The 53998-nt window shown below is 67.5% G+C and carries 59 protein-coding genes and 1 pseudogene (1 of these 60 cut by a window edge); 28 read left to right on the top strand and 32 right to left on the bottom strand.

The window, feature by feature from the left end; translation table 11 throughout:
* The 6 genes in view from VEA80_RS11535 to VEA80_RS11510 are tightly spaced (each overlapping or abutting the next) and all read left to right on the top strand, a layout consistent with a single transcriptional unit that may run on beyond the window.
* Window positions 1–958: the 3' portion of a glycosyltransferase family 4 protein gene (locus VEA80_RS11535; RefSeq protein WP_325060891.1), read on the top strand. Its footprint begins 128 nt before the window's first position; the window shows 958 of its 1086 coding nt (coding positions 129–1086); its start codon lies beyond the left edge, outside the window; its stop codon occupies window positions 956–958.
* On the top strand, window positions 955–2091 hold the full coding sequence (locus tag VEA80_RS11530; RefSeq protein ID WP_325060890.1) for a CgeB family protein: 1137 nt from the start codon (window positions 955–957) through the stop codon (window positions 2089–2091). The genes VEA80_RS11535 and VEA80_RS11530 overlap by 4 nt, the downstream gene beginning before the upstream one ends.
* A complete protein-coding gene (locus VEA80_RS11525; protein ID WP_325060889.1) occupies window positions 2088–3179 on the top strand; it encodes a CgeB family protein in 1092 nt (363 codons plus the stop codon). Before VEA80_RS11530 ends, VEA80_RS11525 begins: the two co-directional genes overlap by 4 nt.
* Window positions 3176–5284 carry a bifunctional glycosyltransferase/UDP-glucuronate decarboxylase gene (locus VEA80_RS20560; protein WP_325060888.1) on the top strand — a complete coding sequence of 703 codons (2109 nt, stop codon included), beginning with the start codon at window positions 3176–3178 and terminating at the stop codon, window positions 5282–5284. Before VEA80_RS11525 ends, VEA80_RS20560 begins: the two co-directional genes overlap by 4 nt.
* Window positions 5281–6249: an MDR/zinc-dependent alcohol dehydrogenase-like family protein gene (locus VEA80_RS11515; RefSeq protein WP_325060887.1), complete on the top strand. Its 969-nt coding sequence runs from the start codon at window positions 5281–5283 to the stop codon at window positions 6247–6249. The genes VEA80_RS20560 and VEA80_RS11515 overlap by 4 nt, the downstream gene beginning before the upstream one ends.
* A complete protein-coding gene (locus VEA80_RS11510; protein WP_325060886.1) occupies window positions 6249–7322 on the top strand; it encodes a Gfo/Idh/MocA family oxidoreductase in 1074 nt (357 codons plus the stop codon). Before VEA80_RS11515 ends, VEA80_RS11510 begins: the two co-directional genes overlap by 1 nt.
* On the opposite strand, the gene VEA80_RS11505 is transcribed toward VEA80_RS11510, so the two are convergent.
* Genes VEA80_RS11505 through VEA80_RS11465 form a run of 9 tightly spaced genes read right to left on the bottom strand, consistent with a single transcriptional unit; the run spans window position 7253 to window position 17143 of the window.
* Window positions 7253–8164, bottom strand: coding sequence for a branched-chain amino acid aminotransferase (locus tag VEA80_RS11505; RefSeq protein WP_325060885.1), 912 nt, complete (start codon window positions 8162–8164; stop codon window positions 7253–7255). The two genes, VEA80_RS11510 and VEA80_RS11505, sit on opposite strands and share 70 nt — an antisense overlap.
* Window positions 8165–8169: 5 nt before the next feature.
* Window positions 8170–9261 carry a 3-isopropylmalate dehydrogenase gene (gene leuB, locus VEA80_RS11500; protein WP_325060884.1) on the bottom strand — a complete coding sequence of 364 codons (1092 nt, stop codon included), beginning with the start codon at window positions 9259–9261 and terminating at the stop codon, window positions 8170–8172.
* Window positions 9258–9848 carry a 3-isopropylmalate dehydratase small subunit gene (leuD, locus tag VEA80_RS11495; protein WP_325060883.1) on the bottom strand — a complete coding sequence of 197 codons (591 nt, stop codon included), beginning with the start codon at window positions 9846–9848 and terminating at the stop codon, window positions 9258–9260. The genes leuB and leuD overlap by 4 nt, the downstream gene beginning before the upstream one ends.
* Complete coding sequence (gene leuC, locus VEA80_RS11490) at window positions 9841–11265, bottom strand: 3-isopropylmalate dehydratase large subunit (RefSeq protein ID WP_325060882.1); 1425 nt, start codon at window positions 11263–11265, stop codon at window positions 9841–9843. Before leuC ends, leuD begins: the two co-directional genes overlap by 8 nt.
* Complete coding sequence (locus VEA80_RS11485) at window positions 11255–12454, bottom strand: 2-isopropylmalate synthase (RefSeq protein WP_325060881.1); 1200 nt, start codon at window positions 12452–12454, stop codon at window positions 11255–11257. Before VEA80_RS11485 ends, leuC begins: the two co-directional genes overlap by 11 nt.
* A complete protein-coding gene (locus VEA80_RS11480) occupies window positions 12442–12708 on the bottom strand; it encodes an ACT domain-containing protein (RefSeq protein WP_325060880.1) in 267 nt (88 codons plus the stop codon). Before VEA80_RS11480 ends, VEA80_RS11485 begins: the two co-directional genes overlap by 13 nt.
* A gap of 4 nt (window positions 12709–12712) precedes the next feature.
* On the bottom strand, window positions 12713–14410 hold the full coding sequence (ilvG, locus tag VEA80_RS11475) for an acetolactate synthase 2 catalytic subunit (RefSeq protein ID WP_325060879.1): 1698 nt from the start codon (window positions 14408–14410) through the stop codon (window positions 12713–12715).
* 10 nt (window positions 14411–14420) lie between these two features.
* Window positions 14421–15422, bottom strand: coding sequence for a ketol-acid reductoisomerase (gene ilvC, locus VEA80_RS11470; protein ID WP_325060878.1), 1002 nt, complete (start codon window positions 15420–15422; stop codon window positions 14421–14423).
* Complete coding sequence (locus VEA80_RS11465; protein WP_325060877.1) at window positions 15422–17143, bottom strand: dihydroxy-acid dehydratase; 1722 nt, start codon at window positions 17141–17143, stop codon at window positions 15422–15424. The genes ilvC and VEA80_RS11465 overlap by 1 nt, the downstream gene beginning before the upstream one ends.
* 709 nt (window positions 17144–17852) lie before the next feature.
* On the opposite strand from VEA80_RS11465, the gene hisG reads away from it, so the two are divergent.
* Genes hisG through VEA80_RS11425 form a run of 8 tightly spaced genes read left to right on the top strand, consistent with a single transcriptional unit; the run spans window position 17853 to window position 25729 of the window.
* Window positions 17853–18734: an ATP phosphoribosyltransferase gene (gene hisG / locus VEA80_RS11460; protein ID WP_325060876.1), complete on the top strand. Its 882-nt coding sequence runs from the start codon at window positions 17853–17855 to the stop codon at window positions 18732–18734.
* 7 nt (window positions 18735–18741) lie between these two features.
* Window positions 18742–20646 (top strand): histidinol dehydrogenase, encoded by a 1905-nt coding sequence (hisD, locus tag VEA80_RS11455; RefSeq protein ID WP_325060875.1) that lies wholly within the window; start codon window positions 18742–18744, stop codon window positions 20644–20646.
* On the top strand, window positions 20646–21242 hold the full coding sequence (gene hisH / locus VEA80_RS11450) for an imidazole glycerol phosphate synthase subunit HisH (RefSeq protein ID WP_325060874.1): 597 nt from the start codon (window positions 20646–20648) through the stop codon (window positions 21240–21242). The genes hisD and hisH overlap by 1 nt, the downstream gene beginning before the upstream one ends.
* Entirely contained in the window at window positions 21236–21958 is a 723-nt protein-coding gene (locus VEA80_RS11445; RefSeq protein ID WP_325060873.1) for a 1-(5-phosphoribosyl)-5-[(5-phosphoribosylamino)methylideneamino] imidazole-4-carboxamide isomerase, read from the top strand. The genes hisH and VEA80_RS11445 overlap by 7 nt, the downstream gene beginning before the upstream one ends.
* Complete coding sequence (hisF, locus tag VEA80_RS11440; protein ID WP_325060872.1) at window positions 21948–22715, top strand: imidazole glycerol phosphate synthase subunit HisF; 768 nt, start codon at window positions 21948–21950, stop codon at window positions 22713–22715. The genes VEA80_RS11445 and hisF overlap by 11 nt, the downstream gene beginning before the upstream one ends.
* Entirely contained in the window at window positions 22712–23335 is a 624-nt protein-coding gene (hisIE, locus tag VEA80_RS11435) for a bifunctional phosphoribosyl-AMP cyclohydrolase/phosphoribosyl-ATP diphosphatase HisIE (protein WP_325060871.1), read from the top strand. Before hisF ends, hisIE begins: the two co-directional genes overlap by 4 nt.
* Complete coding sequence (hisC, locus tag VEA80_RS11430; protein ID WP_325060870.1) at window positions 23332–24417, top strand: histidinol-phosphate transaminase; 1086 nt, start codon at window positions 23332–23334, stop codon at window positions 24415–24417. The genes hisIE and hisC overlap by 4 nt, the downstream gene beginning before the upstream one ends.
* A gap of 28 nt (window positions 24418–24445) precedes the next feature.
* The gene (locus VEA80_RS11425; RefSeq protein ID WP_325060869.1) at window positions 24446–25729 is read left to right on the top strand and encodes a F390 synthetase-related protein; all 1284 of its coding nucleotides are present in this window, start codon (window positions 24446–24448) and stop codon (window positions 25727–25729) included.
* Here the strand turns inward: VEA80_RS11425 and VEA80_RS11420 are convergent.
* The 7 genes from VEA80_RS11420 to VEA80_RS11390 all read right to left on the bottom strand — a co-directional run bounded on the left by VEA80_RS11420 (window position 25724) and on the right by VEA80_RS11390 (window position 32511).
* Complete coding sequence (locus VEA80_RS11420; RefSeq protein WP_325060868.1) at window positions 25724–26722, bottom strand: aromatic ring-hydroxylating dioxygenase subunit alpha; 999 nt, start codon at window positions 26720–26722, stop codon at window positions 25724–25726. The two genes, VEA80_RS11425 and VEA80_RS11420, sit on opposite strands and share 6 nt — an antisense overlap.
* Window positions 26719–27858 (bottom strand): hypothetical protein, encoded by a 1140-nt coding sequence (locus tag VEA80_RS11415; protein WP_325060867.1) that lies wholly within the window; start codon window positions 27856–27858, stop codon window positions 26719–26721. The genes VEA80_RS11420 and VEA80_RS11415 overlap by 4 nt, the downstream gene beginning before the upstream one ends.
* Window positions 27855–29006 carry a hypothetical protein gene (locus VEA80_RS11410; RefSeq protein ID WP_325060865.1) on the bottom strand — a complete coding sequence of 384 codons (1152 nt, stop codon included), beginning with the start codon at window positions 29004–29006 and terminating at the stop codon, window positions 27855–27857. Before VEA80_RS11410 ends, VEA80_RS11415 begins: the two co-directional genes overlap by 4 nt.
* Entirely contained in the window at window positions 29003–29776 is a 774-nt protein-coding gene (locus VEA80_RS11405; RefSeq protein WP_325060864.1) for an MBL fold metallo-hydrolase, read from the bottom strand. Before VEA80_RS11405 ends, VEA80_RS11410 begins: the two co-directional genes overlap by 4 nt.
* Complete coding sequence (locus VEA80_RS11400) at window positions 29773–30738, bottom strand: NAD(P)-dependent oxidoreductase (RefSeq protein ID WP_325060863.1); 966 nt, start codon at window positions 30736–30738, stop codon at window positions 29773–29775. The genes VEA80_RS11405 and VEA80_RS11400 overlap by 4 nt, the downstream gene beginning before the upstream one ends.
* A 4-nt stretch (window positions 30739–30742) precedes the next feature.
* Window positions 30743–31759 (bottom strand): 3-oxoacyl-ACP synthase III family protein, encoded by a 1017-nt coding sequence (locus VEA80_RS11395; RefSeq protein ID WP_325060862.1) that lies wholly within the window; start codon window positions 31757–31759, stop codon window positions 30743–30745.
* Between the two features lie 116 nt (window positions 31760–31875).
* Entirely contained in the window at window positions 31876–32511 is a 636-nt protein-coding gene (locus VEA80_RS11390) for a glutathione S-transferase family protein (RefSeq protein ID WP_325060861.1), read from the bottom strand.
* Between the two features lie 87 nt (window positions 32512–32598).
* Between VEA80_RS11390 and VEA80_RS11385 the strand changes: the two genes are divergently transcribed.
* Window positions 32599–32958: an ArsC family reductase gene (locus VEA80_RS11385; protein WP_325060860.1), complete on the top strand. Its 360-nt coding sequence runs from the start codon at window positions 32599–32601 to the stop codon at window positions 32956–32958.
* Here VEA80_RS11385 and VEA80_RS11380 read toward each other — a convergent pair.
* The 8 genes and pseudogenes from VEA80_RS11380 to VEA80_RS11345 all read right to left on the bottom strand — a co-directional run bounded on the left by VEA80_RS11380 (window position 32951) and on the right by VEA80_RS11345 (window position 37006).
* On the bottom strand, window positions 32951–33619 hold the full coding sequence (locus VEA80_RS11380) for an alpha/beta family hydrolase (protein ID WP_325060859.1): 669 nt from the start codon (window positions 33617–33619) through the stop codon (window positions 32951–32953). The two genes, VEA80_RS11385 and VEA80_RS11380, sit on opposite strands and share 8 nt — an antisense overlap.
* Window positions 33620–33633: 14 nt before the next feature.
* Window positions 33634–34264: pseudogene (locus VEA80_RS20455) on the bottom strand (dihydrofolate reductase family protein).
* A gap of 8 nt (window positions 34265–34272) precedes the next feature.
* A complete protein-coding gene (locus tag VEA80_RS11370; RefSeq protein ID WP_325060858.1) occupies window positions 34273–34629 on the bottom strand; it encodes a hypothetical protein in 357 nt (118 codons plus the stop codon).
* Window positions 34630–34642: 13 nt separating this feature from the next.
* Window positions 34643–35119 carry an SRPBCC family protein gene (locus tag VEA80_RS11365; RefSeq protein ID WP_325060857.1) on the bottom strand — a complete coding sequence of 159 codons (477 nt, stop codon included), beginning with the start codon at window positions 35117–35119 and terminating at the stop codon, window positions 34643–34645.
* Between the two features lie 7 nt (window positions 35120–35126).
* On the bottom strand, window positions 35127–35585 hold the full coding sequence (locus tag VEA80_RS11360; RefSeq protein ID WP_325060856.1) for an SRPBCC family protein: 459 nt from the start codon (window positions 35583–35585) through the stop codon (window positions 35127–35129).
* Window positions 35582–36034, bottom strand: coding sequence for an SRPBCC domain-containing protein (locus VEA80_RS11355; protein ID WP_325060855.1), 453 nt, complete (start codon window positions 36032–36034; stop codon window positions 35582–35584). The genes VEA80_RS11360 and VEA80_RS11355 overlap by 4 nt, the downstream gene beginning before the upstream one ends.
* 4 nt (window positions 36035–36038) lie before the next feature.
* Entirely contained in the window at window positions 36039–36677 is a 639-nt protein-coding gene (locus VEA80_RS11350; protein WP_349257249.1) for a glutathione S-transferase family protein, read from the bottom strand.
* On the bottom strand, window positions 36674–37006 hold the full coding sequence (locus tag VEA80_RS11345; protein WP_325060853.1) for a metalloregulator ArsR/SmtB family transcription factor: 333 nt from the start codon (window positions 37004–37006) through the stop codon (window positions 36674–36676). Before VEA80_RS11345 ends, VEA80_RS11350 begins: the two co-directional genes overlap by 4 nt.
* 96 nt (window positions 37007–37102) lie before the next feature.
* Here VEA80_RS11345 and VEA80_RS11340 point away from each other — a divergent pair, with 96 nt between their 5' ends.
* From VEA80_RS11340 to der, 10 genes are all read left to right on the top strand, one after another.
* Window positions 37103–37486 carry a hypothetical protein gene (locus tag VEA80_RS11340; protein ID WP_325060852.1) on the top strand — a complete coding sequence of 128 codons (384 nt, stop codon included), beginning with the start codon at window positions 37103–37105 and terminating at the stop codon, window positions 37484–37486.
* Window positions 37473–38009: an RNA polymerase sigma factor gene (locus VEA80_RS11335; protein WP_325060851.1), complete on the top strand. Its 537-nt coding sequence runs from the start codon at window positions 37473–37475 to the stop codon at window positions 38007–38009. The genes VEA80_RS11340 and VEA80_RS11335 overlap by 14 nt, the downstream gene beginning before the upstream one ends.
* Window positions 37999–38307: a hypothetical protein gene (locus VEA80_RS11330; RefSeq protein ID WP_325060850.1), complete on the top strand. Its 309-nt coding sequence runs from the start codon at window positions 37999–38001 to the stop codon at window positions 38305–38307. The genes VEA80_RS11335 and VEA80_RS11330 overlap by 11 nt, the downstream gene beginning before the upstream one ends.
* Before the next feature lie 77 nt (window positions 38308–38384).
* Entirely contained in the window at window positions 38385–38780 is a 396-nt protein-coding gene (locus VEA80_RS11325; RefSeq protein ID WP_325060849.1) for a DUF6249 domain-containing protein, read from the top strand.
* An 8-nt stretch (window positions 38781–38788) separates the two neighbouring features.
* Window positions 38789–39343, top strand: a complete 555-nt coding sequence (locus VEA80_RS11320) for an RNA polymerase sigma factor (RefSeq protein ID WP_325060848.1) — start codon at window positions 38789–38791, stop codon at window positions 39341–39343.
* The gene (locus VEA80_RS11315; RefSeq protein ID WP_325060847.1) at window positions 39340–39732 is read left to right on the top strand and encodes a hypothetical protein; all 393 of its coding nucleotides are present in this window, start codon (window positions 39340–39342) and stop codon (window positions 39730–39732) included. Before VEA80_RS11320 ends, VEA80_RS11315 begins: the two co-directional genes overlap by 4 nt.
* A gap of 143 nt (window positions 39733–39875) precedes the next feature.
* Complete coding sequence (gene panB / locus VEA80_RS11310; RefSeq protein ID WP_325060846.1) at window positions 39876–40739, top strand: 3-methyl-2-oxobutanoate hydroxymethyltransferase; 864 nt, start codon at window positions 39876–39878, stop codon at window positions 40737–40739.
* Window positions 40740–40808: 69 nt separating this feature from the next.
* On the top strand, window positions 40809–41522 hold the full coding sequence (locus VEA80_RS11305; RefSeq protein WP_325060845.1) for a tetratricopeptide repeat protein: 714 nt from the start codon (window positions 40809–40811) through the stop codon (window positions 41520–41522).
* A complete protein-coding gene (locus VEA80_RS11300) occupies window positions 41522–42892 on the top strand; it encodes a PQQ-binding-like beta-propeller repeat protein (RefSeq protein WP_325060844.1) in 1371 nt (456 codons plus the stop codon). Before VEA80_RS11305 ends, VEA80_RS11300 begins: the two co-directional genes overlap by 1 nt.
* Before the next feature lie 12 nt (window positions 42893–42904).
* Window positions 42905–44245: a ribosome biogenesis GTPase Der gene (gene der, locus VEA80_RS11295; RefSeq protein ID WP_325060842.1), complete on the top strand. Its 1341-nt coding sequence runs from the start codon at window positions 42905–42907 to the stop codon at window positions 44243–44245.
* Here der and VEA80_RS11290 read toward each other — a convergent pair.
* Entirely contained in the window at window positions 44242–44955 is a 714-nt protein-coding gene (locus VEA80_RS11290; RefSeq protein ID WP_325060841.1) for a hypothetical protein, read from the bottom strand. The two genes, der and VEA80_RS11290, sit on opposite strands and share 4 nt — an antisense overlap.
* Before the next feature lie 57 nt (window positions 44956–45012).
* Window positions 45013–46062 carry an aldose epimerase family protein gene (locus VEA80_RS11285; RefSeq protein WP_325060840.1) on the bottom strand — a complete coding sequence of 350 codons (1050 nt, stop codon included), beginning with the start codon at window positions 46060–46062 and terminating at the stop codon, window positions 45013–45015.
* 95 nt (window positions 46063–46157) lie between these two features.
* Here VEA80_RS11285 and VEA80_RS11280 point away from each other — a divergent pair, with 95 nt between their 5' ends.
* Window positions 46158–46682, top strand: coding sequence for a hypothetical protein (locus VEA80_RS11280; RefSeq protein WP_325060839.1), 525 nt, complete (start codon window positions 46158–46160; stop codon window positions 46680–46682).
* Here the strand turns inward: VEA80_RS11280 and VEA80_RS11275 are convergent, their stop codons facing one another.
* The 6 genes from VEA80_RS11275 to VEA80_RS11250 are packed head-to-tail and all read right to left on the bottom strand — an operon-like array spanning window position 46683 to window position 52271.
* Window positions 46683–47378, bottom strand: coding sequence for a hypothetical protein (locus VEA80_RS11275; protein WP_325060838.1), 696 nt, complete (start codon window positions 47376–47378; stop codon window positions 46683–46685).
* A gap of 36 nt (window positions 47379–47414) precedes the next feature.
* Complete coding sequence (locus VEA80_RS11270) at window positions 47415–48137, bottom strand: hypothetical protein (RefSeq protein ID WP_325060837.1); 723 nt, start codon at window positions 48135–48137, stop codon at window positions 47415–47417.
* Window positions 48138–48191: 54 nt separating this feature from the next.
* Window positions 48192–49367, bottom strand: coding sequence for an NAD(P)/FAD-dependent oxidoreductase (locus tag VEA80_RS11265; protein ID WP_325060836.1), 1176 nt, complete (start codon window positions 49365–49367; stop codon window positions 48192–48194).
* 5 nt (window positions 49368–49372) lie between these two features.
* On the bottom strand, window positions 49373–50077 hold the full coding sequence (locus tag VEA80_RS11260) for an SDR family NAD(P)-dependent oxidoreductase (protein WP_325060835.1): 705 nt from the start codon (window positions 50075–50077) through the stop codon (window positions 49373–49375).
* 6 nt (window positions 50078–50083) lie between these two features.
* A complete protein-coding gene (gene purF / locus VEA80_RS11255) occupies window positions 50084–51613 on the bottom strand; it encodes an amidophosphoribosyltransferase (protein ID WP_325060834.1) in 1530 nt (509 codons plus the stop codon).
* Between the two features lie 13 nt (window positions 51614–51626).
* On the bottom strand, window positions 51627–52271 hold the full coding sequence (locus VEA80_RS11250; protein ID WP_325060833.1) for a CvpA family protein: 645 nt from the start codon (window positions 52269–52271) through the stop codon (window positions 51627–51629).
* A 191-nt stretch (window positions 52272–52462) separates the two neighbouring features.
* Here VEA80_RS11250 and VEA80_RS11245 point away from each other — a divergent pair, with 191 nt between their 5' ends.
* Window positions 52463–53425 (top strand): MBL fold metallo-hydrolase, encoded by a 963-nt coding sequence (locus VEA80_RS11245; protein ID WP_325060832.1) that lies wholly within the window; start codon window positions 52463–52465, stop codon window positions 53423–53425.
* Between the two features lie 166 nt (window positions 53426–53591).
* Window positions 53592–53998, top strand: a 407-nt coding sequence (locus VEA80_RS11240) for a hypothetical protein (RefSeq protein WP_325060831.1), incomplete at its 3' end; no start/stop codon positions are given.

Genomic DNA, 53998 nt, shown 5'->3' with positions numbered 1-53998 from the left:
ATCGGCCGCGCAGATGCGGGCGATGCGCGGTACAGACGTCCGCGTGACCGGCTTGCCGCTGGATTGGCTTGCGGATGATGCAGATGAAGTGCGCCGCAGCGCGAGCGAGGTCGTGGCGCTCGCGCGCAGCGTCGACGCCGATTTGGTGCATCTGAACAGCCCCACACTGGCGGGATTCGCCGAGTTCGATGCGCCGGTCGTCGGCGCGTGCCATTCCTGTCTGGCTTCGTGGTGGCGGGACGTTCGGGGCGGCGAGATGCCGGCCGAGTTTCGCATGCGCACGGAGTGGCTCGCGCGGGGCTATCGGGCGTGCCGCGTCCTGATGGCGCCAAGCGCGGCGTTCGCCGCGTCGACCTTCTCGCTTTACGGCGTGCGGCCACACGTCGTGCTCAATGGGCGCGGAAACCGGGGGCGCATCGCCGACAGCCGGAAGCAGCGTGTCGCGCTGACCGCGGGGCGCTTGTGGGACGACGGCAAGAACTTTGGCGCGCTGGACAAAGCCGCGGCGCGGATGCGCTATCCGCTTGTGGCGGCCGGACCGCTTGTGGGCGCCAACGGGACGCTGGTGAGTCCTCGGAACGCGCGTGCGCTTGGCCCGCTGAGCGAGGCGAAGCTCGATCGCTGGATGAACCGCGCCGCAGTGTTCGTGTCGATCGCGCGATACGAACCGTTCGGCCTCTGCGTGCTCGAGGCTGCGCAAGCAGGTTGTGCGCTGGTCTTGTCCGACATTCCGAGCTTCCGCGAGCTATGGAGCGGGGCGGCGATGTTCGTCCCGCTTGACGACGACGAGGCGGTCTCGCGGGCCGTGAACCTGCTGATCGAGAACGAAGCGGTGAGAAGTGGCTGCGTCGCGCGTTCGGTGGAGCTCGCGCGCCGTTATCGGCCGGAAGCGATGGCTGATGGCATGCTCGCGGTCTATGCCGCGGCGGGATCGGCCAAGGCGTGCGCCGTCGCATGAAGATCGTTTACTTCACGCACTCGCTCCGCTCCTGCTGGAATCACGGCAACGCCCACTTCCTGCGCGGCGTGCTGCGCGAGCTGATCGCGCAAGGGCATCACACCATCGCCTACGAGCCGGAGAACGGCTGGAGCCCCTCCAATCTGGTCGCCGATCACGGCGCCGAGGCTCTGAACGCCTGGCGCTTCGCGTATCCGGAGCTGGTCGTCCATCGTTACTCGGCCGGATTCGACGCCGCGGCTGCGTGTGAGGACGCCGACCTCGTCATCGTTCACGAGTGGAACGAATCCGAGCTGATCGCCACGCTCGGCCGGGCGCGCGGCGCCGGCGCGGGTCATCTGCTGCTTTTCCACGATACGCACCATCGCGCCGTCAGCGAACCCGCCTCCATGCGCGGCTACGATTTGCGCGACTATGACGGCGTGCTCGCGTTCGGCGAGTCGTTGGCGGAGGTATATCGCCGCGACGGTTGGGGTCGGCGCGTTTTTGTTTGGCATGAGGCGGCCGACACGAGGCGGTTCAAGCCGCCGGCCGAGGAGACTGAACGGGAAGGGCTCGTCTGGATCGGCAACTGGGGCGACGGCGAGCGCACAGCGGAACTCGAGGCGTTCCTATTGCGGCCTGCGCAACAAGCGGGGCTGCCGCTCGACATTCATGGCGTGCGCTATCCGGCGGAGGCGACCGCATTGCTGGAGCGCTATGGCGCGCGGTACCGGGGTTGGCTCGCGAACGCGAAAGCGCCGGAAGTGTTCAGCCGCCATCTCGCGACAGTGCACGTTCCACGCCGCTTCTACGTGGAGCAATTGCCCGGCATTCCGACGATCCGGGTCTTCGAGGCGCTGGCCTGCGGCATCCCGCTTGTCACCTCGCCTTGGCGCGACGGTGAGAATCTGTTTCGGCCCGGCCGCGATTTTCTGACGGCGGACAATCCCGAGAGCATGCTCGAGCTGCTGGCCCTGCTGCGCAGCGACCCCGCCTGCCGGGAAGAGCTTTCGCGTAACGGACTCGAGACGATCCGGAGCCGCCATACCTGCGCCCACCGCGCCGAGGAATTGCTTCGGATCGTCGCTGCACTGCGCGGCGCCGCTGCGCCGGCGAGCCCTGTCGAAAGCCAAAGGGAGGCGACGCTTTGAAGATCGCGTTCTACGGGTCCAGTCTGTTGTCGTCCTATTGGAACGGCGCCGCCACGTATTATCGCGGTCTGCTGCGTGCGCTCGCCGCGCGCGGATGGAGGGTGACGTTCTACGAACCGGACGCCTATGAGCGGCAGCAACACCGCGACATCGAGCCGCCGGAGTGGGCGGAAGTCGTCGTTTACAAGAACGATGTCGCCGCCTGTCGGGCGGTGATGCGCGAGGCCGCGCAAGCCGATGTAATTGTCAAAGCAAGTGGCGTCGGGGTGTTCGACATCGAGTTGCTCGATGTGTGGAGCGAGGCGCGACCGGGCGCGCTGAAGGTGTTCTGGGATGTCGATGCGCCAGCGACGCTGGCTGAACTCGAGGCGTCGCCGGCGCATCCGCTGCGGCGGGCGTTGCCGTCCTTAGACATCGTAATGACGTACGGCGGCGGCCCTCCCGTCGTGAACGCCTATCGGGCGCTGGGCGCGAGACAATGCATTCCGATCTACAACGGCCTTGATCCGGAGACGCACAAGCCGGCGGCGCCGAATTCTCGCTTCAAGGCTGATTTGAGCTTGTTGGCGAACCGGTTGCCGGATCGGGAATCCAGAATAGAGCGCTTTCTCCTCGAACCCGCCGCGGCCTTGCCGCATCGGCGCTTCCTGCTCGCCGGCGCGGGATGGGACGACAAGACCGTGACCGCGAACGTGCGCAAGCTCGGCCACGTCGGCACAGCCGACCACAACGCCTTCAACTGCACGCCCTTGGCTGTGCTCAACGTAGCGCGCGACAGCATGGCGGATGTGGGCTTCTCGCCAGCAACGCGCGTATTCGAAGCGGCGGGAGCGGGCGCCTGCCTGATCACGGACGCCTGGGAGGGCGTCGAACAATTCCTCGAGCCCGACGCCGAAATCCTCGTCGCCCGCGATGGGCAGGATGTGGCCGCACACCTGGAAGCGCTGACGATCGCGCGCGCGGCGGACATCGGCGCTGCGGCGCGCGCGCGCGTGTTGGCGGAGCACACTTACGCCCACCGTGCAGCGGAGGCGGACTGCGCGTTCAAGCGCGCACTGGAAAAGCTCGCCGGAAGGAGCGCAGCATGACGAAGCCTCTTCGCATAATCTTTCTTGGTCTGACGCTCTCCTCCTCCTGGGGCAATGGTCACGCGGTTACGTATCGTAGTCTGCTGAAGGCGCTCGCGGCGCGTGGACATGACATTCTGTTTCTCGAATGCGAGAAGCCCTGGTACGCGTCCAACCGCGACCTCACCGACCCGGACTATTGCCAGCTCGCTTTCTACGACGATCCGCTCGATCTGGAGCGCTTCGCGCCGCAGGTGGCGCAAGCAGACGTGGTCGTTGTCGGCTCCTTCACGCCCGAGGGCGTGACGGTAGGAGACTGGGCGCAGGGCACCGCGCGCGGCGTCGTGGCGTTCTACGACATCGACACGCCGGTCACGCTGGCGAAGCTCGCCAAACGGGACGAGGAATATCTGGCGCCATGGCAGATCGCCGATTACGACGTCTACTTCTCCTTCACGGGCGGACCGCTGCTGCAGAAGTTGGAGCAGGATTTCGGCGCGCCGGCGGCGTGCGCGCTTTATTGCGCGGCGGACCCTGAAGTCTATCGCCGCGCAGAGACGGAGACGCGGTGGGATCTCTCGTATCTCGGCACCTACAGCGCCGACCGTCAGCCGGCGCTCGAGCGTTTGTTGCTGGAGCCCGCGCGGCGGGCGCCGCATCTGCGCTTCGCGGTAGCTGGCGCGCAGTACCCTCAGGACATCGGTTGGCCGGCGAATGTCGAGCGGCTGGAGCACGTGCCGCCGGCGCAGCATCCGGCCTTCTACAGCGCGAGCCGATTCACGTTGAATGCGACTCGCGCGGACATGATCGCCGCGGGCTACAGTCCGAGCGTGCGCCTGTTCGAGGCGGCGGCGTGCCGTACGCCGGTGATCAGCGATGTGTGGCCGGGGGTCGAAGAGTATTTCGAGCCGGGTCGCGAGATCGTGCTGGCGCGTACAAGCGAGGATGTGCTGGCGACCCTTGCGGAGCCGGCCGCCGCCGGAGTCGGGATAGGGGCGAACGCCCGGGGCCGTTTGATGGCGCAGCACACGCCGGAACACCGCGCCGCCACGTTCGAACGGGAGGTTTACGCGGCAATGCAGCGAGGCCGCGCCGCGCGGGGGCGATATGGGCGCGCCGTCAGAAACTTGAAGCAGAAGCGCATCCTGGTGGCCGGCGGCGGCGGTTTCTTGGGCTCGCATCTGTGCGATCGGCTGCTCGGCAGCGGCGCGGAGGTCATTTGCGTCGACAATTTTCAAACGGGGCGACTGCAGAACTTGCAGCGGGCGCTCCGACATCCGCGCTTCGACGTGATCGAGGCTGACATCATCGAACCGCTCGAGGAGCGGCTGAGCGGGGTCAAGTTCGATCAGATCTATAATCTCGCCTGCGCCGCCTCGCCGCCGCAGTACCAGCTTGATCCAGAGCACACGCTGCTGACAAGCGTGCTGGGCGCGCGGAATCTGCTGCACCTGGCCGAGCGCCACCGCGCGCGCCTTGTGTTTGCGTCGACAAGCGAAGTCTATGGCGATCCGGAAGAGCACCCGCAGCGCGAGAGCTATCGCGGCGCTGTCAACCCGACCGGGCCACGGGCGTGCTATGATGAGGGCAAACGCTGCGCTGAAACGCTTGCGTTTGATTTTGCGCGCGCGGGCCGCGCCGACGTGCGCGTGGCGCGTATCTTCAACACCTACGGGCCGCGGCTTGCGGCGGCGGACGGACGTGTCGTTTCCAACCTGATTAGCCAAGCGCTCGCCGGCGCGCCGCTGACGCTGTTCGGCGACGGCGCGCAAACGCGCTCCTTCTGTTACGTCGAGGATTTGATAGAGGGTCTCATGGCGCTGGGCGATCACCGGGGCGCGCAGCCGGGACCGATCAACATCGGCAATCCGGGCGAGCTCTCGATGCGCGCGCTGGCCGAACTCATCCTGCGGCTGACCGCATCCGCTTCGGCGATCGTCATGCGGCCGCTGCCGGTCGATGATCCGCGTCGGCGCTGCCCGGACATCACGCGCGCGCGCGACGTGCTCGGCTGGTCGCCGCAGACGCCGCTGGAGGAAGGTCTTCGCCGCACCATCAGCTGGTTCAAAGCGGGAGAAAGGGTCATTGCCGACGCGGACGCCGAAGCCAGGCAGGCGCCCGCATGAACGCCGAGACCATGCGTGCGGCGGTGCTCACCGGGCCGGGCCGGTGCGAGATCCGCGAGGCGCCGAAGCCGCATCCAGATGCGGGACAGGTGCGGGTGAAGCTCGAAGGATGCGGCGTGTGCGCATCCAACTTGACGCCGTGGGCGGGCCCCGAGTGGATGCGCTATCCGACGGCGCCGGGAGAACTCGGCCATGAAGGTTGGGGCGTGGTCGATGCGCTCGGCGAGGGCGTCAGCGGATTGAAGGTCGGCGATCGCGTCGCGACGCTCTCGCACCGCAGTTATGCCGAGTACGACATCGCGACGGCGGATCAGCTCGTCCGGCTGCCGGCCGAACTTGACGACCGCGCCTTTCCAGGTGAGGCCCTCGGCTGCGCGATGAACATTTTCCGCCGCAGCGGCGTTCGTCCGGGGGATGCCGTCGCCATTGTCGGCATAGGCTTTCTCGGCGCTATCCTGACGAGATTGGCTGCTGAGCGCGGCGCGCGCGTGCTCGCGGTATCGCGCCGCCCCTTCACCCTCGAGGTCGCGCGTGCAATGGGCGCCGCCGAAACGATCGCGATGCGGGACCATGCCAGCATCGTCGAACAGGTGCGCTCGCTGACGAACGGCCGGTTCTGCGACGTTGTGATCGAGGCGGTCGGCAAGCAATGGCCGCTCGATCTCGCCGCCGAGCTCACGCGCGAACGGGGGCGGCTCGTGATTGCCGGCTATCACCAGGATGGCCCGCGTCAGGTGAACATGCAGTTGTGGAATTGGCGCGGCTTCGATGTTGTCAACGCGCACGAGAGAGAGCCGCAGGTCTACGCACGCGGCGTCGCGGAAGCGGTTGACGCGGTGATGCAAGGAATGTTTCGGCCGGATGATCTCTGCACCCACGCCTACCCGCTGGAGCAGCTCGGCGCCGCGCTCGATGCGACGCGCGACAAGCCCGAAGGCTTCCTCAAAGCTTGGGTGCGGTTCTGATGCTCCCGCGACTGGGCTTTCTCGGCGTCGGCTGGATCGGGCGTCATCGTCTGCAAGCAATCCTGGAGGCCGGCGTCGCGGAGGCGGCGGCGATCGCCGATCCGTCGGATCAGATGGCGGCCGCCGCGCTCGAACTCGCGTCCGGCGCCCGCCGCGTCGGTGGTCTCGAGGAGATGCTGGAGCTTCCGCTCGATGGCATCGTGATCGCGACGCCCAGCGCTTTGCATGCCGCCCAGAGCATTGCGGCGCTGAAGCGCGGCCTCGCGGTGTTCTGTCAGAAGCCGCTCGGCCGCAATGGAGATGAAGTGCAACGCGTGCTCGCGGCTGCGCGCGCCGCGGACAGGCGGCTTGGAATCGATCTCTGCTATCGTCACACCGTCGCGGCGCAACGCCTGCGCTCTCTCATCCAGGAGGGCGCGCTCGGCAAGATTTATGCGGTCGATCTTGTCTTCCACAATGCTTACGGGCCGGACAAACCCTGGTTCTACGATCGCCGCTTGTCCGGCGGCGGCTGCGTCGCCGACCTCGGCGTCCATTTGGTCGATCTTGCGCTTTGGCTGCTCGACTGGCCCGACGTGATCGATGTTTCCGCACAAATGTCCGCGGCGGGCGAGCTGCTGCGGGGCGACGCCGTCGAGGACTACGCCACGGCGGCGCTTTCGTTGGCGAACGGCGCCGCGGCGCGGTTGGCGTGTTCTTGGCGATTGCCGGTCGGGCAGGACGCCGTCATCTCAGCCGCATTCTATGGCGCGGCGGGCGGCGCGGTGATGCGCAATGTCAACGGTTCGTTTTACGACTTCGAACTGGTGCGGATGCGCGGCACCTGCGCCGAGCAGCTCGTCGCGCCGCCGGATGCGTGGGGCGGGCGCGCCGCCGTCGCCTGGGCGGAGGCGCTGAAAAGCCGGAATGGGTTCGATCCGGAAATCGTGCACGTGTTCGAGGTAGCGCGCGCGCTGGATCGGCTCTATGCGGCCGCCGGCGCCGATCTGTCGGCCCACCCGGATCAGGAGGCGAGTATCGCCGGCGCCGGCTCGGCTGCGGCGGACACCCGGCTTCGGACGAGAGCGCTGTAGGCTTCGATCAAGCCGAACGTCAGCCGCCCTGGTTGGAACGCATGTTCGGCGATCTGACCGACCGGCGTCACTTCGGCGGCGGTGCCGACGACGAAGCACTCGGTGAAGGCGCCGAGATCCGCTGGCATGATGCGGGACTCGACAACCTTTATCCCGCGCGCACGCGCGAGCGCGATAATGGTTTGCCGCGTGATGCCGTCGAGGAAGGACGACGGCGGCGGCGTGAACAAGACGCCGTCGCGGACGAAGAAGATGTTGGCGCCTGTCGCTTCCGCGATGGCGCCGGTGCTGTCGAGCATCAGCGCGTCGTCGTAGCCCTCGCGCTCGGCCACATTTTTGGAGATGGTGCAGATCACGTAAAGGCCGGTGGCTTTTGCAGCGGTCGGCGCCGCGTCCGCAGACGGACGCCGATACTTCGCCCAGCACAGACGTATGCCGCGCCGAAGCCGGTCCTCGTCGAAATACTTCGGCCACGGCCAGGCGGCGATGGCGACGTGAACACGAGTATCGAGCGCCGAGACGCTGAGCTGTTCGGCGCCGCGCCAGGCGATTGGACGAATGTAGCAATTGTGGAGTCCGTTGCGCAAACACGTCTCGATCGCGGCTTCGTTGAGCTCGGCCTCGCTCCAGGGGATTGCGAAATCGAGCAGCTGCGCCGAACGGACGAGCCGACGCGTGTGCGCTTCGAGAGCGAAGATGCGCCCGTCATACATGCGCATGCCCTCGAACACGCCCGACCCGTAGTGCAAGGCGTGCGTCAGCACGTGCAGCTTGGCATCGCGCCAGGGGGTGAAGCGGCCGTCGAGCCAAATCCAGCCGTCGCGCTCATCGAACGGGAGCATCGCCGTCAGCCCCAATGCATCTGCACGTGGTGCGCGCGAGGAAGGTCGGCGCTGTGCAGTTCGTCGATGATCGCCTCGCCCATCGCGCGACAGCCGAGCTGACCGCCGAGATCGGCGGTGCGCTCGCCGCTTCGGATCACGGCTTCGACCGCTACTTCGACGGCGTCAGCTTCGTGATGCAGGCGCAAGCCGTAGCGCAGAAGCAGCGCGGCGGAGAGAATTCCGCCGATTGGATTGCACCGGTCCTTGCCGGCGATGTCGGGCGCCGAGCCATGCACCGGCTCGAACAGGCCCGGCCCAGTCGCGCCCAGCGAGGCCGATGGCGAGAGGCCGATCGAACCGCCGAGCACCGAGGCTTCGTCGGATAGGATGTCGCCGAACATGTTCTCGGTCAGGATCACATCATAGGCGCGCGGCTGCCGGATCAGCTGCATCGCCATCGAGTCGACCAGCGCGTGCTCCAGCTGAACGTCCCGGTAATGGCGCTCGTGCAGCTTGGTGATCACTTCGCGCCAGAGCCGGCTGGTTTCGAGCACATTGGCTTTGTCGACCGATGTCACCTTGCCGCGCCGCGCGCGCGCGGCGGCGAAGGCGGCGTGGCCTATGCGCTCGATCTCGCCGGTGGTGTAGAGGCATTCGTCGCTGGCGAACGTGGGTCCCCGCTTGCGCTCGCCGAAATAGGCGCCGCCGGTGAGCTCGCGGAAGATCACGAGGTCGACGTCCTCGACGATCTCGCGCCGCAGCGGCGAGCGATCGATAAGGTCGCTATAAACACGCGTCGGCCGCACGTTCGCGAAAAGGCCGAGCGCTTTGCGCAGGCCGAGCAGGCCTTGCTCCGGGCGTGGCGGGGCGCCGTCCCACTTTGGTCCGCCGACGGCGCCGAGAAAGACCGCATCGGCCGAACGGCAGGCTTCGAGCGTCTGCGGCGGCAGCGGATCGCCGAACGTGTCGATCGCCGCGCCGCCGATCAGCTCCGTGCGAAATTCGAAGCGGTGGCGGAAGCGGTCGCCCACCTCGCGCAGCACGTCGCGCGCCACGGCGGTGACTTCCGGCCCGACGCCGTCGCCGGGCAACAAAGCGATGGCGTAGGTTTTCATGCGTATTGCTCCTGCCTGCTTCGTTCGTAGGCCTCGATCGCGGGTATGCGATCGGCCAACCATCCCAGCGGATCCACGCCCTCGAGCAGGCACTGTCGGGCAAAGGGCTCGGTCTTGAACGTCATCGGCGCCTCGTCGCCGAAAGTGAGTTCCTGCTTTTCGACATCGATCGTGGCGCGGCCACCCGGATCGGCCATCAGCCGCGTCAGCGTTTCGCCGTCGACCTGGATCGGCAGCAGCCCGTTTTTCAGCGCATTCGACGTGAAGATGTCGGCGATGGCGGTGGAGATCACGGCGCGGAAACCGTAGTCCAGCAGCGCCCACGGGGCGTGTTCGCGCGAGGAGCCGCAGCCGAAATTGTCGCCGGCCACCAGAATGCGGCGCTCACTGGGATCGATCGTGTTCAGCGGCTCATCGGCTATCGGCTTACCCTCAGCGTCGAAACGCCGGTCATAGAACAGCTTTGCGCCGAGACCGTCGCGCGAGGTCGTGGTGAGGAAGCGCGCCGGGATGATCTGATCGGTGTCGATGCTGGCCTGCGGCATCACGAATGTGCGCGAGGTGAGACGAGTAAAGCGTTCAGGCATCGAGCGCCTCCTTGGCGAACACGCGCGGATCGGTCAGCACGCCAGTGATCGCGCTGGCGGCCGCGGTGGCGGGACTGGCGAGGATGGTGCGCGCGCCCTTGCCCTGCCGCCCCTCGAAATTGCGGTTCGAGGTGGAGATGGCGAGCTGGCCCGGCTGAACGGCGTCGCCGTTCATGGCGATGCACATCGAGCAGCCGGGCAAGCGCCATTCGGCGCCGGCTTCGGTGAAGAGTCGATCAAGTCCCTCGGCTTCGGCTTCGCGTTTCACCGCTTCGGAGCCCGGCACGACGAGCATGCGTACGCCGGATTTCACGGTTCGGCCCCGCAGGACATTCGCCGCGGCGCGCAAGTCCGATAAACGGCCGTTGGTGCATGAGCCGATGAAGACGACGTCGACCGGATGCTGCGTCGTCGGCTGGCCGGGCGTGAAGCCCATATAGCCGAGCGCCTTCTGCTCCGATTCATTCTGTGGCCGAGGAACGTCGGCGCCGATCGGCAGGGCGGCGTCCGGCGTGGTGCCGAACGTCGCCATGGGCTGGACGGCGCCAGCGTCAATGCGGATCTCTTTGTCGAACTTCGCGCCTTCGTCGGTGGCGAACGTCATCCAGCGTGCGGCGGCGCGCTCGAACGCCGCTCCTTGCGGCGCGTGTCTGCGGCCGCGGAGGTAGGCGATGGTCTTCTCGTCCGGCGCGATCATGCCGGCGCGGGCGCCGGCTTCGATGGACATGTTGCAAAGCGTCATGCGCTGCTCCATCTCGAGCGCGCGGATCGCTTCGCCGGCGTACTCGATCACGTAACCGGAGCCCCCGCCGAAGCCGATTGCGGCGATGATGGCGAGCGTCAGGTCCTTCGCGGCGACGCCGGGCTGGAGCCGGCCGTCGACATTGACGCGCATGCGCTTGGGTCTGCGCTGCAGCAGGCATTGCGTCGCCAGGACGTGGCCGACCTCCGAGGTGCCGATGCCGAAAGCAAGCGCGCCGAAGGCGCCGTGCGTGGCCGTGTGGCTGTCGCCGCAGACGACCACCAGGCCGGGCTGAGTGAGGCCGAGTTCCGGCGCCATCACGTGCACGACGCCACGGTCGTCGCTGTCCCAGCCCGCCAGTGCAATGCCGTGCTTTTCGCAATTGCGCTGCAGCGTCTCCACCTGTGCGGCGGCTTCCGCGGACGCATAGGGCCGTTGACCCTGCGCGCTCGGCGGCAATGTCGGCGTCGAATGATCCAATGTCGCAAAGGTACGGTCCGGCCGGCGCGCGCGGAGGCCGCACGCGTCAAGTTCAGCGAACGCTTGCGGACTGGTGACTTCGTGCACCAGGTGCAGATCGACATAGAGGATCGCCGGCGTTTCGCGCGTCTCCGCTTGCACGACGTGGGCGTCCCAGACCTTGTCAAACAATGTGCGTGGCGCGTTAGGCGGCATGCACGCCTCCGTGGTCAGCGGTCGCTGCGAGGATCAGCGCGATCAACTCGGCGTCGTCGATCTCGCCGATCTCGTCGGCGCGTCGTTTGAAGTTCGCGAACAGGTGGCCGAGCGCGTTACCGGTCAGCGCATAGCCCAGCGCTTCGGCGCGCTTGGCGATGGCGTGGCGCCCGGAATGCTTGCCGAGAACGAGCCGCGTGCCGTCGAAGCCGACATCCTGCGGGCGCATGATCTCGTAGGTGCGCGCATCCGCCAGCATGCCGTGCTGATGGATGCCGGCCTCGTGCGCGAAGGCGTTCGCGCCGACAATGGCCTTGTTGCGTACGACCGGCGAGCGCGTGAGGGCGCTCAACAGGCGGCTGGCGGAGACGAGCTTCGTCGTGTCGACGCCGGTATGTACGCCGAACAGATCGCCGCGCGTGCGCAGCGCCATGACGACTTCCTCGAGCGCGCAATTGCCGGCGCGCTCGCCAATGCCGTTGACGGCGACCTCGACTTGCCGTGCGCCCGCGGCCACCGCCGAGAGCGTATTGGCCACGGCCATGCCGAGATCGTTGTGGCAGTGAGCGGAAAGGATCACGCCCGGAAAGCGCGCGACGCGGCGTTTGATCCCGGCGAAGATGCGGCCGATTTCCGACGGCGTGGAATAGCCGACGGTGTCCGGGATGTTCAGCGTCGTGGCGCCGGCTGCGGCGACGGCCTCCATCACTTCTGCCAAAAACGCGGGCTCGGTGCGGATCGCGTCTTCGGCGGAGAACTCGACGTCGTCGAACAGGGTGCGGGCGAAGCTCACCGCCCTTACGGCTTTTTCCAGCACTTCATCAGCGCTCATCTCGAGCTTGGCGGCGCGGTGGATCGGGCTGGTGCTGAGAAAGATGTGGAGGCGCCGTTTCGGCGCGCTTTGCAGCGCGCCATAGGCGGCGCGAATGTCGCTCTCCTCGGCGCGCGACAGCGAGCAGAAGATCGGGCCTTCGATTTCGCCGGCGACGCGGCGAACCGCCTCGGCGTCTCCGGGCGAGGCGGCGGCGAAGCCGGCCTCGATCACATCGACGCCGAGCGCCGCCAAAGCGCGCGCCATGGTGAGCTTGGCCTCGACGGACATCGAGAAGCCGGGGGCTTGCTCGCCGTCCCGCAAGGTCGTGTCGAAGACGATGACCCTGTTCGGATCGCGATCCGCTAAACCGTGCATGTCGCGGCCTCCTCTACCGGGGAAGAGGCGGGCGCGATGCGGCGTGCGCCGATCTGCCGGTCGATCTGGCGGCCGAGCACCTCGATGCAGCGGCCGGCGTCGCGAGCGCGCAGCGAGACGCGGACTTCGCGAGCCGCCCCGGCGTCGCTGATCGCCATGCGATCGATATGGAAGCCGCGGCGCTCGATCAGGCCGATGAGACGTTGAAGCGAGCCTTCGGCGCGATCGATGTGAACAAGAATCGTGTTGGTCATCGCTTCAATCTCCATGCATCATTTCTGAGTTGCTCTTGCCCGGCGGCACCAGCGGCCAGACGTTCTCCATCGGATCGATGATCACGTGCGCGAGGCAGGGGCCCGACGCGTCGAGCAGCCGCTCGATGCCGGCGGACACCTCCTCGCGCCGGCTAATTCGGAAAGCCTCCACGCCGAACGCCTGGGCGACGGCGACGAAGTCGGGATTGTCAGAGAGGTCGATCTCGCTGAAATTGCGGTCGAAGAAGAGCTCCTGCCACTGGCGCACCAGGCCGAGCGCGGAATTGTCCAGCAGCACGATTTTCAGCGCGACACCGTAGCGCTTCAGCGTCGCCAGTTCCTGGATGTTCATGGCGAACGAGCCGTCGCCGGAGATGGTGACGACGTGCGCATCTGGCCGCGCGAGCTTGGCGCCGATGCCGGCCGGCAGCCCGTAGCCCATCGCGCCCAGGCCGCCGGAGGTCAGGTGCGATTCCGGCGCGGCGAAGCGGCAATGCTGCGCGGCCCACATCTGATGTTGGCCGACATCGCAAGCAGCGATGAACGCCTCGCCCGCCCGTTCCGACAGCGCCTTCAGCAGCGCCGGCGCATAAACGCCCTCGCCGGGCGCGTCGTAGCGAAAGGCGTGCGCGCGGCTGCTCTCGATGCAGCGATCGCGCCATGCGTCGATGGCCGGGGCGCGCGGGCTGAGCTGCGCCAGCACCGCTTTCAGATCGCCCACAATCGGCATGTGCGCCTCGCGCAGCTTGCCGATCTCGGCCGCATCGATGTCGATGTGAATGACCCGCGCGTGCGGCGCGAAGTCGGCGAGCTTGCCGGTGGCGCGGTCGTCGAAGCGCGCGCCCATCGCGATCAGCAGGTCGCATCGCTGCACGGCTTCGTTGGCCGCCCGCAAACCATGCATGCCGAGCATGCCGAGAAAGCCCGGCCAATCCGCCGGCAGCACGCCCAAGCCCTGCAGGGTGGCGACCGCCGGGATCGCCGTGGCGCGCGCGAAGACGCGCACGGCCTCCGTGGCGCCGGCGATGCGCACGCCGCCGCCGATATAGAGAAGCGGACGTTGCGCCGCGCCGATGGCGGATTCGGCGCGGCGCAGTTGCGCCGGATCTAACCGTCGCGCCGGCTCGGGCGGGGGTGGGAGAGAGCCGGGGGCGGAGACGGCGCCGACCTGCACGTCCTTCGGCAGGTCGATCAACACCGGGCCGGGCCGGCCCGACGTTGCAACATGAAACGCCTCGGCGAACACCGCCGGAATGTCGGCGGCGTCGCGCACGATCCAGGAATGCTTCACGATCGGCAGCGTCACGCCGAGAATGTCGATTTCCTGAAACGCATCCGTGCCCATCAGCGGCGAGGCGACATTGCCGGTGATGGCGATCAGCGGCACGGAATCCATCATCGCATTGGCGATGCCGGTGATCAGATTGGTTGCGCCGGGCCCCGACGTCGCCATGCAGACGCCGGCCTTGCCGGTGACGCGCGCATACGCATCCGCCGCGAACGCCGCGCCCTGTTCGTGCCGCACCAGGATATGCTTGAAGCGCGCGCCGGTGATTGCATCGTAGATCGGCATGATCGCGCCGCCGGGATAGCCGAACACGACCTCGACGCCGTGCCGCTCGAGCGCCTCGACGACGAGGCGCGCGCCGGTGACGGGCGCTGCGTGCAAGACGGGCTTGGGCGTGGGGGCGGCGGCGCTCATCGTTCCGGGTTCAGGCGTTTGTCGGCGACTTCAGCCAGGCCATGCGCGCGCGCAGCGCGGCCCCCGTCTTTTCGATCGGGTGCTGGCGATCGGCGTTGAGCATGGCCGAATAGCGCGGCTTGCCGGCCTGGTTCTCCAGGATCCAGTCGCGCGCGAAGGCGCCGGACTGGATGTCTTTCAGCACCTCGCGCATGCGCCCGCGCGTTTCGTCGGTGATGATGCGCGGACCGGAGACGACGGCGCCGTATTTCGCCGTTTCGGAGATGAAGTCGTGCATCTTCGACACGCCGCCCTCGTAGAAGAGGTCGACGATCAGCTTCAGCTCGTGCATGCACTCGAAATAGGCGACTTCGGGCTGATAGCCGGCCTCGACCAGGGTCTGGTATCCGGCCATCACCAGCTCCTTGGCGCCGCCGCACAGCACGGCCTGTTCGCCGAACAGGTCGGTTTCGGTTTCTTCCGCGAACGTGGTCTCGATCAGGCCGCCGGCCGCGCCGCCGATGCCTTTGGCGTAGGCCATCGCGCGCGTCCGCGCGGCGCCGGTGGCGTCCTGATTGACGGCGAACAGGGCAGGCACGCCGCGCCCGCGCACGAATTCGCGCCGCACCAGATCGCCTGGCCCTTTCGGCGCCACCAGCACGACGTCCATGTCCTCGCGCGGCTGCACGCGGCCGTAATGGATAGTGAAGCCGTGTGCGAACAGCAGCGCGGCGCCCTTCTTCGCCGTTGGCGCGACGATCTCTTTCCAGACCTGCTCCTGGGCCATGTCCGGTGTGAGCACCGCGATCAGGTCGGCGTCTTCTACCGCGTGCTCGGGCTCGGCCGTGTCGACCTTGTCGGCGCGGGCGTTGGTCCAGCCCCTGCCGCCCTTGCGCACGCCGGCGACGACCTCGTAGCCGCTGTCGCGCAGGTTCTGCGCGTGCGCGCGGCCCTGGCTGCCATAGCCGATGATGGCGATGCGCTGGTTCTGCAGCGCTTCGCCGCTCACGTCGTCGTCCGAATACACTTTCATCACGAAGCCTCGCGTCGAGCCGGCGCGCGCGTTTGCGCGGGCGGCGGGTTTGGGATGGTGACTGCGCCTTGCGCCGCCGAAGCGACGAGGACGGCGTATTTCGCGAATGCGCCGGCAGGCGCCTCTTTGATCGGCGGCGCCGCTTGGCGGCGGCTCAAGTCGGCGCGCGTTTCGATCGTGCGCGCGCCCACGTCGATGGCGATCGTGTCGCCGTCCCGCAGCAGGGCGATCGGTCCGCCGGCGGCGGCCTCGGGCGACACGTGACCGGCGACGAAGCCGTACGACGCGCCGGAAAAGCGCCCATCGGTGATCAGCGCGACGTTCTGCATGCCGCGGCCTTTCAGAGCAGCCGTCACTTGCAGCATCTCGCGCATGCCGGGCCCGCCCTTCGGGCCCTCGTATCGGATGACGATCACGTCGCCTTCGCTGATCGCGCCAGCCTGAACCGCGTCGAAAGCCGCTTCTTCGCCGTCGAACACGCGGGCCGGGCCTTCGAAGCGCGTCGTGTCGTGGCCGACCAGTTTGATCACGGCGCCGTCCGGCGCGATGTTGCCGTAGATCACGGCGTAGGAGCCGCGCGGCATCACAGGTTTGGAGAACGTGCGGACCACGGCTTGGCCGCCGGTTTCGACCGCCTCGCGCGCTTCTTCGTACAGTGAGCGCCCGGTGACAGTCGGCGCATCGGCAATTTTGCCGGCCGACATCAGCCGGTGCAGCACGAGACGCGTGCCGCCCGCTTCGAACAGATGGTGCGCCAAGAACCTGCCGCCCGGCTTCAAATCGCAGATCACCGGCGCGGCTTCGCAGGCGGCGTTGCAGTCCTCGACGCCGAAGGCGACGCCCGCTTCGGCGGCGATGGCGACGAGATGCAGAACCGCGTTGGTGGAGCCGCCGCTGGCGGAAACGGCGACCGCGGCGTTGCGCAGAGATGCCGCCGTGATGAAGCGCCGCGCGCTCTCGCCCTTTCGCGTGAGTTCGACCGCAATGCGTCCGCAGCGTTCGGCTTCGGCGGGTTTGCTGGAATGCGTCGCCGGCACATCGTTCGCCCCGGCGGGCGAGAGTCCCATCGCGGTCAGCGCCATCGCCATTGTGTTTGCGGTGAATTGTCCGCCGCATGCGCCGGCGCCGGGGCAGGCGGCCTTTTCGACCTCGCGCAGACCCTGATCGTCGAGCGCGCCGGCGCCGTGCGCGCCGATCGCTTCGAACACGTCTTGTATCGATATCTCCTGGCCCGCGCGCCGTCCGGGCATGATCGTGCCGCCATAAAGGATGCAGCCCGGCAGATCCATGCGCGCCAGCGCCATCGCTGCGGCAGGAATGGTCTTGTCGCAGCCGACGATGCAGACGACGCCGTCGAGCTGATGGCCCTGCACAGCAAGCTCTATCGAGTCGGCGATGATCTCGCGTGAGATGAGCGAGGCCTTCATGCCCGGCGTGCCCATCGAGATGCCGTCGGTCACCACAATGGTGTTGAAGTCGATCGGCACGCCGCCCGCTTCGCGCACGCCCCGCCGCACATACTCGGCGAGATCGCCCAGATGCATGTTGCAAGGAGTGACCGACGACCAGGTGTTCACCACCGCGATGAGCGGCCGCGTGAAATCCTGTTCGCCCAACCCCGCCGCGCGCAGGTACGAGCGCGCCGCGGCGCGCGTCGCGCCGGCGGTGACCACGGCGCTGCGGAGCGGCTTTGGCTCTTTCGGTGAGGAATCCTGCGTCATCTCGGTCCAGCTCGGCGGACCGCGCGCAACAAAAACCCCGCTTCCTTTCGGGAGCGGGGTGATGCGTGCGGTCCTGATTTAGGGGGTTCAGGTTACGCGCAGCCACGCCGCTCCGGGCACAAGAATAAGCGCCACGATGCTAAGAAGGAGGCCTACGAGAACCGATACGAGCACGCGCGCGTCCGCCGCGACGGCAGTCGCGGTCGAGCGTGCGGCGGTGTTGCGGTTCATCGACACGAAAAGTGGCTCCCGCGCAAACTAGAACCGAATTTCGCACATCGCGCAATGCGAAAACCGATCGGTCAGCGATAAAAGTGCGCGGCGCCGCCGAAAGAGGCGGCAGCCTTAAGCGAGGCTAACGATAGGGCTAAGCACTGATGAATGGGTGCGCCGGCGCTCGCTAAACGCGCGAGAGAGATACGCTTGTCGACGGTTGACGCGCACGTGCGCGCACGCCAGAGTACGCGCCGTAATGCGTATCGTCGTGCATCTCGCCGCCGCTTCCAACGCCTATCCGGGCGTGCGCGCGCATGGCCATGCACATCATCATGACGCTCACGCGGCGCACCATTCGCCGCGACATTGAAGCTCTTCATCGCCGTCTGAGCTGAAGAAGAGCGGGGACGCCGCAGGCGTCGCACCCCGGCTGTCCCCATCAATGTCATTCCGAGCCACGGTTCGCTCCGTGCGCTCGACCTGCGTGGGTTCCATGAAATCGCAACGTTTACACATCGCCATCCAGAAGAGCGGCCGCCTGGCCGAGAAGAGCCTCGATCTCATCCGGGCCGCCGGGTTCCGGCTGACCAGAAGCGCGGGCGATCTCGCCTACAGCGTCGAGAATGCGCCGATCGACCTCTGGTGTGTGCGCGACGACGACATTCCGACCTTCGTCGCTGATGGGGTCGCCGATTTTGGCATCGTCGGCCGCAACGTTCTGGCTGAACGCGCCGACGGCGCGAACGACGATGGGCTTGTCGAGGTGATGCCGTTGGGGTTCGGCCGTTGCCGGCTTTGCATCGCCGCGCCCGAGGGCTTCGTTTACGATGGCGCCCGCGGGCTGAACGGACTTCGGGTCGCGACCACCTACCCAAACCTGCTCCGCCGCTTTCTGAAGGCCCGGCGTCTGGACGCCGACATCGTCACCATGCGCGGCGCCGTGGAGGTCGCGCCACGGCTGAAATTGGCCGAGGCGATCTGCGACTTGGTTTCGACCGGCGCCACTTTGGACGCCAACGGCCTCGAAGCGTTCGAAACCATTCTCGAAAGCGAAGCCGTGCTCGTGCGCGGCGCCGGCGATCTGGCGCCTGAGCTGCGGCGCGCGGCCGATAGCGTCGTGGCGCGGTTCAAAGGGGTGGTCGCGTCGCAGGGCGCGAAGTACGTCATGATGAACGCGCCGCGGGCGGCGCTGCCGGAAATCATCGAAATTCTGCCGGGCGCGGAGGCGCCTACCGTCACGCCGCTCGCCGGCCGCGACGATGCCGTGGCGGTGCACGCCGTCTGTCAGGAATCCGTTTTCTGGGAAACGTTGGAGGCGCTGAAGGCGACAGGCGCCTCGGCGATCCTGGTGCTGCCCATCGAGAAGATGATGTGAGGGCGCCATGCAGCAAGTGATTTGGGCCGACCTCGATGACACGACGCGAGCGCGCGTGCTGGCGCGGCCGGCGCATCGCGTCTCCGCCGAGGTGCGGGCGACGGTGCGCCGGATCTTCGAAGACGTGCAGGCCGATGGCGAGGCCGCGCTCGCGCGCTGGTCTCTGGCGCTCGACGGTGCGGCGCCAACGGTGCTCGAACTTGATGAGCTGGTTGTGCGCGCGGCGCGCGGCGCGCTCGAACGCGACGATCTGGCCGCGATCGAATTCGCGATCGAGCAGGTGCGGTTCTTCCACGAGGCGACCAAACCCGCCGCGCTGAGTGTCGAGACGCAGCCCGGCGTGCGCGCGCGCCGCGTTTGGAAGCCAATTGACGTCTGCGGCCTCTATGTGCCGGCCGGCGCCGCGCCGCTCGTCTCGACGCTGATCATGCTGGCGGAGCCGGCGGGCGTTGCGGGCGTGCCCACGCGTGTCGTGGCGACGCCGCCTGGCAAAAACGGCGCGCCGCACCCGGCGCTCGTCGCTGCGGCGGCCGCTTGCGGACTCGAACGGCTTTGGCTGCTCGGCGGCGTCCAGGCGATTGCGGCGCTCGCGCTCGGCGTGTTCACGCCGAAGGCCGCCAAGGTTTTCGGCCCCGGCAACGCCTATGTCGCCGAAGCGAAGCGTTATGCGGCCAGCTTGCCGAACGGCCCGGCGATCGATTTGCCCGCTGGCCCCAGCGAACTCTTGGTCATCGCCGACAGGGCGGCGGACCCGGTATTGGTCGCCGCTGATCTGCTGAGCCAAGCCGAGCATGATGCGGATGCGCAAGTGCTGCTGGTTTCGCCCTCGGCGGAGCTGATCGATGAAGTGGCGCGCGCGCTCGAGCGCCAGGCCGCGCTGCTGCCGCGGCGTGAGGTTGTGCGAGCAGCGCTGAAGCACGCGCGCGCGATCCGCGTCCGGTCACTCAGTGAGGCCGTCGACGTGGCGAATGTATACGCGCCGGAACACTTGGCGCTGAATGTCCAAAGACCTGACGCGTTGCTGCCGGCGATCGTCAATGCCGGCGCCGTGTTCGCGGGCCCGCTCGCGGCCGAGACGTTCGGCGATTATGTCGCCGGGCCCAGTCACGTTCTGCCGACGGACGCCGCCGCGAAGGCGTATTCCGGCGTTAGCGTCGAATCCTTCATGAAGAGCTTCGTCGTGCAGACGATAGAGCCCGCGGGCGTGCGCGCCTTGGCGCCGGGGGCGTCCCGTCTAGCGCGGCTCGAAGGTTTGGAGGCGCATGCGCGCGCAGCGGACCTTCGCTTGGAGGCGGTGAGCGCTCTCTGCGGGGGATCGGCCGAGGACTCCCTCGTCAGGCGCAGGAGCGCCGCCGTCGTACGGCGCACGCGAGAAACGAACGTGGCGGTCAGCGTCGATCTGGAGCGCGCGGCTCCCGTCAGCATCGCCAGCGGCGTGGGCTTCTTCGATCACATGCTGGAGCAGGTGGCCCAGCATGGCGGCTTCGCGCTCGACCTTAACTGCGTCGGCGATCTGCACATCGATCCGCATCACACGATCGAGGATTCCGCACTGGCGCTCGGTCAGGCGCTGAGGCAAGCGCTTGGCGACCGCCGCGGCATCGCCCGCTACGGCTTCGTGCTGCCCATGGACGAAGCGCAGGCCAGCGTCGCGCTCGACCTCGGCGGCCGGCCGTACCTGGTCTTCGAGGGCGCGTTCGCGAGCCAAAGCATCGGCGCTTATCCGACGCAAATGACGGAGCACGTCTTCAGATCGCTTTCGCAGGCGCTGGGCGCGACGATCCACATCAAAGTCACGGGTGAAAACGATCACCACATGACCGAGGCGATCTACAAGGCCGTGGGCCGCTGTCTACGGCAGGCCATCGCTGTCGAAGGCGACCTCACACCTTCCACCAAGGGCGTGCTGTGATGGACGTCGTCGTCGTCAAATTGGGCGTGGGCAACACCGCCTCCATCCTGTTTGCGCTGGAGCGACTAGGCGTGCGAGCGCGGCTCAGCGCCGACTCGCGCGACATCGAGGGCGCCGAGCGCGTGATCTTGCCCGGCGTTGGCGCGGCTGCGCACGCTATGCAAGCGCTCGAACAGAAGGGTGTCGATCGTGTGCTGCGCGCGTTCAAGCGGCCGCTGCTGGGCATCTGTTTGGGGCAGCAACTCCTCTATGAAGCGAGCGAAGAGGGCCTGGCGCGCGGGCTCGCGTTGCTGCCTGGCGTCGTGAGCGCATTGCCGGCCGACGCCGACCGGCCCGTGCCGCACATGGGATGGTCGCCCTTGTCGATCGAGCGCGATCACCCGCTGCTCGAGGGCGTCGAGGCGGGCGCGTACGTCTACTTCGTGCATTCCTACGCTTGTCCGCTCGGCGCCGAGACGATTGCGTCGACCGAGTACGGAGCGCGGTTCGCGGCGGCCGTCGCACGCGACAATTTCTTCGGCTGCCAATTCCACCCCGAGCGGTCGGGCGCCGTCGGCGCGCGGGTGCTGCGCAACTTTCTGAGCCTGCCATGTTGATCATTCCCGCCATCGACCTGAAGGACGGCGCCTGTGTGCGGCTGCTGCGCGGCGCGTTCGACGACGTCACAGAGTACGGCGCCCCGGAAGCGCACCTCGATGCGTTCGCCCGGTCAGGCGCAACGTGGGCGCATGTCGTCGACCTGGACGGCGCGCGCGCGGGAACGCCCATACAGCATGAGCTGGTGTGCGGGCTGGCGCGATCGTCCCGTGTTCGATTGCAGTGCGGCGGCGGCGTGCGGGAGCGCACGCACGTGTCGGCTCTACTCCAGGGCGGAGTCGCCCGTGTGGTCGTCGGCTCGCTCGCGGTCACCGCGCCGGACGAGCTGCGGGAATGGCTGTGCGAGTTCGGCGCAGAGCGCATCTGCGCCGCCTTCGACGTCCGGGCCAACGGCGGCGGATGGGAAGTGGCGGTGAACGGCTGGCGCCAAGTCAGCGGCCGTTCGCTCACCGATGCGCTACGGGGGTTTCCGCCGGGCGCGCTGAAGCATGTCCTGGTCACGGACATCTCGCGCGACGGCGCGCTGGAAGGAGCGAACGCCGCGTTGATCCGCGATCTTGCCGCGCTGCGGCCGGACCTCGCCGTTCAAGCCTCCGGCGGCGTGGCGACTCTGGACGACCTCAGCAGTCTCGCGCAGGCGGGCGCCGCCGCGACGATCGTCGGGCGCGCATTGTACGAGCGGCGCTTTTCGCTGGAGGACGCCCTTGCCCTCTAAGCGCATCATCGCCTGCCTCGATGTGAAGGAAGCGCGCGTTGTCAAAGGCGTGCGGTTCGAAGGCCATCTCGACGCCGGCGATCCCGCCGAATGCGCGGCGCGCTATCGCGATGACGGGGCCGACGAGATCGTCGTCTACGACATCGCCGCCTCGCCGGAGCGGCGCACGATCGACTATGCCTGGCTCTCGCACATCGCTCGCCTGTTGGATATCCCCCTGACCGTCGCCGGCGGCATTCGCACGCTGGATCACGCGATCGCGTGCCTGGAGCACGGCGCCGACAAGGTGTCGATAAACTCGCCCGCTCTGGAGCGGCCCGGATTGATCGGCGAGATCGCGCGGGTGGCGGGCAGTCAATGTGTGGTGGTCGGCGTCGATAGCCGCGAGGCCGCTGGCGAGTGGATGACGTTTCAGTACACCGGCGCCGCCGCCGCCACGCGCGCTACGCCGCGACGGATGCTCGATTGGATTGTCGAAGCGCAAGAGCGCGGCGCCGGCGAGATCGTCCTCAATTGCATGGACCAGGACGGGGTCCGCGCCGGTTACGACCTTGCGCAGCTCGCGGCGGCGCGGCGGCGTTTGCGCATTCCGCTTGTCGCTTCTGGCGGCGCCGGTACGGCGCAGCATTTTGTCGATGTGTTTCAACGGGCCGATGTCTCAGCGGCGCTGGCGGCGGGCGCATTTCATAGCGGGGCGCTGCGCATCGGCGACGTGAAGCGGCGCATGCGCGCAGCGGGTTTGGACGTGCGGCCATGATCGAGTTCGACATCGACCGGGTTGATTTCGCCAAAGGCGGCGGTCTCGTCTGCGCCATCGCGCAGGATTGCTTGACGCTGCAGGTGCTGATGCTCGCGTGGATGGACAGAGCCGCCTTGGAAGAAACGATCCGCTCCGGAGAGGCGACCTTCTTCTCGCGCACGCGGCGGACGCGCTGGCGCAAAGGGGAGAGTTCCGGCAACCGGTTGCGCGTCGTGGAGATCAAAGCCGACTGCGATGCCGATGCGCTGTTGCTGAGCGTCGAGCCGCTCGGCCCGGCCTGTCACCTGGGCTCGACGAGCTGCTTCGGCGGCGCGTCCGCGCCGGGGCTCGGCCGGCTCGGAGCGCTGGAGCGCACGATCGCCGCGCGTGCGGCTGCGCCGCCGTCGCAAAGCGGGACGGCGAACCTGCTCGCTGCGGGTCCGAAGCGGATTGCGCAAAAGCTGGGTGAAGAGGCGGTGGAGGCCGCGCTCGCCGGCGTCGCCGGCGATGGGCGCGAAGTGTGCGAAGAGAGCGCGGATCTGCTCTATCACCTTGTCGTGCTGCTGCATGCGCGCGGGTTGACGTTCGCAGATGTCATGGCCGTGCTCGAACGGCGCGCGACGGCGGCGCCGACATGAAGCCCGTTCCGAATCCTGGCGTGTTGGAGATCGCGCCGTACGCGCCGGGCAGGGCGACGGTGCCCGGATGCGCCAAACCGATCAAGCTTTCAGCGAACGAGAACCCGCTCGGCTGCAGCGAGCGGGCGCGCGCGGCCTATCTCGCCGCGGCGTCCGAGCTTCACCTCTATCCCGACGCAAACACGTCGCGCCTGCGCGCCGCCATCGCGGAGAAGTACGCGCTGGAACCGGAGCGGCTCGTGTTCGGCGCGGGCTCGGACGAGATCTTCGCGATGGTCTGCCAAGCCTATCTCGGCCCGGGCGCGGCGATGGTGCAGCCGCAATACGGCTTCGCCGCCTGGGCCATCGCCGCCCGGGCGGCGGGGGCGGCCGTCATCGATGCGCCGGAATGCGATTACACGGTTTGCGCCGACGCTTTGGCGGCGGCTGTGCACGCGCGCACGAAGATCGTGTTCGTGGCCAACCCCGCGAACCCGACCGGCACGATGGTCCCGTTCAGCGACATCAAACAGCTCCACGCCGCGCTGCCCGCGCATGTGCTGCTTGTGCTGGACGGCGCCTATGCGGAATGTGCGCACCGCATGGTGGGGTACGAGGACGGCCTCGCCTGGGCGGGCGATAAAAGCAACGTCATAGTCACGAGAACCTTCTCGAAGCTCTATGGCCTCGCCTCGCTGCGCATCGGCTGGGGCTACACGAGCGCGGAAATCGCGGAAACGCTGAACCGAATCCGTCTGCCGTTTTCCGTGCCGCGCGCCGGCGAGGCGGCGGCGTTGGCCGCGCTTGCCGACGAAGCATTTCTGGCCCGCTCCGTTGCGCGCGTGCGCGAAGGGAGAGCCCATCTGGCGCAGCTTCTGCGCGGCTACGGCCTGCCAGTTCTGGAGCCGGCGGCGAATTTCGTCACGGCGTGCTTCGCAGGTCGCGCCCTGTCCGCCGCTGAGGTGGAAGCGGCGTTGGCCGAGCGCGGCGTTCTGGTGCGCGGCTTGAAGAATTATGGCATGCCGGATTGGCTGCGCATCAGCATCGGCGCCGAGCACGAGCAAGCGGCGCTGGAGGCTGCGCTCGCCGGGGTGCTGCGCTGAGGCGGAGCAGGGCAGGGAGTGCGGGTCAGTGAACGTATCGCCGATCGGCTTGGCGCATGCGGCGCGGGCGTTCTGGAGAACGCGGCGCCTGACGCATACGCTGCGCACGCCGGAGGATGTGCGGCGCTGGCAGGCGTCGCGGCTCGAGCGCTTTCTCGCCCGGGTTGCGCCGCGGGCGGCGTTCTACGCGAACCGGCGTGGGACGAGACTCGATCAGCTGCCGATCGTCGACAAGGCGCAGCTGCTGGCGGCGTTCGAGCAATTCAATAGGGCGGGAGTCACCCTGGCGGAAGCGCGCGCGGCGATCGATGCCGGAGCACCCCGCGTGCGCGGCTATCTCGTCGGTCAGAGCACCGGCACCAGCGGCAATCGCGGCGTCTTCGTGATCAGCGAAGCGGAGCGGTTCACCTGGCTCGGCGTCATGCTGGCGAAAGCGCTGCCGGACGTCTTGACAGCGCGCCTCCGCGTCGCATTGGCGCTGCCGGCTTATAGCCAGCTCTACGCCTCCGCCGCCGAGACCGGCCGGATCGCCTTGCGGTTCTTCGATCTTCGGGCAGGCGTCGCCGCTTGGCGCGACGAGATCGCCGCTTTCGCGCCGGACGTGATCGTCGCGCCGCCGAAAGTGCTGCGCGCGCTGGCCGAGACGACCAGCATGCGTCCGGCGCGCGTGTTCTCCGGCGCCGAGGTGCTCGACCCGTTGGATCGCCAAGTCATCGAGGCGGCGTTTCAAACGCCCGTGCGCGAGATCTATATGGCCACGGAAGGTTTGCTCGGCGTCGCCTGTCCGCTCGGCGTACTGCACTTGGCCGAGGACGCCGTTCACTTCGAATGGGAGCGCGCGGGCAGCCAATCCGACCTGGTGAAGCCGCTGATCACCGATTTCACCCGCTCGACCCAGATCATGGCCCGCTATCGCATGAACGATCTCTTGCGGCTGCGGGCGGCGCCGTGCACGTGCGGATCGCCGCTGCAAGCGGTGGAGAGTGTTGAAGGGCGGCTGGACGATGTGTTCGAATTGCGCGGCGCCGACGGCGCCCTCCGCATGGTCACGCCGGACGTTCTGCGCAACGCCGTCGTCGACGCCGACCGGCGCATCGACGATTTCCGGATCGTGCAGACAGGGCCAGACGAAGTGGAGCTCGCGCTCGCGCCGTCGCTGCCCGCGGAGGCGGCGGCCGCTGCGGCGGCGAACCTGAGCGCAGCGCTTCGCCGCGCCGGCGCCGCCGACGTGCGGGTGAAGAGCAAACGCGGCATCGACGTGCCTTACGATCGCAAGCTGCGGCGCGTTATGCGCGTCTGGCGGCCATCATAGATGGAGCCGCACGCAGCGCTCGGAGTCCTGAACGGCTTCTCCGTGCATCAACGCCTGAATCGCCGGAAACAAGAGATCGAGCGGCCCTAGCGCATAGCGGGCCGGACCGTACGCCGCGATGCTTTCGGCTTGGCGGCGCAGCGCCGCGCGATCCTGCGCCAGCACCGGAATGTGGAAGGCGCGGAGCAAGCCTTCCTTGATGAACGCCGGCGCCGCGCCCGCGGGCGTCGCGAAGTGCGCGAACGGCCGCACGCGGTCCTGCGTCTCAGGTGTGAAGAAAACGGTGATGGCCAGCCGCAAGCGGTTGGCGCCCTCGAAAGCGACCTGACCTATGGTCGGCGGAAAGAAGCGGCCGATGCTGCGGCCCCGCAAGCCCTCCAGCATGCGCGGCATCAGCGCCGCGGGGCGCGTGTTCTCGACATAGATTGCTTCGGCGAAGTCCGCGCGAACGCGCACTGTGGCATCGACGGGTTTGCGAACTTGCCGTGAGCGCACGATTCCGGCGTGCAGGAAGTGCGGATGCGCCGGATCGAGCAGATTTTCGATCGCGTCCAGCAGCCGGGCGCGTGACGGACGTACCGGCCACAAGAAGGTGTCGAACTTCGTTTCTTCCAGGGGGTGCGGCAGCGCTGGAGCGGCGCGCGGCGAGGCCGCAAGGGTGGTCCAGATCAGTCCCGCCGCGACTTGAACGGGCAACGCCGACGCCTCGTGACGCGCCGGCGCGTCCGCGCCCGGCGTCAGCGTGCAGCGGCCGGCGCCATCGAAGCGCCAGCCGTGATAGGGGCACTCGATTGCGCCGTCCCTGACAGCGCCGAGCGACAGCGCCATGTTGCGGTGCGGGCAGCGATCCAGCAGCACGGCGGGGCCATTCGCCGTCCGGAACACGACCAGCGGCTTGTCCATCAGCATGCGCGCCAGCGGCCTTCGCTTCAGTTCGGCAAGCGTGGCGATCGGATGCCAGCCGTCCGCCACAGCTTTCGGATAGGCGCTCAAAGCCCGCGCTCCGTCATGATCGGCAGCGCAATGCGATTGAGCAGCTGTTCGAGCGCGGCGATGGCGCTGCGCCGCGCCAAGGGCAAGTGGCGCACATAATAGGCCGAGTATTCGATCACGGCGCGCGCGCCGCGATTGCGTTTGAAGCTTGCCGCGCCCGCCGACCCATTCAGTTTCAATCCCCGCTCCATCGCCATTTGCGCCAGCGCCAAGCTGCACAGGCGATAAAGGCCCTCCTCAGGCGGCCGCGCCGTATCGTAGCCGACGATGGGTGTCGTCAACACGCCGCCGCGAATGAAACACCCCACGACGGTCGCGAGGGCGCCATTGCCGTCGCGAAAGCCGCGATAGGTGAAGAGCCCGGCGCGATGCGTGAGGTCGATGAAGTCCGCTGTGAAGGCGGGATTCAGCTGCGAATAGCGATCGAGATAGAGCAAGGCGTAGAGGTCGGCGATGCGCTGCGCGTCGCCGGGGCGCAGCTCGTGCAGATCGTCCCGCCGATAGGGTGAGCGTTCGAGCAACGCCAAGTCTCGCCTGGTGTCCCGCCGCGGCGCCCACTCGGCGGCGAGATCGTCGGTCACATAGATCTGGCGCGCCGGCAGCAGCCGCCAGCCGTCCGCCTCGAACCGGGCGCACAAATCCGGATCGGACCATCGGTTGAGCGACCGCACGCACAGCGCATGTGCAGGGAAGCGTTCCGTCAACAGCGTGCGGATCGCTCCGACCTCTTCGCCGCGCCAACAGCCGTGGAGATTGGTCGACAGCATCCAATTGTTCACGTGGACGACGCGATTGATCTGCGCCCGCCGTAGCGCCGCGCCAGCGCCGCTCGCAAGCGCCGCCAGCGCCGGCGTCCATGGGCCGGCGTCGACGATCCGCAGTTCGTCCTTCGCGTAAAGCGCGTAGGCAGTGTGCGGCAGGCAGACATAGGCGTCGCCATACTCCGCGTCATTGACGGTCACCGGGAATACGCGCGCGCCGGAGCGCAACGCCATCACGCGCGTGCGCAGGTTGGAGATGAGCGCTGTTGATCCCCGCGACGCAAACGCATCGATATAGGCGCGCTCCTGTTCGGCGCCCGCGGGCCAGTCGGTGGACGCCGCGGCGGCGGGATCGACCAGCGCGAGGAGAGTCATCCGATCGCCTCGCCGTTCCATTCGATATCGTCCGTGCTCTGGCCGGAGGCGGAGCGTCCGCGGCTCAACCCAACCACGGCGAACCGGGCCGCGTCGACGAGCGCGCCGGCGGCCACGGGCGCCCCGCCGAGCGCGCGCAGCACATCGCCGCTGCGGCGGAGATCGTCGAGATAGCTGCGCGCTTGACCGCGCAGGACCGCAGGCGCGGCTGCGAACAGCCACATCGCCGCGCCGATGTGACGGGCCGGCGCTGGCGGCGTCAGCACCTTGTCTTCTCCGAGCAACGCGTGCGCCAGAGCGGCGGCGCCGTCGAACAGGTGTAGCCCGCTGGTGCTGCGGGGATTGCATTCAATCGGAGAGACGAGGCCGTCGGCGCTCCGGATCGCATCGAAGGAGAGCTGACCGGTCGTGTTCGTCGCGGCTGCGATGGTCCGCGTCATTTGCAACAAGGCGGGATCGTGATCGGCTTCGAAATAGAAGCTCGCTGAACGGCCGAGCCGCCAGCGCGGCTTGTACGCGGCGAACGCTACGACTTCGCCGGCGCGTGCAGCGGACCAGATGCAGATTTCCTCGCCCGGCACGAACGCTTGCGCCGCCCACGGCGTCACTGCGGTGGGGCGTACGCGGCCGAGTTGGCGCGGCGTCGGACGGATCAGCGCATGTGAGGCGAAGCGGGAAAATTCGGGCTTGAGCACCAGCATGTCGGCGACGCCGCTCAGCGCAGCCAGCTCCGCGCCGTCGGAGATGCGCTGCGTCTGCGGCGCGGCCACGCCGCACGCCTGCGCGAGCCGCGCAAACTCCACCTTCGAGTGCAGCCGGCGCAGCAGCTCCGGCGCCGGCGCGAAAACGCGGTCGGCGAAACCCCGCCGCTGCGCCGCCTCGGCGACATAGAACACTTCTTCGCACGTTGGCACGACAAGGTCGGGATCGAGCCGTTCCACCAGGGCGGCAAGCCCTTCAGCAAAGCGCTCGAAGGCGAAGCGCGGCGGCGCAAGCAGATGCAGCCGCGCCGCATCGCCGATGCAGGCGCGGGCGGCCCACGGACGCACCGAATCCGCGAGGTGAGCCTCGTGCCCGGTGGCCGTGAATGCGCGCGCCAGATCGAGCGCCACAGGCGCCCGCGCGCCGGTGATCAGAATTGTGCTCAAGCGACCGGCTCGGGATCGTGGCAATAGACGACGCGGCCGCCGGCGCGTGTGAACGCTGCGATGCGCGCGCGCGTCTGCGCATCGTCATCTGCGCTGTCGATGATCCAGCTGGCCGGAGCGCCCGGTGCGCGATCCTCGGTCACGGCGCGCGCAAGCCATTGCGCGTCCGCGGCGTAGAGCAGCGGCGGATCGAGCTTCGGCCACACGAAGCCGAAGTGCCCGCGCATATGTCCAGGCAGCGGCGTCGCCAGCACGTGGCCGTCGCCGAAGACGTCGAAGCCGACGCTGAGCCCGAGCGGCGCCTCCGCTTGCGTCAAGCTCTCGAACCGGGTGACGCGTTCGAGGAAGTCTGGCGGCAGCAATTCGCGAAAGACGCCGTGACGGACGCGCCGCGCGCCGTCACGGCGCAAGAAGTGATCGATCGCGAGCCCGCTCGCAAACAGGCGCGCCCGCGGATAGTCGCGCAAGGCGGAGACGTGGTCGGCATGCAGATGCGAAATCAGAATCGCGCCCACTTCGTCGGCCGGAGGCAGTTCGTTCCGCGCCAAGCGTGGGCGGAGCAGCGCCGCGTAGAGCCTGAGCGGCAGCGAGCGTGCGCCCGTGGTGACGCGGCGCGTATAGCCGGTGTCGATCAGGCAGGTCCCGAACTCCGGGTGCGAAAATCGGCCATAGCGGACGGGGATCGCCAACGGCGCCCAGCGCCCGTCCCGCAAGACAAAGCGCTCTGGCGCAGCGACCGTTGCGCTGTTGATGAAGACGGGCCGCGTCACGCGGCGGCCGCGAAAGTGCGCGCGAGGCCCGCTTCGAAGCTGATCTGCGGCCGCCAGTGCAGCAGCCGGGCAGCGGCCGAGATGTCCAAAGTCTGGGTGAAGGCGAAGAGCCCCGCGCCGTACGCCGTGATCGGCGGCTCCGGCGCGCCGGGCGCCAGCCGGCACGCGGCTTCCATCGCGCGCGCATAGCTCAGCACGACGCTGACCGGCGCTTTCCGCCAGCGCACGTCTATGCCCGCGCGGGCGCCGGCGGCCTCCACGACGTCGCGGATGCGCAGCGGCGCGCCGCCAGAAACGTTGAATATGCGCTGCGGCAGATCGGGCGGCGCGCGCAGCGCCGCGATAGTGGCGCTGACGACATCGTCGACGTGGGTGAGGTCAGTCTCGGCGCGCCCGCCGTTCATCAAGGGGAGGGGCCGATCGGCGGCCGCCCGCAGCAGTCGCGGCAGCAGCGCGCTGTCGCCGGCGCCGTAGAGTCCGCGCGGCCGCAGCACGATCGGATCGAGATCGGCCGCGCGCAGCGTCAATTGCTCCGCGCGTCGCTTCGTTTCGGCGTAGAGATTGACCGGCTGCGGCAGCGCCGCGTCTTCGCGCACGCCAATCTGATCGCGGAAGCGAAAATAGACGCTCGGCGTCGAGATGTGCACGAACCGACGGGCCCCGGCTCTGCGCGCAAGTGATAGGACTTGCTCCGTTGCCAGCACGTTCGCGCGTTCGAACGCAGCGCGGGCGCCCCATGGCGCGGACAGCGCGGCGCAATGCACGACGGCGTCGCACGGCGGCGGCGTGAAGTCCCCTGGCGCGGCGAGATCGACGGAAAACACAACGGCGCCGCTTGCACGCAAAGCGGCGAGCTTCGCTGCGTCGCGCCCAACCGCAACGACGTGTTCGCCGCCCGACAGCAACCGGCGGGACAGCGCGCCGCCGAGAAAGCCCGTCGCTCCGGTCACCAGAACCTGCATGCGCTCACGCCACCATCGTCGCGCCGCCGAGCGAGACGCCCGCGGAGGTGCCGATCAGCAGCACCTTCATGCCAGGTTCGAGCCGGCGCTTCTCGCACGCCTTGAAGAGCGCAATCGGCAACGACGCCGCCACCTGATTGCCGAGCTCGGCGACGTGGTCGATCACACGCTCCTTTGCGAAGCCGCACCGTTTGACGATGTGCGCGAGCGCATGCGGGCTGGCTTGATGCGGCACCACGAGATCGACTTGATCTTGCGTCCAGCCCGCGCGCGCCAGCAGGCGCTCGATGAAGCCGGGCGCCGCCTCCGATGTCAGCCGGTAGAGCGCCGCCCCCTGCATGGCGAACAGCGCGTTGGCTTCGAACGCTTCGCGCTCGCGCTGAAAGTCGAAGCGGGTGCCGCCGGAACGGAGTTCGCAATATTCGTAACCGTCGGCGTAGGTCTCGATCAGGAACGGCCCGACGCGTCTGGCCTCGGCGCCGGCGCCTGCGCTCAGCACCAGCGCGGCCGCGCCGTCGCCGAACAGGCCGGCGGTGCGCGGATCGCTCCGCCACGGCAACGCGCGGGTGGCGATCTCGGACGACACCACCAGCACGTGCCGCGCGCGCCCGGAGGCGATGTGCATCGCCGCCACATCCATCGCCACCAGCGCGCTGAGGCACGTCGCGTTGACGTCATAAGCGGGAAACGGCGAAGCCGCCGCGCCGAGCGCGCGCTTGATCAGCGGCGCGGTCGCCGGAATAGGCTGGCGGCCGACAGCGGCCGCGAACAAGATGAGATCGAGTTCGTCCGGCGCAACGCCGGCTTCGGCGAGAGCGTCGCGCGCGGCCTGCGCGCCCATCATTTCCTGCGTCTCGTGTGCGCTGACCACGTGGCGCTGACGCACGCCGCAATTTCGATAGATCCAGCCGGACTTGAGTCCGTGCTCGGCATCCAATGCTTCGGATGAAACCGTGCGTTCGGGAAGATAGGCGCCGACGCCGCTTATGAACGGGATCGGAAAAGGTGACGCGCTCGCCATCGTGGCCTCGCCGCGACGTTAGCGGAGAGGTTCCATCCGCGCCAATACTTTTGCTGCACTGCGTGCGCCGCTTGCCCGTCGACGGCGAAATGCGGCGCTAGGGCGGCGAATTTCCGTCAGCTTGCCTGTTTCGCGGCCGCGATCAGGTCGTCGTCGATCTGACGCGCGCGCGCCGCGGCGGGACGGCCGAGGATGCGCGCGGTGTACGTCTCGAACGCCGGCCGCTTTTCGATCGTGCCGAACTGCAGGCCCCAGCCGATCTGTGCGCCGAGATAAAGGTCGGCTGCGGTGAAGCTGTCGCCGACGAGATAATCCCCGCGCGACACTGCGTATTCGAGCGTGTCCATCACTTGCTCGCGCGAGCCGTAACCGACCATGGGCCTCTTGTCCTCTGGCACGACGACGCCAAGCCCCTGGTTCGACGCCATCGCTTCCACCGGGCCCGCGCCGTAGAACAGCCAGCGATAGTACGGGCCGCGCAGTTTATCGCCGGAAGGCGGCGCCAGCTTCGCGGCCGGAAACGCGTCGGCGAGATAGGCGCAGATCGCCGCCGCTTCGGTGACGACCACGTCGCCATGACGGATCGCCGGCACCTTGCCCATCGGATTGATGGCGAGATAGTCCGCGCCTTTCATCGTCGTCGCGTAGTCGAGCACGACGGTCTCGTAGGGTTGGCCCACTTCCTCGAGCATCCAGCGCACGATCCGTCCGCGCGACATTGGGTTGGTGTAGAAGGTCAGCGTATCGGCCATGTCGGTTCTCCCTCGGGCAGCACCAGAGGCCCGCGCCAGATGGCTGTCAAGACGCGACACGCGCCGCACTTTCGGGCATGTGGGGACATGACCAAAGCGAAACCCGTCACCCTTCACGGCATCAAGAATTGCGACACGATGAAGAAGGCCCGGACCTGGCTCGAGGATCATGGCGTCACGTATGCGTTCCACGACTACAAGACAGTCGGCGTGGATAAGGCGACGCTCGAAGGCTGGGCCGGCAAGGTGGGCTGGGAAGTTCTGCTCAATCGCGCCGGCACGACCTTCCGCAATTTGCCCGAGAAGGACCGTGAAGGTCTGACCGAAAAGACTGCGATCGCGCTGATGCTGGCGCAGCCCTCTATGATCAAGCGGCCGGTGCTCGATGTGGGCGGCAAGCTGGTGGTGGGGTTCAAGCCGGAGGTTTACGAGAAGACGTTCAAGTGAGCACGGTCATCCACTCTGCGGCCGCATCCAACGCTTCGGCCAGCACGTCAGCATCCTTGCGTCCGCTTTTCGCTGGCGCGTGAAAGCTATGATCGGCGTGTGCAAGCAGTTTCAGCGCCGCACGGCGCCCAAGCCGCTCCACCACCGGCTTCAGCAAATCAAGCTCCGCCAGCGCATCGTTGTCGCCCTGCAGAAACAGCATCGGCAGCGCGACATCATTCAAGTGCGCAGCGCGTTCGTCGCTCGGTTTGCCCGCCGGGTGCAACGGGAAGGCGAAGAACACCAGCCCGCGCACGCCCGGCAGCGCCGCTTTGGCGTGCGCCTGCGACGTCATCCGCCCGCCGAACGATTTGCCGCCGGCGAAGAGCGGCAGCGAAGGCGCGAGCCGGTTAGCTTCATCGACCGCCGCGCGCACGGCCGCATGCGCGAGCGCCGGCGCGTCCGGGCGCTTCGAGCCGCGCTCCATGTAAAGGAAATTGTAGCGCAAGGTCGCGACGCCGCGCTCGGCCAACCCGTTGGCGATCGCCGCCATCGCCTTGTGCGCCATGCTGGCGCCCGCGCCGTGGGCGAACACGTAGGCCGCACGCGCGTCCAGCGGCGCAAGCCACAGGCCGGACGTTGTCGCGTCGCCGACCTTTAGCGTGAGCGGTTCAGCCTCCATGCGCGAAGTATGCGCTAGACTTTCCGCAATACATAGTGCGCCGCTCTGGCTGTGGCGACATATTCGGGCGCGCCGAAACCGAGGCCCGGCAAGTCGATGCCTTGCAACAGATGCTCGCCGCCGCCGAGGATCACCGGGCTGACGGCGAGGTGCATCTCGTCCACCAGCCCCGCTTGCAGATACTGGCGAATGACGCTCGCGCCGCCGCCGAGGCGGATGTCCTTGCCTTGCGCCGACGCCTTCGCGCGCTCCAGCGCAGCGTGGATGCCGTCGGTGACGAAATGGAACGTGGTCCCGCGGCTCGCGCGCGTGATGCGTCAACACGTAGACGTCGGTGTGATAGGGCGGATTATCGCCCCACCAGCCTTTCCATGTGTCGTCCGGCCACTCGCCGCGGACCGGGCCGAACATGTTGCGCCCCATGATCCAGGCGCCGATGTTCTCGAACCCGCGCACGGCGAAGTCGTTGTCCGGCCCTTCACGGCCGCGCTCCTCGCCGAACCTCTGTTGGAAGGTCTTGGTCGGAAACATCCATTCGTGCAGCGCCTCGCCACCTTCGCCGAGCGGACTATCGAGGCTCTGGCGCGGCCCCGCGCCGTAGCCGTCGAGCGAGATGCTGTAAGAGGCGACGCGCAGCTTAGTCATGGTGCGGCTCACAATTGCGGAATGGGGAGGCATTCCATGATTTCCACGGAATCGCCGGGAAAGATCGCGAAATGCGGATGATCTAGAAACATCTTGGCGGCATCTTCGTGCGTCTCCGCCTGCACGACCACCCAACCCACCATGGCGTTCTTGATATCGGTCACACCGTTCATCCCGGCGCGCTTGGTCTTGCCGAGTGGCGAGCCCTGCACGACGATGGCGCCTTTGTGCCTTTCGCCCCAGTCCATCCAGGCAGTCATGCCTTGCTTAATGCGCTCGGTTCGTTGCGCTTCGCTGAGTTGATCCCAGCCCGAGCGTTCCTGTGCCGAGGTCGTGCCGGTGTAGATGGCCAGAAACTGTTTCATCGCATCGTTCTCCCTAGGCATTGGCAGCGAGGTGCGCGTCCAGCTTGTCGAGCAGCTCGCGCCAGCCGGCTTCGCGCATCTTCACGCCGTCAGCGCCGTCGAAGAAGGCGCCGTGTTCGGTGAAGATGAGCCGCGTGCCGCCGCCGGCCGGTTTGAGTTCGACGCTCGCCAACGAGATGCTGAAGCGCACGCCGTTGCGGTCCATCGAGTAGGTGAAGATGATGCGTTCGTTGTCGACGATCTCGTTGAAGACGGTTTCGTTGCCGAACACCGTCTTCTCGCCGAACGTCTCTTCACCCTTGAGGAAGCGGAATTGGCTCCTTTCGGTCCCGCCTTCGCGGAAATCGAGTTCGTAGGACTGAATTTCCCAGCCTTCGCCCTCGACGAACCAGGCGCGCTTGGCTTCCGGATCGGCCCAGGCGGCGAACACGCGTGGCGGCGCGGTTGGATAAGTGCGTTCGATCACGAAGCTCGCATGTGTCGTGGTCATGATCGCCTCACGTGTTCAGGAAGGTTTCGAGCTGGTCCAGCAGCTCGCGCGTGCCGCGTTCGCGTGAGCCGGCGTCGTCGTAGCCGTCGAGATAGACGCCTTGCTCGGTGTAGATGAGCCTGGCGCCCGCGCCATTCGGCCTGATCTCCGTCGTGCCCAGCGAGACGGATATGCGCGTTTGATCCAAATGCATATCGTAGCCGATGACGATGCGCTCGTTCTCGACGATGTCCCAGATCTCGCCGTTGTAGTAATGCACCGGCCCGCCGGGCGGGCCGCCCGAGACGCTCTCCTTGCCGCCGACGCGGAAGTCGAGCTTGTGGTTCGACTTCTCCCAATCTTCAGGCCCGACGAACCACTTCGCTTTCTTCTTCGGGTCGGCGTAAGCGGCGAACACCTTCGCCGGCGGATGCGCGTACTCGCGTTCGATCACGAACGTGGCGTGCGTGGTGCTGCGCTTGGTCATTGGTCGAATTCCTTGGCGAGATTGTCGAGCGCGGCGCTCCAGCCGAACTGATACCCTTGCTCCATGTTGGCGCCGTCGAACGAGGCGATCTGCATGGTCAAGAGGAGGCGCGTTTGCTCGGCCGCCGGCTGCAGCTCCACGCAGATCAGCGCCGCCGAGACGCGCTTCACCCCATGCGAGACGTCCTCGGCGAAGACGATGCGCTGGTCGCGGCGGATATCGAGATAGTGAACGACGGCGACATAGTCCTCGTTGCCCGGCTCGATGCAGCGCGAGACATCGCGTCCGCCCTCACGGAAGTCGGCGGCTTCGTATTCGATCCGGATATCCTCGGCCGGCGCCGACCAGCGCTTGCGCGCGTCGACGTCGGACCACGCCTTGAACACGCGCGTGGGCGATGCGTTGTAGGTGCGCTCCATGACGATGGTGGCGTGCGCGATCGCGGTCATGGACTCAAGCTCCCGGGTAGAGGTGGAAGAGCGGCTCGGATTCCTTCAGCGCCCGGGCGAAGGAGGGGCGCTCAATCAGCCGCTCGCGATAGGCGGCGATCCGCGGATACTTGCCTTCAAGCGGCACGTTGCGGACGCCGTACCAAAGCGCCGGCGCGGCCGCACAATCGGCCATTGTGAAGCTGTCGCCGACGATGAAGTCACGCGCGCCGAGCTGCGTTTCGACGACGCCGTAGGCGGCGTGAATGATGCGCTTGGCTTCCTCGACGCCGAAGGGATCGTGTTGGCCGTCCGGACGGATGCCATCGAGCGCGACCTTGGACATCGTTGTGTTGATGTGATCGAACACGCGGTCCCAGCGGCGCACTTCGAGCGCGGCGTCGAAGTCTTCGGGGATGAAGCGCGTGCGGCCGGGATAGTAGCGGTCGAGATATTCGATGATAACCGATGTCTCGGTGATCATGCGTTTGCGGTCGCTGTCGAGCAGGACGGGGAACTTGCCCATCGGCCACTTGGCGACGAAGTCGGCGTAGGTGCTTTGATCGACTGTGATCGGCTCGAACGGCGTGCCGTTTTCGTAGAGCGCGATCAGCACCTTCCAGGTGTAGGAAGAGATCGGGTGTCCGTAGAGCGTCAGCATCAGTCGTCCTTCGTTTCATCGAGAAATTGGCCGAGCCGATCCAGGCGGCGCTCCCAGAGGGCGCGGCGCTCGGCGATCCATTGTTCAGCCCGTGTCAGCGCCTTCGGCTCGATCGAGCAGGTGCGTACGCGGCCGACTTTTTCGCTTTTGACCAGGCCGCTCGCTTCCAGCACCGCCAGGTGCTGCATCACCGCCGGCAGCGACATGGCGAGCGGTTTTGCGAGTTCGCTCACTGAGGCGGGCCCCTTCGCCAACCGGTCGACCATCGCCCGGCGGCTCGGGTCCGCCAGCGCCTGAAACGCCAAGTCGAGAACTGCGTCCTGCCTGAACATGGAAACTTAAGTAGACGCTTAAGTATCGTCTGGCAAGCTTAAACCGCATCCATTCGGCGCGGCGGCGGCTGCATACTGGCGCAAACGGAGTCGGGCATGGACAGATGGATGACCATTGTCGTGGTTTTTGGCGTGGCGATTCTCGCCACGGTCGGACAGGGCTGGGCGTCCTGGCTGGAGCACCGCCGGCGGACTCAGACGCTCGACGTCATCCGGACGGCGCTGCAGGCGGGACGTGAGCCGGCGCCCGAGCTTTATGCCCAACTGGCCGAGCGCGACGGCGCCAGCAAAAGCCCATGGGTGGAGTTCGTCGTCTTCACCGCGCTCGCACTCGGATTCTGGATCGCCTACGCGACCGCCGACGGCAATCAGCGCACCGCCTTCCTGGTGATCGCCGCCACCATGACCGTCACGGCCGTGGGCTGTCTTGGTCTTGGCTTGATGCGCCGCCGCGAGACGCGCGGCCATGACTCCAGATGACGAGGCGCGCCTCGTCGCTGCCGCCCGGACCGGCGACAGCCGCGCCTTCGCCGCTCTGGTCGACGCGCACCAGCAGGCGGTGCGGGGCTTTCTGCGCCGCTTCTGCGGCCATTGGGCTGAGGCCGACGACATCGCTCAGGAGGCGTTCGTGACCGCCTGGCGCAAGCTCGCGCAATTCGAAAGTCGATCGAGTTTCCGCTCCTGGGTGAGCGGCATCGGCTTCCGCATCGCCCGCGACGCGCGCCGCTCGCACCAGCGCGCCAGTCTGCGCGACACGGAATGGCGCGCCCAGCAGGACGAGACGGAAGACGAAGCGCCGCTGGAGGATCGCATCGCACTCGCCGAAGCGATGGCGGCGCTGCCGGAGGAGCAGCGCGCGGCCGTGGCGCTGTGCCTCGGAGAAGGCTTTTCCCACAGCGAGGCCGCCGCCATCCTCAAACTGCCGTTAGGCACGGTGAAGTCGCATGTGACGCGCGGGCGTGAGCGGCTGCTTCAGGCGTTGGAGACGAGAGATGAAGAGTGAAGCCCGCCTCCAGCGCGCCCTGGCGGCCGAACGCGCCCCCCGCCGCGACCCAAGCTTTACGCTGGCGGTCATGCGCGAGGCAGAGGCGCGTCGCTTCAGGCTGCAGACGGCAAATGGAGTGTTAAGGAGCGTCGGCATCGCCGTAGCCGGGTCTGCCATCCTGGTTCCGCTGGCCGGCTGGGCGGGGTCCGATCCGGCCGGGCTGCAGGACGGCGTCCTGGCCGCCGCCGGGCTGATCGGCCTCGTGGCCGGAGCGCGGTTGATGGCCGCACGGGCCGGCGCCCTGTTGCGCCGCTGACAGAATTGCATCCAACTCACCCCAAAGGCGCATCTAGACTGCAAAGGGGCTTTAGACCCCGGGCTATGGAGATCCTAATGGGTGCGGATGTTTTTGTTCCGTTTGTCTTTTTTGGCTTTCTCGGGGCCGTCATTCTGGTGCCGATCTGGCTCAAGGAACGGACCAAGCAATCGGCTCACGCCCTGATTTCGCAGGCGCTGGAGAAGGGCCAGCAGCTCGACCCGGCGCTGCTGCGCCAGCTGACCGAGGGCGCGACCAAGCCGCCCAAGGACCGGGCCCGCAGCACCCTCGGCAGCGGCGTCGTCCTGCTGGCGCTGGCGATCGGCTTCGTCATCGGCGGCTTTGCGATCCGAGATTTCTCTGGCGAGGTCGAGCCGGGTATGCTGGTTCCGGCGGCGATCCTCGGCACCTTGGCGATCGCCTTTATCTTCCTGGCGATGGTCGATTATGCCTCGAAGAAGAAGGAGCAGTGAGTTGATCCGTGGCGTCGCGAGGGGGTCTCAATCTGGCCGAAGCTACCGAGGCCGCGCTGATTATCGCGGCCCAGGCGAGAAACCAGGCGGCGTTCGGTGAACTGGTTAAGCGCCGGCAAGGATGGGCCCGCGCTTTGCTGAGGAGGATGTGTCAGAGCCACGCCGAAGCTGATGATCTCGCTCAAGAGGCCTTCATCAAGGCGTGGGATAAGTTGAACGACCTCGAAACTCCGGCGGCTTTTCCGGGTTGGTTTCGACGGATCGCGGTGACCACGTTCCTGATGGCCAAACGCCGCCAGAAGGCCGTGTTCGAGGAGATCGACGACGCGTCCCCGATCGCGTCGGAGGACTCCACCCCGGAGGCCGCGGCCGGAGCGAAGATCGACCTGGAAAAGGCTCTTGCCAGGTTGTCGGATGCTGAGAGACTGTGCGTGACGCTGAACCACGGAGAAGGGCTCAGTCACGCGGAGATAGTAGAAATCACCGGTCTTCCCCTCGGCACGGTGAAATCCCACGTACTAAGGGGGACGGACAAACTGAGACGGCTATTGGAACCCCAATGACGGACTTTGACGCCCTTCTGAAGCGCTCTTTCGCGGAAGCTGCCGAACCGGTGGATGACGGCTTCACCGTGAAGATCGAGCACGCCGTGGCGCGCCGCGAGTCGGCGCTGAAGGTCCGCAACCTGGCGCAGACTGTCGGCATGGCCGCGGCCGGCGCCGCGCTCATCTACGGCGGCTACGCCTTCTACGGCGCGTTCGGACAAGAAGTCGTCGCTTCGGCCGGTCTTGAAGTCGCCCGCGCTCATGGCGCGCTGAATTCTGCGCCCTCGCTCGGCGACGCCGCCCAGGGCGTGCTGCAATCGCTCGGCACGGGCATGACCCAGATCATGCTGATGACCGCGGCCGCGCTCGCTGGCGGCGCCGTCGTCTATCGCACGACGCAGGAATAGGTCCGCGTCCAACCAGATTGAAGCAAGGGCGGCTCTAGCGGGCCGCCCTTCGCGTTTGCGCCCTCGTTTCTGCCCTCTGGGGACGAAGCTGGCGCCGCAGCGCAGCAAAGGCTAGGACTACCCTCCCCGAAACGAGGGCGAGCATGTCCCGTCACACCCAAGTCCGCCGCATCACCGCGCCTGAGATCACCGCCCGCAAAGGCGGCGATCCGATCGTCTGCCTCACCGCCTACACTGCGCCCGTTGCGGAAATCCTCGACCCGCATTGCGACCTGCTGCTGGTCGGCGACAGCGTCGGCATGGTCGTGCACGGCCTGCCCAACACCGTCGGCGTCACGCTCGAGATGATGATCATGCACGGCCAGGCGGTCATGCGCGGCTCGGAGCGCGCCATGGTGGTCGTGGACATGCCGTTCGGCAGTTACGAAGGCGATCCGAAGGACGCCTTCGCGAACGCAACACGCCTGCTCAAGGAAACCGGCGCCCAGGCGGTTAAGGTCGAAGCCGGGCCCCAGATCGCCGCCACCATCGCCTATTTGGTTGACCGCGGCATCCCAGTCATGGGCCATGTCGGCCTGCGGCCGCAGGCGGTGAACGTGGACGGTAAGTTCCGAGCCAAGGGCCGCACCCAGGACGAGCGCGAGAAGGTCATGGCCGAAGCCAAGGCCGCCGACGCGGCCGGGGCTTTCGCCATCGTCGTCGAGGGTGTCGACGAAACCCTGGCCCCCGAGATCACAGCCGCGGTCGGCGTCCCGACCATCGGCATCGGCGCTTCGGCCCAGTGCGACGGCCAGATCCTGGTCACCGACGATATGCTTGGCCTGTTCGACTGGACCCCCAAATTCGTCCGCCGGTACGGCGACATCAAAGGGGCGATCGACAAGGCCGTCTCCGAATATGCAGCCGACGTCCGCGGCCGCCGTTTTCCTGCCGCAGCCGAGACCTATGCCCTGCGGGTCAACTCGGCGCCGCAAGCGCGCGTTGCCCGGGGCGACAAGCGCGGCTAGCTTGCCGGCGATTTTGGGGGACGAGTCCGCTGCCATGAGCGGGCGAGCGGGTTCGAGGATTAGCGGCGCGTGACGAACGAAACCGACAGTTTTGTCCAGGAAGTCGATGAGAGCTTGCGCCAGGACCGCGCGCTCGCATTGGCGAAGAAGTATGGGCCGTACCTGATCGGCCTGTTCGTGATTTTCCTGCTTGCGATCGGCGGCTGGCAATGGTGGCAGGGCGAGCAGCTCAAGCGCCAGCGCGCCCAGTCCGAGGCTTTGGTCGCCGCGCTCGAGATGGTCCAGGCCGGCAACGTCGACGGCGCCAAAGCCGAGCTCGAGCGGCTGAGCGGCGAAGGTCCGCGCGCCTATCGCGCGATGGCGCGGATGCACCGCGCCGCCATCCTGCAGGAGCAGGGCGAACTGGAAGCGGCGCTCGCCGAATTCGAGCAGGCGGCCGATGTCGCGAACGATCCGATCATGCGCGACACGGCGCGGCTGCGCGCCGCCTACATCGCCGCCGAGACCGAAGAGTTCGCGGCTCTGCAGGCGCGGCTTCAGCCGCTGATTGACTCTGAAAGCAGGCTCTCCTTCCTCGCGCGCGAACTGCTGGCGGTTGAGGCTTGGCAAGCCGGCCAGACCGACCTCGCGCGCTCGACGCTCGAAAATCTCACGCTCGCGTTCGACGCGCCGGAAACGGTGCGCCAGCGCGCGCAGCTTGCCCTTTCCGTCATTGGCCCCGCGCCAGCAGACTCAGCGGACGGCGCCCAAAATGCGCCAGCGCCCTCCGAAGGAGAAAATTGATGAGCCGTCACTTGGGCCGCTTCGGCCCGCTCGCTGTACTCGCGGCCGCTGCGGCGCTGTCCGCATGCTCGACCATCAGCCGCGTGGGCGATGCGATCAATCCGTTCGACGGCGGCGACGCTCCGGCCGAAACGGCGCCGCAGGACGGGCGCGTTTCGATCCTGACCTTCGAACAACAGCTGACGCCCGATCCCACCCTCGCTGCACGCACGATCGCCGTGCCGCCGATGACGTCGGTGGTGGAATGGACTCAGCCGGGCGGGACGGCCGACAATTCGCCCCCGCACGGTTCGGGGGCGGCGGTGCTCGAACAGGCGTGGCGCGTCAATCTCGGCCAGGGCTCGAATGACCGCGCCCAGATCGCCGCGCCGCCGGTGATCGCCGACGGCAATCTCTACTTCCTCGACGCCGATCACCGCGTGCACGCCATCCGCGCAAGCAACGGCGATCGGCTGTGGACCGAGCAGCTGCGCCCGAGCGAGGGCCGTGACCGGGTCGCGCGCGGCGGCGGCGTCGCCGCAGCAGGCGGCCGCGTGTTCGTCACCACCGGGTTCGGCTTCGTCGTCGCGCTCGACGGGCAGACCGGCGACGAGGTTTGGCGCGCGCAATCGGACGCGCCGTTCCAGTCGGCGCCGACGGTCGCCGGCGGGCGTGTGTTCGCCATCACCAACGACAGCGAACTGATCGGCATGGACGCCAACACCGGCAATGTGATCTGGAACTACCAAGCCATCGCCGAGCCGGCGCGAATCCTCTCGGCGCCGAGCGTGGCGGTCGACGGCGAAACCGTCGTGGCGCCGTTTGCGTCCGGCGAAGTGGTGGCGCTGCTCGCCGGCAATGGCCGGCGTCTTTGGTCAGACTCGCTCTCCCGGGCCGGGCGGCTGACTTCGCTCTCTGCGATCAATGACATTGCCGGCCGGCCGGTGGTCGATAACGGCGTCGTCTACGCCGCCAGCCATTCCGGCGTGCTCGCCGGTATCGACCTGCGCACCGGCCAGCGCGGCTGGGCCCGTCCGTTCGCGTCCACGCAGACGCCGTGGATCGCCGGTGATGTGCTTTACGCCGTCAGCGTCGACGGCGAACTCGCCGCTTTCGATCGGGTGACCGGCAACATCTATTGGGTGCAGCAGCTGCGCCGCTACGAAGAGGAAGACGAGCGTAAGGGGCGCGTCGCCTGGGTCGGCCCGATCATGATGGGCGGGCGCCTGGTGCTCGCGAACTCGCTTGGCGAAGTGATCTCGGTGTCGCCCGAGAACGGCCAGACCGTGGCGACGGCCGATGTCCGTCAGCCCGTCTTCATCCCGCCGATCGCCGCGAACGACCAGATCTACATCGTCACCGACGAGGCTCGGCTCGTCGTCCTTCGTTGATGTTGGCCGTCCATGACGATCAAGCTCGCGATCGTCGGGCGGCCGAATGTCGGCAAATCGACGCTCTTTAATCGCCTCGCCGGCAAGAAGCTGGCGATCGTGGATGACACGCCGGGCGTTACGCGCGACCGGCGCGAGGCGCAGGGGCGGCTCGGCGACCTCGACTTCACCTTGGTCGACACCGCCGGCTTCGAGGACCTGACCGACGCCTCGCTCGAAGCGCGCATGCGCGCACAGACCGAAATCGCGATCCGCGAAGCCGACATCATCCTCTTCCTGATCGACGCGCGCGCCGGCGTGCTGCCGCTCGACGAGGCGTTCGCTTCGCTGTTGCGGCGGGCGGACAAGCCGGTCGTGCTCGCCGCCAACAAGGCCGAGGGACGCGCCGGCGATGTGGGCATCAACGAAGCGTTTGCGCTCGGTCTCGGCGAGCCGATCCCGCTCTCGGCCGAACACGGCGAGGGCATGGCGGAGCTTTACGCCGCCCTCGCCGCGCACGCCCCGGAGCCGGAGGATGAGGACGCGGAGAAGCGCGAGCGGCCGATCCAGCTCACGATCGTCGGCCGTCCCAACGCCGGCAAGTCGACGCTCGTCAACGCGCTGATCGGCGAAGACCGTTTGCTGGTCGGCCCCGAAGCCGGCATCACGCGCGACAGCATCGCCATCGACTGGGCCTGGCAGGGCAAGCCGTATCGCCTGATCGACACCGCCGGCATGCGCAAGAAAGCGAAGGTGCAGGCCAAGCTCGAACGCATGTCGGTCGGCGATACGCTGAACGCGATCCGCTTCGCCGATGTCTGCGTGCTGGTGATGGACGCCAACGAGGCGTTCGAAAAGCAAGATCTCTCGATCGCCGACCTTGTCGTCCGCGAGGGCCGCGGCCTCGTGTTCGTGCTGGCGAAGTGGGACACGATCGCCGATCCGCGGGCGCACTTCGAGGAGATGAAGCTCGTTGCGCGCGAGAGCCTGCCGCAGGCCCGCGGCGCGCCGATCGTCACTGTCGCGGCGCAGTCGGGCGTCGGTCTCGACCGGCTGATGAAGGCGGTCGAACAGGCGCACACCGACTGGACCGCGCGGGTCAAGACCAAAGACCTGAACGACTGGCTCTACGCCACGATCGCCCGCCATCCGCCGCCGGCTGTGCGCGGCAAGCGCATCAAGCCGCGCTATCTCACCCAGATCAAATCGCGTCCGCCCACTTTCGTGCTGATCGCCTCGCGCGCCGAGGAGATGCCGGAAAGCTACAAGCGCTATCTCGTCAACGGCCTGCGCGACGCCTTCGACCTGCACGCTTCGCCGATCCGGCTGATCGTCAAAGCAGGCAAGAACCCGTTCGCGGACGAAGCCGGTTAAGTCGGGCGGATGCTGGCGCGCAGCGCCGGCGGGCAATCGTTGCCGAGCAGATTGCAGAATTCGGATGCGAGCCGCTGTTGCAGGCGCGCCTGCATCCGCGGGCCCGCCGCTTGCATTTCGCGATGGAGGATCGCGTTGAGCGCTCCGCCGGAGCGCATCAGCGCCTGGGCGCCGGGGCGCTGCTCCATCGCCTCGAGTTCGGCGCGCTCTTCAGCGGTGAAAACCGGCTGATAGTCGTGCGGGTCGCCATTGTTTTCCGCCGCCTGCTGAGCCATCGCCTGAATGTGGCGTTGCCACAGCGGCAGACGGATCAGGTCGGCATAGTCGCGCAGCTCTTCGGGCGTGAACAGAGCAGAGATCTCCGGCGCGATGTTGCTCGACATGGTGTCCGCTTCGGCGATGACTTCATCGCGCATCAGCTCCGGCGTGCGCGCGATCAGCGCATCGAGATCCGCGCGCCGGCGTTCGCCGCCAAGGCGATAGAGGTCGGAGCTGGTGATGGTTTGGCGATAGATCGGCAGATAGTGCTCGGCCATTGCATCGAACATGCCGCTGTCGAAGAAGAGCGCCTGGTAGACGTCGCGCAGCGCCGAAGCGGTCTCCTCGGGCGCAGCGGCTTCGGCGGCCGGGACGTGTACGGTCTGTTGGGCTTGCGCCGGAACGGAGGCGGCCGCCAGACAGAGCCCGAGAACGATGACGCGGATGATCATGAATGCCTCCCGCTTCACAGCCTAGCATTGGTCCTTGGGCGCTCAATCGAAGAATGCTCAGGTCGTGGTGAAAACGAACTCCGTGCGGCTCCCGTAGGCGTCGCCGGGGCGCAGCAGCGTCGACGGAAAGTCGGGCCGGTTTGGCGAATTGGGAAAGTGTTGCGGCTCGAGGCACAGCCCCGCGCGTCGGCCAAATCCGCCCGCCGCGCCATCCAGATGATTGCCGCTATAGAATTGCAGGCCCGGTTCGGTGGTCCAGACCTCCATCGCCCGCCCGCTTGCGGGATCGCGCAACAGAGCGGCCTGGCCTAAAGCGCCGGCTGCGGTCTTGTTCAGCACGAAAGTATGATCGTACCCGCCGCCGACGCGCAGCTGCGCGTCGTCCGTGCCGATCCGCGCGCCGACGAGGCGGGCGGTGCGGAAGTCGAAGGGCGTGTCCTCGACTGGCTTGGGATCGCCGACGGGAATCAGCTCTTCGTCGACGGGCATGAAGCGGTCGGCGTTGATCGTCAGCTCGTGCGTCTCGACGTTGCGCAGCGCAGCGCCGCTCAGATTGAAATAGGAATGATGCGTGAGATTGACGTGCGTCGGCTTCGTCGCACGGGCGCGATAGGCGATCGTCAGCCGATCGCGCGTCAACTCGTAAGCGACTTCGACCTCGAGTTCGCCCGGATAGCCCTCCTCGCCATCGGCGCTCACGTAGCGCAGCACGACGCCGGCGCCGTCCGCGCGTTCGAAGCCTTGCGCGTCCCACACGGCCTTGTCGAAGCCGCGCACGCCGCCATGCAGATGGTTGCACCCGTCGTTCGCCGCGAGCGGATAGTCGCGGCCATCCAACGCGAAGCGGGCGCCGGCGATACGGTTGGCGTAACGCCCGATTGTGGCGCCGAAATAGGGTGTGCCGGCGAGATATGGCGCGAGCGCATCGAACCCAAGCACGATGTTCTCGCATCGCCCGTTCCGATCCGGCGCTTCGAGCCGCATCAGCGTCGCGCCATAGCTCATCACGTCGGCGCGCAGACCGGCCCCGCTGCGCAAGCTGTAGCGCTCCACCTCGCGCCCCTCCGGCGTGCGGCCGAGCGCGTCGACGACGAGAACATCCCGCAAGCACGCCTCCGTTTCGCGCCGTTTATCGCATTTGCCGCGCCAACGGCGCCAATATCGGCTTTGCTATCACGCGCAAAGCCGAGCGGGGGCGTCACATGCGTATAGTCTGGGCCATTCTCGTGGGCGGGCTCGCCGCCGGCGTGCTCGACATCCTCTACGCCTTCGTCGTTTATGGCCCGCTGAGCTACGGCCTGTCGCCGGCGGAGGTGCTCCAATCGGTCGCCGCCGGCTGGATCGGCCGCGACGCCGCCGGCGCCGGCGGCTGGAACACGGCCGCGCTCGGCCTCGGCACGCATTTCTTCATCGCAACCGCGATGGCCGCCGTCTACGTGCTCGCCGCAACGCGCATGCGCGCGCTCACGGCCCGGCCTTGGCTCTGGGGCTTCCTTTACGGTCTCGTCCTCTACGTCGCGATGAACTACGTCGTCGTGCCGCTCTCGGCCTCGGCCACGGGCGCTTTCCCGGCCGACGCCGCTGAAGCCGGCGCCCGGTTGCAGAGCGCGTTCAGCAGCCTGAGGCCGCTCGGTCTGCTCCAGCTGCTGGGCACGATCTTCACCCACACCGCCTTCGTCGGCATCCCGATCGCACTGGCGGCTCGGCGCTTCGGGCGCGCCGCGTGATCAGCGGGTCCAGCGCGGACAATCTTCGCCGCTGATCTCGCATAAGCCCAAGGTGAACTCGCGCTCGAACGCAGGCACGAACGTCTCGAACTCGGCCAGCATGATGGCGTCGAACGCGTCGGCCTTTTCGTCGAACACTCTCCCGCCCGGGCCTTCCATGAAGGCTGCGAGCGTCATCAGTTCGGAATTGGTGTAGTTGGCGACGTCGAGCGTCTTGCCGCTGCCGCCGCGTCCCACCCATTCGCGCATCATTCGCAGGAATAACGCGCTCGTGTCTTCGCCGAGCACGAAATCCTGCAGCGCGGCCAGCTCTTCGGCCGACAGCGTTGTCTGCAGAGCGTCGGCGACGCGCGTGACGATCTGCGGCCGCGCGCGTTCGAGCGCGGCGGCGAAACGGCTGTCGAACTCGGCCATGTAAGCCCGCGCGGCCTCGGCGCGCTGCGGATCGAGGCCGCGGGTCAGCCTTCGAAGCCCGCGCTCACGATGGTCGGGATCCATGTAAGGCTCGACTTCCGCGATCGAAGCGACGAACAGGCCCGACTCGAACAGCATGATATCGAGCGCGCGTTCTGTGCGTTGCTGTGCTTCGTCGGCTTGCGCGTGTTGAACCGCCGCCGGCGCGGCGGTGTCAGCGAACGCCATTCCGCGAATGCCGCAGCTCAGCAGCGCCACGGCCGTCAGTATCGTCACGCGCATGTCGAACCTCCCACCCGCGACCACGCCGGCCCGCTCTTATCGGAGCGACATTTCTCGCATGTCTTCCGGACAATGCTCGCCAGACACGGCGCACAATTCGGAGAAAAATCGCCTCCTGATCGGCGGCTCGATCGAAGCGAGCGCTTCCTCGTTGATCCGCTCGGTCGCGGCGTGGAGTGCGTCGAGGCGATCGTTCATGGCGCGCCCGGCTGGCGTGACTAGGAATGCGTCGATCGCCGCTCTGTGTCGTGGCTGCAGCGGCGCGACCTGCGTCTGACCGCCTTCGATGGCGTCGATCCCTGCCGCCGCGCCGTGCGCCAGCATCAGCTGACCCGCCTCGGTGCGGAGAAAGGCGGTCATCTCCGTCAGCTCCGATTCATTGAAGAGCTCGAGCATACGCGGCGCGCCCGCTGCGATGATCGCCGGCGTTGCGCGGACAAGTTCTTCGCCGGCGATCACCGGTAGGCGCTCGAACACGGCGTCGAGCGCGCGCTGATCCGCAGGAGAGAGAGCCGCATAGAACGGTTCCGACGTGATGTCGGCGCGCAGTTGCGGCAACGGCGCGCGTACCGCGCTTTGCAACAGAGTCGGAGCCCATCCGCTTTCGAACATGAACGCATTCAAGAAGTCGCGCGCGGCAAAGGTCGCGCTGTTCGCTTGCGCCTGTTCGGGCGCGGCAATCCGCTCGGCGGTCTGTGCGAACGAAGGCCGCGCATCGGCGATCAAAAGCGCCAGCGCCAGGATTAGAATCAGCCGCAACACACCCTCCCGCTGCGCACTGACGCGAAGCTTAGGCGAGCACGCGGGTTTGGGCTAGAGCGCTTGCCCCGCAGCCCAGCCGCTCGACCAGGCCCATTGGAAATTGTAGCCGCCGAGCCAGCCGGTGACGTCGACCGCTTCGCCGATGAAGAAGAGGCCGGAAACGGCGCGGGTCTCCATCGTCTGTTGCGACAGCGCGTCCGTATCGATGCCGCCGACCATCACTTCGGCTTTCGCATAGCCTTCGTCGCCGATCGGCGTCAGCGGCCACGCCTTCAGCCTGCGCGCCGCCTCGATCAGCGCCGCATCCTTCATGTCGCCGACCGCGCCGTGCGGCAGCTGTTCGGCCAGCGCCGCGGCCAGCCGCTCGGACAAGAGCTCCGCCAGAATGCTCTTCAGCTGCGCCTTTGGCCGCTCGCGCTTGCGCTGCGCCAAGGCGTCTTCATCCGCCTGCGGCAGCCAATCAATCACGATAGCCTCGCCCGGCGCGCGATAGGACGACGCCTGCAGCACCGAAGGTCCCGAAAGCCCGCGGTGCGTGAAAAGCGCCGCTTCACGGAATGCGGCCTTGCCGGCGCGCACGGTGACGTCCGCCGAAACCCCGCTCAGCGGCCGCATCCAGCCAAGGTCGCCTTCGCCGAATGTCAGCGGCACGAGGCCGGGCCGGGTCGGCGTAACGGGCAGGCCGAATTGCTTGGCGATCTCGAACGCAAAGCCGCCGGCGCCGAGCTTGGGGATCGACAAGCCGCCCGTGGCGATCGTCAGCGTTTCGCTGTCGAACGCGCCGGCGCTGGTTTCCACGCTGAAGCGCTCAGCGCGCCGCACATCGCGCACGCGCACGCCGCAGCGCACCTCGACACCGGCCGCCGCGCATTCGTCCAGCAGCATGCGCACGATCCTCTGCGACGAGCGCGCGCCTTCGCAGAACAGCTGTCCCAAAGTCTTTTCGTAGAACGGGATGCGATGCTTCTGCACCAGCGCAGTGAAGTCGTGTTGCGTATGCCGCGCCAGCGCCGAGCGCGCGAAATGCGGATTGGCGGAGATGAACCGCTCCGGCGCCGCATTGAGATTGGTGAAGTTGCAGCGCCCGCCGCCCGAGATCAGAATTTTCGCGCCGACCTCGGCGTTGTGCTCCAGCACCAGAACGCGCCGCCCGCGCCGCCCGGCATGGAACGCCGCATAGAGCCCCGCAGCGCCGCCGCCGATGATGATGGCGTCGTACCGCTGCATCGCGTTCAGCGCTCGAACTGCACCCAAGCGCCGTTTTGCGTGTAGCCGGGCGCCAGCATATCCACGATCGCCGGCGCGACTTCTTCCGGCGCCGGCAGCGTCATCGGGTCTTCGCCGGGAAACGCCTTCTGCCGCATCGCCGTGCGCGTGGCGCCAGGATTGAACAGATTGGCCTTGATCGGTGTCACGTTGAGTTCGGCTGCATACGAGGTCACCAGCGCATCGAGCGCGGCTTTGGAGGCGGCGTAGGGCGCCCAGTACGCCTTCGGGTTCTTCGACGCGCCCGAAGTGATGAACACCGCCCGTCCCGCATCGCTCTCGCGCAGCAGCGGGTGCAGCGCGCGGATGAGGCGCTGGTTGGCGAGATAATTCACCAACGTCGTCTCATCCATGACCGACGGCGTGATCTGATGCACCGGCGTCAGCGCGCCGAGCACGCCGGCGCAGGCGGCGAGGCCGTCGAGCCTGCCGAAGCGCTCGAACAGCGGCGCCGCCAGCTGATCGATGGCATTGAGATCGCGCAGGTCGAGCGGGATCAAAGTCGCTTCGCCGCCTTCGGCGCGGATGCGGTCGTCGAGCTGCTCGAGCGCCTTCTGCGCGCGCGCGACGGCGATCACGCGCCAGCCGCGCCGCGCCAATTCCAGCGCCACGGCTTTGCCAATGCCCCGCGACGCGCCGGTTACCAGCGCGATGCGTTTGCCGTCGGTCATGGGCCGTTACTCCGCCGCTTCTTCAGCCAGTAGCGAGAGCTGATAATCGCGTGAAGCGCGGTCGGTGGAATGGTCGAGCAGCGGCGTCGGATAATCGCCGGTGAAGGCGTGGTCGGTGAATTGCGGATTGCCGGCGTTGCGCTGGCCTTCGCCCATCGCCCGGTAGAGCCCGTCCACCGAGAGAAAGCCGAGCGATTCCACTTCCAGCGACTTGCGCATCTCTTCGATCGTCATCTGCGCGGCCATCAGCTGGTCCACGCTCGGCATGTCGATGCCGTAGAAATCAGGATGCTTGATCGGCGGCGAGGCGCTGCGGAAGTGGACTTCCTTGGCGCCCGCTTCGCGCACCATCTGCACGATCTTGCGCGAGGTGGTGCCGCGCACGATCGAGTCGTCGACGAGCACGACGCGCTTGCCCTTGATCGCGTCGCGATTGGCCGAGTGCTTGAGGCGCACGCCGAGCGCGCGGATTTCCTGCTTCGGCTGGATAAAGGTGCGGCCGACATAATGGTTGCGAATGATGCCGAGCTCGTACGGGATGCCGCTCTCGGCGGCGAAGCCCATCGCCGCCGGCACGCCGGAGTCCGGCACCGGCACGATCACGTCGGCTTCGACCCCGGTCTCGCGCGCCAGCTCGCGGCCCATGCGCTTCCTGATGTCGTAGACGCTGCGTCCGTCGATCACCGAATCCGGCCGGGCGAAATAGACGAACTCGAAGATGCACGGCCGCGCCTTGCGCCGCGGGAACGGGAAGTGGCTGTCGATGCGGACCTTGCCCGCCTCGCGCGTGATCACAACGACTTCGCCCGGCTCGATCGTGCGCACGAACTTCGCGCCGATCATGTCGAGCGCGCAGGTTTCCGAGGCGAGGATCGGCGCGCCGTCGCGGTCGCCCAGCACCAGCGGCCGGATGCCGACCGGATCGCGGGCGGCGATCATCATATTGGTGGTGAGGCAGATGACGGCGTAGGCGCCCTGGATCTGGTGCAGCGCCTCGACGAAGCGGTCGACCACCTTGGCTTTCCGCGACTTCGCGATCAGCTGCAGGATGCATTCGGTGTCGGAGGTCGACTGAAAGATCGCCCCGTCGTCCACCAGGCGTTCGCGCAGGTCGCGGGCGTTGGTGAGATTGCCGTTATGCGCGAGCGCGAAGCCGCCGAGCGCCAGATCGGCGAACAGGGGCTGCACGTTGCGGAGGATGGTGCCGCCCGAAGTGGCGTAGCGCGTGTGGCCGATGGCCGAATTGCCGGGCAGGCGGCGCGGCACGTCGGCGCCGGAGAAGTGCTCGCCGACGAGACCCAGGTGCCGCTCGTGATGAAAGCGCCCGTCATAGGAGACGATGCCGCAGCCTTCCTGGCCGCGATGCTGTAGCCCGTGCAGACCGAGCGCAGTGAGCACCGCAGCGTCTTCCGAGCCGAACACGCCGAACACGCCGCACTCCTCGCGCGGCTTGTCGTCGAATTCCCATTTGTCGAAGGGCGCCGCCGGGTCCGCCGGCGCCGTCTGGAAGCGAAGGGAGGGGCGCTCGGCGCTCATTCGGTCCTCAGCGTTACGGCGTCGGCTCTGCCGCCGGTTCGGGCGGGGCTTGTTCAGCCGGCGGGATCGGGGCCGACTCGCCCCTCTGCCGGTTGATTATATCACGCGCGCGGTCGCCGGCCCGGGGCAGCACTGCGCCCAGAGCCGAAGCCACACCGCCATAGATAGGATAGGTCCGCGCGCAGCGAATACCCGCTTGCAGCGGATCGTATGTCGCACGGCACTCGGTCGGGTTCGACGGCGGACGCGCCGGAACCTCGTCATCGGTGGCTTGGCGCATCACCAGGACGCCCAGCGCCACCACGACGACGCCGCGCAGAATGCCAAAGGCGAGGCCCGCGGCGCGGTCGAAGGAGCCGATCTCGGTCGACTGGTGGGCGGTTTTGGCCACCGTCGAAACGATCACCGTGATGATGATGAACACGATCAGGAAGATCAGCAGGCCTGCCGCCACGGCGGCCAACCAGCCGGAGAGCGGCGTCGCCCCTTCGATGAGCGGCGCGCCCAGGCGGGCGAAGAAGACGCCGGCGATGGCGCCGCCAATGAAGGCGATGATCGAGAACACCTCGCGGATCAGGCCCCTGGCGAAGGCCATCACGCCGGAAAGCCCCAGCACCACCAGAGCCGCGAAATCGAACCAAGTCAGGCCGAGATCCATTGCTCGCTCCCCACTGTCCCACGGACGTTGTGCCCGCTGCCCGGACGGATGTTTCGTGAACCGCGCATCTGAGCGCAAGCGATAGTCGCCGGAGGGGGCGAAATAAAGCCGGGCGGACGGCATATCGCGGCGCTCGGGCGCCCGGTCGATGCGCGGGCGCACTGGCGCGCCAGGGGCGCCAAGCTCCGGCCATGATCACAGAACTCGTTCTCGCCGCCGCCATGGCCGCCGAGTCGCCGCAGGCGCCGCCGGCGCGCGAACTCGCCCCTGGCGTGCATCTCATTCCGGGCGCCATCTTGCCGGGGCGGGGGCCCGACGGAAACACCGTAATCTTCGAAGCGCCGGACGGGCTCATCGTCGTCGATACCGGCCGGCACGATTGGCACAGCGATGCGATCGTTTCGTTCGCGGCGACGCGCCAGCAGCCGGTCGCGGCGATTTTCAACACGCATTGGCATCTCGATCATTCGAGCGGCAACGGCCGGATGAAATCGATCTTTCCGGATGCGCCGGTCTACGCCACGCGCGCCATCGAGGGCGCGCTGGCGCCGGGCGGTTTTTTGGTGCGCAATCTCGAACGCACGCGCGAACGCGCCGCCGATCCGGCGACGCCCGAAGGCGAGCGCGAGGAGATGCGCATCTATTTGGCGACGATGGAGGACAGGCGGAGCCTTCTTCCCGACGTTGCGATTGAACGGGCGCGCCGCATGCGCATCGCCGGACGGCGGCTCGATGTGCGCGTCACCGATGGGGCGGTCTCGGCGGCGGACATCTGGCTTTACGACCGCAGGACGCGCATTGCAGTGCTCGGCGATCTGGTGACGCTGCCGGCGCCGTTCTTCGAAAGCGCTTGCCCGGATGCTTGGCGGGCTGAGCTCGATGCGGCGTGGGCGACGCCGTTCCGGCTTGCCGTGCCCGGACACGGCGAGCCGATGACGCGCGATCAGTTCAACACCTATCGGCTGGCCTTTGGGGCGTTCATCGATTGCGTGAACAGCGCGGCCGAGGCGGCGCGTTGCGCGAGCGGTTGGGGAGACGCCGTGGCGCAGCTAGTGGCGAATGACACAGCGCGCGCAGAAGCGCGTGCGTATGCGGACTACTATGTCGGCTTCCTGCGTCAGAACGGCGGCGCGAGTCCCGATTGCGCAAACTGAGCGCTGGCGCTTGCGCTAGGCGAGGCTCGGCGCAAGGGAAGAAGCGAGGATAAGCCGGCGCGCTATCCCCCTAAGCTGCGGCCAAAATCACAATCCAATCAACGCCCACGCGGAAAGCGAGGGCGATTCAATCCGACCGCGCTTGAGCGGGCGTAGAATGCTGCGCATGAAACTCATCCGATCCACTCCAGCAGCAGAGCGAAAGCTCGCCCGGCTCGCCGCCTGGGCGTGGCTGACGCTCGCGTGGATCGGCGCGACGCTGTTCGGCGAGGCTGTGCGCGTCGACCGCCGCCACATCCGCCGGCGGTTTCGCTGGCTCGAACTCGACCGCATCGCCTACGTCGTCTCTTGGCTCATCATTGGCCGCGGCCACCAGCTGATGCACCGGCTCAACGTCCGACCGCTGCGCAACTATGCGGCGCCCGGTTTCATCCGCCGCATCCGCCGCGGCCATTATCGGCGCACCGTGTTCGGTTCGGCGCTGCGCAAAGCGCTGAAGCATCCGAACCTGGCGCAGCGTTTCGCCCGCATCGTCGAGGCGCTCGCCAATATCGACCGCCTTGCGCGCCGCAT

The sequence above is a fragment of the Vitreimonas sp. genome, assembly GCF_035627415.1.
Classification (GTDB): Bacteria; Pseudomonadota; Alphaproteobacteria; order Caulobacterales; family Aquidulcibacteraceae; genus Vitreimonas.
The sequence above is the reverse complement of the archived record's forward strand: the minus strand, read 5'-3'. Positions and strand labels throughout refer to the sequence as shown.

Excerpts from the sequence above, each read along its gene's own strand:
- hisH (WP_325060874.1), top strand. The coding sequence starts at position 20,646 with ATGGACGTCGTCGTCGTCAAATTGGGCGTGGGCAACACCGCCTCCATC.
- VEA80_RS11280 (WP_325060839.1), top strand. The coding sequence starts at position 46,158 with ATGCGTATAGTCTGGGCCATTCTCGTGGGCGGGCTCGCCGCCGGCGTG.
- VEA80_RS11370 (WP_325060858.1), bottom strand. The coding sequence starts at position 34,629 with ATGAAACAGTTTCTGGCCATCTACACCGGCACGACCTCGGCACAGGAA.
- VEA80_RS11485 (WP_325060881.1), bottom strand. The coding sequence starts at position 12,454 with ATGCACGGTTTAGCGGATCGCGATCCGAACAGGGTCATCGTCTTCGAC.
- VEA80_RS11345 (WP_325060853.1), bottom strand. The coding sequence starts at position 37,006 with ATGTTCAGGCAGGACGCAGTTCTCGACTTGGCGTTTCAGGCGCTGGCG.
- VEA80_RS11260 (WP_325060835.1), bottom strand. The coding sequence starts at position 50,077 with ATGACCGACGGCAAACGCATCGCGCTGGTAACCGGCGCGTCGCGGGGC.
- VEA80_RS11355 (WP_325060855.1), bottom strand. The coding sequence starts at position 36,034 with ATGACCGCGATCGCGCACGCCACCATCGTCATGGAGCGCACCTACAAC.
- VEA80_RS11365 (WP_325060857.1), bottom strand. The coding sequence starts at position 35,119 with ATGACCACGACACATGCGAGCTTCGTGATCGAACGCACTTATCCAACC.
- VEA80_RS11415 (WP_325060867.1), bottom strand. The coding sequence starts at position 27,858 with ATGACTCTCCTCGCGCTGGTCGATCCCGCCGCCGCGGCGTCCACCGAC.
- VEA80_RS11515 (WP_325060887.1), top strand. The coding sequence starts at position 5,281 with ATGAACGCCGAGACCATGCGTGCGGCGGTGCTCACCGGGCCGGGCCGG.
- leuD (WP_325060883.1), bottom strand. The coding sequence starts at position 9,848 with ATGCCTGAACGCTTTACTCGTCTCACCTCGCGCACATTCGTGATGCCG.
- VEA80_RS11530 (WP_325060890.1), top strand. The coding sequence starts at position 955 with ATGAAGATCGTTTACTTCACGCACTCGCTCCGCTCCTGCTGGAATCAC.
- VEA80_RS11275 (WP_325060838.1), bottom strand. The coding sequence starts at position 47,378 with ATGCGCGTGACGATACTGACGGCCGTGGCGCTGCTGAGCTGCGGCATT.
- der (WP_325060842.1), top strand. The coding sequence starts at position 42,905 with ATGACGATCAAGCTCGCGATCGTCGGGCGGCCGAATGTCGGCAAATCG.
- VEA80_RS11300 (WP_325060844.1), top strand. The coding sequence starts at position 41,522 with ATGAGCCGTCACTTGGGCCGCTTCGGCCCGCTCGCTGTACTCGCGGCC.
- panB (WP_325060846.1), top strand. The coding sequence starts at position 39,876 with ATGTCCCGTCACACCCAAGTCCGCCGCATCACCGCGCCTGAGATCACC.
- VEA80_RS11360 (WP_325060856.1), bottom strand. The coding sequence starts at position 35,585 with ATGACCAAGCGCAGCACCACGCACGCCACGTTCGTGATCGAACGCGAG.
- hisG (WP_325060876.1), top strand. The coding sequence starts at position 17,853 with ATGAAATCGCAACGTTTACACATCGCCATCCAGAAGAGCGGCCGCCTG.
- ilvG (WP_325060879.1), bottom strand. The coding sequence starts at position 14,410 with ATGAGCGCCGCCGCCCCCACGCCCAAGCCCGTCTTGCACGCAGCGCCC.
- VEA80_RS11385 (WP_325060860.1), top strand. The coding sequence starts at position 32,599 with ATGACCAAAGCGAAACCCGTCACCCTTCACGGCATCAAGAATTGCGAC.
- VEA80_RS11505 (WP_325060885.1), bottom strand. The coding sequence starts at position 8,164 with ATGCTCCCGTTCGATGAGCGCGACGGCTGGATTTGGCTCGACGGCCGC.
- VEA80_RS11265 (WP_325060836.1), bottom strand. The coding sequence starts at position 49,367 with ATGCAGCGGTACGACGCCATCATCATCGGCGGCGGCGCTGCGGGGCTC.
- VEA80_RS11330 (WP_325060850.1), top strand. The coding sequence starts at position 37,999 with ATGAAGAGTGAAGCCCGCCTCCAGCGCGCCCTGGCGGCCGAACGCGCC.
- VEA80_RS11445 (WP_325060873.1), top strand. The coding sequence starts at position 21,236 with ATGTTGATCATTCCCGCCATCGACCTGAAGGACGGCGCCTGTGTGCGG.
- VEA80_RS11390 (WP_325060861.1), bottom strand. The coding sequence starts at position 32,511 with ATGGCCGATACGCTGACCTTCTACACCAACCCAATGTCGCGCGGACGG.
- purF (WP_325060834.1), bottom strand. The coding sequence starts at position 51,613 with ATGAGCGCCGAGCGCCCCTCCCTTCGCTTCCAGACGGCGCCGGCGGAC.
- VEA80_RS11290 (WP_325060841.1), bottom strand. The coding sequence starts at position 44,955 with ATGATCATCCGCGTCATCGTTCTCGGGCTCTGTCTGGCGGCCGCCTCC.
- VEA80_RS20560 (WP_325060888.1), top strand. The coding sequence starts at position 3,176 with ATGACGAAGCCTCTTCGCATAATCTTTCTTGGTCTGACGCTCTCCTCC.
- hisC (WP_325060870.1), top strand. The coding sequence starts at position 23,332 with ATGAAGCCCGTTCCGAATCCTGGCGTGTTGGAGATCGCGCCGTACGCG.
- VEA80_RS11400 (WP_325060863.1), bottom strand. The coding sequence starts at position 30,738 with ATGCAGGTTCTGGTGACCGGAGCGACGGGCTTTCTCGGCGGCGCGCTG.
- VEA80_RS11325 (WP_325060849.1), top strand. The coding sequence starts at position 38,385 with ATGGGTGCGGATGTTTTTGTTCCGTTTGTCTTTTTTGGCTTTCTCGGG.
- hisD (WP_325060875.1), top strand. The coding sequence starts at position 18,742 with ATGCAGCAAGTGATTTGGGCCGACCTCGATGACACGACGCGAGCGCGC.
- leuC (WP_325060882.1), bottom strand. The coding sequence starts at position 11,265 with ATGCCGCCTAACGCGCCACGCACATTGTTTGACAAGGTCTGGGACGCC.
- VEA80_RS11335 (WP_325060851.1), top strand. The coding sequence starts at position 37,473 with ATGACTCCAGATGACGAGGCGCGCCTCGTCGCTGCCGCCCGGACCGGC.
- VEA80_RS11395 (WP_325060862.1), bottom strand. The coding sequence starts at position 31,759 with ATGGCGAGCGCGTCACCTTTTCCGATCCCGTTCATAAGCGGCGTCGGC.
- ilvC (WP_325060878.1), bottom strand. The coding sequence starts at position 15,422 with ATGAAAGTGTATTCGGACGACGACGTGAGCGGCGAAGCGCTGCAGAAC.
- VEA80_RS11510 (WP_325060886.1), top strand. The coding sequence starts at position 6,249 with ATGCTCCCGCGACTGGGCTTTCTCGGCGTCGGCTGGATCGGGCGTCAT.
- VEA80_RS11245 (WP_325060832.1), top strand. The coding sequence starts at position 52,463 with ATGATCACAGAACTCGTTCTCGCCGCCGCCATGGCCGCCGAGTCGCCG.
- VEA80_RS11380 (WP_325060859.1), bottom strand. The coding sequence starts at position 33,619 with ATGGAGGCTGAACCGCTCACGCTAAAGGTCGGCGACGCGACAACGTCC.
- VEA80_RS11250 (WP_325060833.1), bottom strand. The coding sequence starts at position 52,271 with ATGGATCTCGGCCTGACTTGGTTCGATTTCGCGGCTCTGGTGGTGCTG.
- VEA80_RS11465 (WP_325060877.1), bottom strand. The coding sequence starts at position 17,143 with ATGACGCAGGATTCCTCACCGAAAGAGCCAAAGCCGCTCCGCAGCGCC.
- VEA80_RS11340 (WP_325060852.1), top strand. The coding sequence starts at position 37,103 with ATGGACAGATGGATGACCATTGTCGTGGTTTTTGGCGTGGCGATTCTC.
- VEA80_RS11480 (WP_325060880.1), bottom strand. The coding sequence starts at position 12,708 with ATGACCAACACGATTCTTGTTCACATCGATCGCGCCGAAGGCTCGCTT.
- leuB (WP_325060884.1), bottom strand. The coding sequence starts at position 9,261 with ATGAAAACCTACGCCATCGCTTTGTTGCCCGGCGACGGCGTCGGGCCG.
- hisIE (WP_325060871.1), top strand. The coding sequence starts at position 22,712 with ATGATCGAGTTCGACATCGACCGGGTTGATTTCGCCAAAGGCGGCGGT.
- VEA80_RS11315 (WP_325060847.1), top strand. The coding sequence starts at position 39,340 with ATGACGGACTTTGACGCCCTTCTGAAGCGCTCTTTCGCGGAAGCTGCC.